This window comes from Geodermatophilus pulveris (genome assembly GCF_900188375.1).
Classification (GTDB): domain Bacteria; phylum Actinomycetota; class Actinomycetes; order Mycobacteriales; family Geodermatophilaceae; genus Geodermatophilus; species Geodermatophilus pulveris.
The window spans coordinates 109377-167047 of the sequence record NZ_FZOO01000001.1 but is presented as its reverse complement, the minus strand read 5'-3'; the positions used below and the strand labels follow the sequence as shown (position 1 = coordinate 167047).

Genomic DNA, 57671 nt, shown 5'->3' with positions numbered 1-57671 from the left:
TGGCGCCACCGCCGCTGACCTGGCCGCGGGTCTTGGTCGAGTGCGTGCCCTGGCGCGCGGCGGCCAGCTGGGCCACCACGACCTGGTGCATGAGGGAGACGTTGGCCGACGCGTCGAAGATCTCGCCGGGCAGCGTCACGCTGCCGGTGCTCGACCCCGCCGGGGTCCGGACGTCGACCTGGCGGTCGCTCCGGTCCCGGGTCGCCCCGCCCTGGACGGACGTGCTCACTGGTCCTCACTCCCCACGGGGCCGCCCTTGACGGCCGATCGGACGAGCACGAGGCCGCCCTTCGGGCCGGGGATGGCGCCCTTGATCAACAGCAGCCCGCGCTCGGCGTCCACCTTGTGGACGGTCAGCGACAGGGTGGTGGTCTTGACCGCGCCCATGCGGCCGGCCATGCGCAGGCCCTTGAAGACGCGGCCGGGGGTCGAGGCCCCGCCGATGGACCCGGGCGACCGGTGCTTGCGCTGGGTGCCGTGCGCGGCGCCCAGGCCCTTGAACCCGTGGCGCTTCATGACACCGGCGGTGCCCTTGCCCTTGCTGGTGCCGATGACGTCGACCCGGGCCACGCCGTCGAAGACCTCGGCGGTCAGCTCCTGGCCGACCGTGTACTCCGACGCGTCCTTCGTGCGCAGCTCCACCAGGTGCCGCCGCGGCGTGACGCCGGCCTTGGCGAAGTGCCCGCCCTCGGGCCTGTTCACCTTGCGCGGGTCGATCTCGCCGAAGCCGAGCTGGACGGCGGAGTAGCCGTCCACCTCGGGGGTGCGCACCTGGGTCACCACACACGGGCCCGCCTTGACGACGGTCACCGGCACGATGCGGTTGTTCTCGTCGAAGACCTGGGTCATGCCCAGCTTCTCCCCGAGGAGTCCGCGGAATGTGCTCGCCATGTCTGCTGACTGCCCTTACTGGATGTTGACGTCGACCGAGGCCGGCAGGTCGATGCGCATGAGCGCGTCGACCGTCTTCGGCGTCGGGTCGAGGATGTCGATGAGCCGCTTGTGCGTGCGCATCTCGAAGTGCTCGCGCGAGTCCTTGTACTTGTGCGGCGAGCGGATGACGCAGTACACGTTCTTCTCCGTCGGCAGCGGCACCGGGCCGACGACGCGCGCACCGGTCTTGGTCACCGTGTCGACGATGCGCCGCGCCGAGGCGTCGATCGCCTCGTGGTCGTAGGCCTTCAGCCGGATGCGGATCTTCTGTCCCGCCATCGCTGTCTTCTACTCCTGCCGATCGGGTGTGAACGTTCGAGTGGGTCTGCTGACCCGGTGACGGGCGGCGGCCGACCAGCGGCCGCCGCCCGTCAGGGGACTACTTGAGGATCTTGGTGACGCGACCGGCGCCGACGGTGCGGCCACCCTCACGGATGGCGAACCGCAGGCCCTCCTCCATGGCGATCGGCTGGATCAGCTCGACCGTCATCTCGGTGTTGTCGCCCGGCATGACCATCTCGGTGCCGGCCGGCAGGGTCACGACGCCGGTGACGTCCGTGGTCCGGAAGTAGAACTGCGGACGGTAGTTGTTGAAGAAGGGCGTGTGACGCCCACCCTCGTCCTTCGAGAGGATGTAGACCGAGCCCTCGAAGTTCGTGTGCGGGGTGATCGAGCCCGGCTTCACGACGACCTGGCCGCGCTCGACGTCCTCGCGCTTGATGCCGCGCAGCAGCAGGCCCACGTTGTCGCCGGCCTGCCCCTGGTCGAGCAGCTTGCGGAACATCTCGACGCCGGTGACGGTGGTGGAGGTCGAGTTCGGGCGGATGCCGACGATCTCGATGGTCTCCGACACCTTGACGACGCCGCGCTCCACGCGACCGGTGACGACGGTGCCGCGACCGGTGATGGTGAAGACGTCCTCGACGGGCATGAGGAAGGGCTTGTCGATCTCGCGCTCGGGCTCGGGGATCGCGGTGTCGACCGCGTTCATGAGCTCCATGAGCTTGTCGCCCCACTCGGCGTCGCCCTCGAGGGCCTTGAGCGCCGACACGCGGACCACGGGGACGTCGTCGCCCGGGAACTCGTACTCGCTGAGCAGCTCGCGGACCTCCAGCTCGACGAGCTCGAGGATCTCCTCGTCGTCGACCATGTCGGCCTTGTTGAGCGCCACGACGATGTAGGGGACGCCGACCTGGCGGGCCAGGAGGACGTGCTCCTTGGTCTGCGGCATCGGGCCGTCGGTCGCCGCGACCACCAGGATGGCGCCGTCCATCTGCGCCGCACCGGTGATCATGTTCTTGATGTAGTCGGCGTGGCCGGGGCAGTCGACGTGCGCGTAGTGACGGTTCTCCGTCTGGTACTCCACGTGCGCGATCGAGATCGTGATGCCGCGGGCCTTCTCCTCGGGCGCCTTGTCGATCTGGTCGAAGGCCGACGCCTCGTTGAGGTCGGGGTACTTGTCGTGCAGGACCTTGGTGATCGCCGCGGTCAGCGTCGTCTTGCCGTGGTCGATGTGCCCGATGGTGCCGATGTTGACGTGCGGCTTGGTCCGCTCGAACTTGGCCTTGGCCACTGGGTTCCTCTCCTCGTGGTGTCGCAGTGGTGCGCGAACTCTGGGGGTGGGCTCGCTGGGGGGACGGCGGGCCGGGGGCCCGCCGTCCGGACGGTTGCGGTTACTCGCCCGTCGCCTTGGCGATGATCTCCTTGGCGACGTTCTGCGGGACCTCGGCGTACGAGTCGAACACCATGGTGTAGCTCGCCCGTCCCTGGGTGCGGCTGCGCAGGTCGCCCACGTAGCCGAACATCTCCGAGAGCGGCACCAGGGCCCGGACGACGCGGGCGCCGGAGCGCTCCTCCATCGCCTGGATCGTGCCGCGCCGGGAGTTCAGGTCGCCGATGACGTCGCCCATGTAGTCCTCGGGCGTGACGACCTCGACGGCCATCATCGGCTCGAGCAGGGCCGGGCTGGCCTTGCGGGCGGCCTCCTTGAAGACCATGGAGCCGGCGATCTTGAAGGCCATCTCCGAGGAGTCGACCTCGTGGTACTGGCCGTCGAGCAGGGTGGCCTTGACGCCCACGACCGGGTAGCCGGCGAGGATGCCGTACTGCATCGCGTCCTGCATGCCCGCGTCGACCGAGGGGATGTACTCCTTCGGGATGCGGCCACCGGTGACGGCGTTGACGAACTCGTAGGTCGGGCCGTCCCCGGCCACCTCGAGCGGCTCGATGGAGACCTGGACCTTGGCGAACTGCCCGGAGCCACCGGTCTGCTTCTTGTGCGTGTAGTCGTACTTCTCGACCGCCTTGCGGATGGTCTCGCGGTAGGCGACCTGCGGCTTGCCGACGTTGGCCTCGACCCGGAACTCCCGCCGCATGCGGTCGACCAGGATCTCCAGGTGCAGCTCGCCCATGCCGGAGATGACGGTCTGGCCGGTCTCCTCGTCGAGGCGGACCTGGAAGGTCGGGTCCTCCTCGGCCAGCTTCTGGATGGCCGTGCCCAGCTTCTCCTGGTCGCCCTTGGTCTTGGGCTCGATGGCGACGGAGATGACCGGCGCGGGGAAGGTCATCGACTCCAGGATCACCGGCTTCTGCGGGTCGCAGAGGGTGTCACCGGTGGTCGTCTGCTTCATGCCGTTGACCGCGACGATCTGGCCGGCGCCCACGCCCGCGCGCTCCTCGCGCTTGTTGGCGTGCATCTGGTAGATCTTGCCGACCCGCTCCTTGCGGTCCTTGGTGCTGTTGAGCACCGGGGACCCGGAGTCCAGCCGCCCGGAGTACACGCGGATGTAGGTCAGCTTGCCCAGGTGCTGGTCGGTCTGGATCTTGAAGGCCAGCGCGGAGAACGGCTCGTCCTCGTCGGCGTGCCGCAGGACCTCGGTCTCGCCGTCCATGGCCGTCCCGACGATCGCGCCGACGTCCAGCGGGCTCGGCAGGTAGTCCACGACGGCGTCCAGGAGGGGCTGCACGCCCTTGTTCTTGAACGCGGTCCCGGTGAGGACCGGGTTGACCTGCGCGGCGATGGTCGCCTTGCGGATCGCGGCCTTCAGCCGGTCGACGGAGATCTCCTCGCCGCCGAGGTAGGCCTCCATGAGGGCGTCGTCGAAGTCCGCGATGTTCTCCAGCAGCTTCTCGCGGTACTCGGCGGCCTGGTCGGCGAGCTCGGCCGGGATCTCCTCGATGGCGTAGTCCTCGCCCATCTTGGTCTCCCCGCGCCAGGTGAGCGCGCGCATCTGGACCAGGTCGACGACGCCGATGAAGTCGGCCTCGGCACCGATGGGCAGCTGCAGCACCAGGGGGTTGGCGGCCAGCCGCTCGACCATCATGTCGACGCAGCGGAAGAAGTTGGCACCGGTGCGGTCCAGCTTGTTGACGAAGCACATCCGCGGGACGCCGTACTTCTCGGCCTGCCGCCACACCTGCTCGGTCTGGGGCTCCACGCCGGCGACGCCGTCGTAGACCGCGACCGCGCCGTCGAGCACCCGCAGGGACCGCTCCACCTCGACGGTGAAGTCGACGTGCCCGGGGGTGTCGATGATGTTGATGTCGTGGCCGTTCCAGGTGCACTTCGTCGCGGCGGACGTGATGGTGATGCCGCGCTCCTGCTCCTGCTCCATCCAGTCCATCGTGGCCGCGCCGTCGTGGACCTCACCGATCTTGTAGTTGATACCGGTGTAGAAGAGGATGCGCTCGGTCGTCGTGGTCTTGCCGGCGTCGATGTGCGCCATGATCCCGATGTTGCGGGTCTTGGCGAGCTGGGCCGCGTTGCTGGCCATTCCTCACTCCTCTGTGCTCTGGGTCCGCGTGCGGACGTCCGGGGGTGGCCCGGACTCGCCCGCCGGCCGCGGGTGCCGGCTCCCGCCGGCGGGGTGCGCCTACCAGCGGTAGTGCGCGAAGGCCTTGTTCGACTCGGCCATCTTGTGGGTGTCCTCACGACGCTTGACCGCGGCGCCGAGACCGTTGCTCGCGTCGAGCAGCTCGTTCATCAGGCGCTCGGTCATCGTCTTCTCGCGACGGGCCCGGCTGTACTGGATCAGCCAGCGCAGGCCGAGGGTGGTGCTGCGCGAGGCACGGACCTCGACCGGCACCTGGTAGGTCGCACCGCCGACGCGGCGGCTGCGGACCTCGAGGGCCGGCTTGACGTTGTCCAGCGCGCGCTTGAGCGTCACGACCGGGTCGGTGTCGGTCTTGGTGCGGCAACCCTCGAGGGCGCCGTAGACGATCGCCTCGGCGACCGAGCGCTTGCCGTCGACGAGCACCTTGTTGACCAGCTGGGTCACCAGCGGCGACTGGTACACCGGGTCGGCGACCAGCGGGCGGCGCGGCGCGGGGCCCTTGCGCGGCATGTCAGCTCTTCTCCTTCTTCGCGCCGTACCGGCTGCGAGCCTGCTTGCGGTTGCGGACGCCCTGGGTGTCGAGCGACCCGCGGATGATCTTGTAGCGCACGCCGGGGAGGTCCTTCACACGGCCGCCGCGCACGAGCACCATCGAGTGCTCCTGCAGGTTGTGGCCGACACCCGGGATGTACGCGGTCACCTCGATGCCACTGGTGAGGCGGACGCGAGCGACCTTGCGCAGCGCCGAGTTCGGCTTCTTCGGCGTCGTCGTGTACACGCGCGTGCACACGCCGCGACGCTGAGGGGAGCCCTTCAGCGCCGGGGTCTTGGTCTTCTCGACCTTGTCCTCGCGGCCCTTGCGGACCAGCTGGTTGATCGTGGGCATGGGTGGCCTGGATCTCCTACCTGCGCTGGGTCGTACTGCGGACGGTGCTCTGCTGGAAGTGCGCTGTCGTGCCCGGGGTGCCGGTCCTGCTGGGGTCGTACCCGGGTCCGGCCGCGGTGCACCACCGGCCCCCGCGGTCGGGCGTGTCGCCGTCCCCGGGACCGGCCGGTGGTTCGAACCGGATCGGTCGCCCCCCGCGACTCGGCGCCACCACCTAGCCGGCAGGCGCACCGCGAACGGGAGCAGGCCCAGGGCACCCTGGGCACGGCTGACCACGATACCCGCGCTCCGGAGGCCGGTCAAAGCCGGGTCCAGCACGCCGGCAGGCGGTCACGGGGACCGTCCGCAGGGGTCGACGTGCGGTGCAACTGCCGGGGGTGCGGTGGTGTTCCGGGGCGGACCCGGGGAGCTCCCGGCGGTACGGCGACCGACTGTAGCGGCTCCGCCGGGCACCGCCGGGTCGGAGGACACGACCACCCGATCGGGACCGGAGGCCCGGTCACGCGGGCGACTGTCGTACCCGGGCCCTACCGTCGGTACCAGGACGCCCACCCACCGCCACCGGAGGACACGTGCACGTCGACCTCGCCCGGGAGCTCAAGGCCCACCTGGCCGCGCGGCTCGCCCGCTCGGCCGGGCCGGTCTCCGCCAGCGACCTCGGGGGCCGGCGGTGGGCCCGGCCGGCCCTCGGGCTGGCACCGGTGGGTCCCGGCCGCGCCCACCTGGCCATCCGGCTGGCGGCCAAGGAGGACGCCGACGTGCTGCTGGCGGGCCTGGACGACGCGGTGCTCGACGAGGTCGACGTCCGGGTCATCGGCCCGGTCCACGCACTGTCCTCCCCCACCCCCGGGGAGCTGCAGCGGCGCGCCCGGCCGCTGGTCCCCGGGCTGTCGGTGGGCCACCCGGCGGTGACGGCGGGGACGCTCGGCGGCTTCGTGCGGGTCGGCGGCCGGCTGGCGGTCCTGTCCAACAACCACGTGCTGGCCGCCCGTGACACCGCCGCGGTGGGCGACCCGGTGCTGCAGCCGGGCCCGGCCGACGGCGGGGACCCGGCGGCCGACCGCGTCGCGACGCTGGCCGCGGTCGAGCGGTTCGGCGCGGGCGGGCCGGCCAACCTGGTCGACGCCGCCGCCGCGGTGGTCGACGCCGAGGTGCCCCTGGATCCGGGCCGGTTCCCCGGCGGCCCGCTGGGGGCCGACCCGCTGCAGGTCGACGACGTCGAGCCCGACGAGCGGGTGGAGAAGGTCGGGCGGACCACCGGGCACACGGTGGGCCGGGTCAGCGCGGTGGAGGTCGACGGCGTGGCCGTCCAGTACGACGACGCGGTGTACACCTTCGACGACCAGCTGGAGATCGACGGGGTCGGAGGCGGCTTCAGCGCCGGCGGCGACAGCGGGTCGGTGGTCTGGCGCAGCGCGGACCGGGCACCGCTCGGCCTGCTGTTCGCCGGCAGCGACACCGGGGGGCGCGAGGGCGGCGGGGTCACCTTCGCCAACCCCCTCGCCACCGTGCTGGCCGTTCTGGACCTGCAGTGGGTCGCCGGCTGAGGGACGCCGTCCCGGCCGCGCCCCCCGCCCGGCCCACGGGGGTGGGGCGGCGTCCGCCTACTGTCGCGGCGGCCTGATCGGGGGCACCATGGGCGCATGACCGACCGCGCGTCCGCCCGAGCCGCCAAGCGGGCCCTGAGCTCCCGGCTGGCCGCGGACCCGGGGGTCGTCGGCGTCGGGCTGGCCCGCCGGGACAGCGGCTACGTGGTGAAGGTCGACCTCTCCGACGTGCGCGCCGCGGAGCGGGTGCCCGGCGACGTGGACGGCGTCCGCGTGGTGACCGAGGTCGTCGGGGTCGTCCGCCCCCTCTGACGCCGGGCCCCCCACTCCCCCGCCACTCGATACGGTCGGCGCGGCGCCGACGAGGGCGCCGGCGACCCGAGGAGTGCACGTGCGCATCGGCATCCAGGCCAGCTACAGCGGGGGGTTCCGCCAGACGGCGGCCGAGATCCGGCAGCTCGAGTCCGCGGGACTGGACCTCGCCACCGTCGCGGAGGTCTACACCTTCGACGCCGTCAGCCAGCTGGGCTACCTGGCCGCGGTGACCGAGCGGGTCGAGCTGATGAGCGCCATCCTGCCCATCTACAGCCGCACCCCGGCCCTGACCGCGATGACCGCCGCGGGCCTGGACCTCGTGTCCGACGGCCGGTTCACCCTCGGGCTCGGCGCCTCCGGACCCCAGGTGATCGAGGGCTGGCACGGCGTCGCCTACGACGCCCCGCTGCAGCGCACCCGCGAGGTCGTGGACATCTGCCGGCAGGTGTGGCGCCGGGAGCGGCTGGTCCACGACGGGCCGAAGTACCACGTCCCGCTGCCCCCCGAGCAGGGCACCGGGCTGGGCAAGCCGCTGAAGCTCATCAACACCCCGGTCCGCGACCGCATCCCGGTCATGCTCGCCGCGATCGGGCCGAAGAACGTCGAGCTGGCGGCGGAGATCGCCGAGATCTGGGAGCCGATCTTCTTCGTCCCGGAGAAGGCCGGCTCCGTGTGGGGCGAGTCCCTGGCCGCGGGGAGGTCGCGGCGCGACCCGGCACTGGGCGACCTGCAGATCGCCGTGGGCGTCCCGGTCGCCGTCGGGGAGGACGCCGACGCGCTGCTGGACCACGTGCGCCCGCAGCTGGCGCTCTACATCGGCGGCATGGGCGCGCGCGGGAGGAACTTCTACAACGACCTGGCCCGTCGGTACGGCTACGAGGACGAGGCGCGCACCGTGCAGGACCTCTACCTCGACGGTCGCAAGGACGAGGCCGCCGCCGCCGTCCCCGAGGAGCTGGTGCGCGCCACCGCGCTGGTCGGCCCGGAGTCCCACGTGGCCGAGCGGGTGGCCGCCTTCCGCGAGGCCGGGGTGACCACCCTGCTGCTGCAGCCCCTCGACGACTCCCCCGAGGGCCGGCTGCGCACCGTCGAGACCATGCGGAGGATCGCCGACGGGTGAGGGCTCTGCGGGCGTTCCTCGTGCTCTGCGGGTGCTGCCGGACCCGCAGGGCAGGGACACCGCCGCAGAGCTGTCGTGGGAGACGGGAGGGCCCCGCAGACCTGCCGGTCTGCGGGGCCCTCCTGACCTACTGGAACGGCCGTCGTCAGGGGCCCGCGCCGAGCGAGCGAGGCGTGGGGGGACGAGGGTCCTTCCTCAGCCCCGCCAGTCGTACTCCTCCAGGCGCACGGCCTCGCCGGTGCCCTGACCGAAGACGTCGGGGCTGTAGTACTGCCCGTCGTCGTACCCGGCCATCGTGTAGACGGCGGCGCGGGCCTCCTCGGTCGGCTCGACCGTGATGTTCCGGTAGCGGCTGATGCCCGTGCCGGCCGGGATCAGCTTCCCGATGATCACGTTCTCCTTGAGACCGAGCAGGCTGTCGCTCTTGCCCTGGATGGCCGCGTCGGTGAGCACCTTGGTCGTCTCCTGGAAGGAGGCGGCCGACAGCCACGACTCGGTCGCGAGCGAGGCCTTGGTGATGCCCATGAGCACCGGGCGGGCCGAGGCCGGCTCGTTGCCCTCGGCGACGACCCGGCGGTTCTCGGTCTCGAACAGGGTCCGCTCGACCAGCGCACCGGGCAGGAACTCCGTGGCGCCCGAGTCGATGATGGTCACCCGCTTGAGCATCTGACGGATGATCACCTCGATGTGCTTGTCGTGGATCGACACGCCCTGGCTGCGGTAGACCTCCTGGACCTCGCGGACCAGGTGCAGCTGCACCTCGCGCGGGCCCATGATCCGCAGCACCTCGTGCGGGTCCACCGCACCCTCGGTGAGCTGCTCGCCGACCTCGACGTGCGCGCCGTCCTCGACCCGCAGCCGCGACCGGCGCGACAGCTTGTCGTAGACGACCTCGTCGGAGCCGTCGTCCGGGGTGATCGTCAGCTTGCGGAACTGCTCGCCGTCCTCGATGCGGACGGTGCCGGCCAGCTCGGCGATCGGGGCCTTGCCCTTGGGGACGCGGGCCTCGAAGAGCTCCACCACACGCGGCAGGCCGTGGGTGATGTCCTCACCCGCGACACCACCGGTGTGGAAGGTGCGCATCGTCAGCTGGGTGCCGGGCTCGCCGATCGACTGGGCGGCGATGATGCCGACCGCCTCGCCGACGTCCACCAGCTTGCCGGTCGCGAGCGACCGGCCGTAGCAGGTGGCGCAGGTGCCGAGCAGCGACTCGCAGGTCAGGACGCAGCGGACCTTGACCTCCGCGACGCCGGCGTCGACCAGCGCCTGGATGAGCACGTCACCCAGGTCGGAGCCGGCCTGCGCGATGAGCGTGCCGTCCTCGGCCACCACGTCGGTGGCCAGGGCGCGGGCGTACACGCTGGTCTCCACGTGCGCGTCGCGGGTGAGCACGCCGTCGACCGAGGTCGCGATCGGCATGATGACGCCGCGCTCGGTGCCGCAGTCCTCCTCGCGGATGATGACGTCCTGGGAGACGTCGACCAGCCGGCGGGTGAGGTAGCCGGAGTCCGCGGTGCGGAGCGCCGTGTCGGCCAGGCCCTTGCGCGCGCCGTGCGTGGAGATGAAGTACTCCAGCACGGACAGACCCTCCCGGAAGTTGGCCTTGATCGGCCGCGGGATGATCTCGCCCTTCGGGTTGGCCACCAGGCCGCGCATGCCGGCGATCTGGCTGATCTGCATCATGTTGCCGCGGGCGCCGGAGTTGACCATGACCCAGACCGGGTTGGTGGTCGGAAAGTTGTCCACCATCGCCTGGCTGACCTCGGCCCGCGCGCGGGTCCAGATCTCGATCAGCTCGCCACGCCGCTCGGCGTCGGTGATGACGCCGCGCTCGTACTGGCGCTCGATCTGCCGGGCCTCGGCCTCGTGCCGGTCCAGGATCTCCTGCTTGGCCGGCGGGGTGACGACGTCGTCGATGGCGATCGTCACGCCCGAGCGGGTGGCCCACCGGAAGCCGGCGGACTTCAGCGCGTCCAGCGTCGCCGCGACCTGCACCTTGGGGTAGCGCTCGGCGAGGTCGTTGACGATCGCCCCGAGCTCCTTCTTCGGCACCTGGTAGTTGACGAACCGGTAGTCCTCGGGCAGGGCCTCGTTGAACAGCACCCGGCCCAGGCTGGTGCGGACCAGCGCCGGCTGACCGGGGGTCCAGTCCTCCGGCTGCTCCCACGGCTCGTTGACCTTGCCGTTGTCGACGCCGAACACCTCGTCGAGGCGGATCAGTGCCCGCTCCTGCAGCCCCAGCGCGCCCATGTCGAACGCCATGATCGCCTCGGCGGCGGAACCGTAGGCCGCCGGCTGGCCGCCGTCGGCCTCGTGCCGGCTGGGCACCAGGGTGGTCAGGTGGTACAGGCCCAGCACCATGTCCTGGGTCGGCGCGGTGATCGGGCGACCGTCGGCCGGGCTCAGGATGTTGTTGCTGGACAGCATGAGGATCCGGGCCTCGGCCTGCGCCTCCGCCGACAGCGGCAGGTGCACCGCCATCTGGTCGCCGTCGAAGTCCGCGTTGAACGCGGTGCAGACCAGCGGGTGGATCTGGATGGCCTTGCCCTCGACCAGCTGCGGCTCGAAGGCCTGGATGCCCAGGCGGTGCAGCGTCGGCGCCCGGTTCAGCAGCACCGGGTGCTCGGTGATGACCTCCTCCAGCACGTCCCAGACCACGGGACGGGCGCGCTCGACCATCCGCTTGGCGGACTTGATGTTCTGCGCGTGGTTGAGGTCGACCAGCCGCTTCATGACGAACGGCTTGAACAGCTCCAGCGCCATCTGCTTGGGCAGGCCGCACTGGTGCAGCTTCAGCTGCGGGCCGACGACGATGACCGAACGGCCCGAGTAGTCGACGCGCTTGCCCAGCAGGTTCTGGCGGAACCGGCCCTGCTTGCCCTTGAGCAGGTCCGACAGCGACTTCAGCGGACGGTTGCCCGGGCCGGTGACGGGCCGGCCACGGCGGCCGTTGTCGAACAGCGCGTCCACGGACTCCTGGAGCATCCGCTTCTCGTTGTTCACGATGATCTCGGGCGCGCCGAGGTCGAGCAGCCGCTTGAGTCGGTTGTTCCGGTTGATGACCCGGCGGTACAGGTCGTTCATGTCGCTGGTGGCGAAGCGGCCACCGTCGAGCTGCACCATCGGGCGCAGGTCCGGCGGGATGACCGGCACGCAGTCCAGCACCATGCCCATGGGCGAGTTGCGGGTCTGCTGGAACGCCGCGACGACCTTCAGCCGCTTGAGGGCCCGCAGCTTGCGCTGGCCCTTGCCGCTGCGGATGGTCTCGCGCAGCGAGGCGGCCTCGGCGTCGAGGTCGAAGTCGGCGAGCAGCTTCTGCAGCGCCGCGGCACCCATGCCGCCCTCGAAGTACTCACCGAAGCGGTCGCGCAGCTCGCGGTAGAGGCCCTCGTCGGCGATGAGCTGCTTGACCTCCAGCTTGCGGAAGGTGTCGAGCACCTCCTCGAGGCGGTCGATCTCCCGCTGGGCGCGGTCGCGCAGCTGGCGCATCTCGCGCTCGCCGCCCTCGCGCACCTTGCGGCGGACGTCGGACTTGGCGCCCTCGGCCTCCAGCTCGGCGAGGTCGGCCTCCAGCTTCTGCTGGCGGGCCTCCACGTCGGCGTCCCGGCGGTTCTCCAGGTTGGACTTCTCCGCGCTGATCTCGGCCTCGACGGTCGGCAGGTCGCGGTGGCGCGCCTCGTCGTCGACCGAGGTGATCAGGTAGGCGGCGAAGTAGATGATCTTCTCGAGGTCCTTGGGCGCCAGGTCGAGCAGGTAGCCCAGGCGCGAGGGGACGCCCTTGAAGAACCAGATGTGGGTGACCGGCGCGGCCAGCTCGATGTGGCCCATCCGCTCACGGCGCACCTTGGCGCGGGTCACCTCGACGCCGCAGCGCTCGCAGATGATGCCCTTGAAGCGGACCCGCTTGTACTTGCCGCAGTAGCACTCCCAGTCCCGGGTGGGACCGAAGATCTTCTCGCAGAAGAGACCGTCCTTCTCCGGACGCAGCGTCCGGTAGTTGATGGTCTCGGGCTTCTTCACCTCACCGTGCGACCACTGGCGGATGTCGTCGCCGCTGGCCAGACCGATGCGCAACTCGTCGAAGAAGTTGACGTCGAGCAAGGGGACCCCTTTCCGGGGCTAGTTCTCAATGTGTGTCAGGAGTCGGAGCCGGCCGGCCCCGGCGCACCGGGGCCGGCCGACGGGTCGGCTTAGACGTCCTCGACGCTCGAGGGCTCGCGGCGGGACAGGTCGATGCCCAACTCCTCCGCGGCCCGGAAGACCTCGTCGTCGGTGTCGCGCAGCTCGATCGCCTGGCCGTCGCCGGAGAGGACCTCCACGTTCAGGCAGAGCGACTGCAGCTCCTTCAGCAACACCTTGAACGACTCCGGGATGCCCGGCTCGGGGATGTTCTCGCCCTTGACGATGGCCTCGTAGACCTTGACGCGGCCGAGGATGTCGTCGGACTTGATGGTGAGCAGCTCCTGCAGCGCGTAGGCCGCGCCGTAGGCCTGCATCGCCCAGCACTCCATCTCACCGAAGCGCTGGCCACCGAACTGCGCCTTACCACCCAGCGGCTGCTGCGTGATCATCGAGTAGGGGCCGGTCGAGCGGGCGTGGATCTTGTCGTCGACCAGGTGCAGCAGCTTCAGGATGTAGACGTAGCCGACCGAGATCGCCTCGGGGAAGGGCTCCCCGGAACGGCCGTCGAACAGCCGCGCCTTGCCGGTGGGCTGCACCATCCGGTTGCCGTCGCGGTTGGGGACCGTCGAGCCCAGCAGGCCGATGATCTCCTCCTCGCGGGCCCCGTCGAACACCGGCGTCGCCGTCCGGGTGCCCGGCCCGGCCGCGCGCGCGGCGTCGGGCAGGTTGGCCGCCCACTCCGGGGTGCCCTCGACCTGCCAGCCGGTCTTGGCCACCCACCCGAGGTGGGTCTCCAGGACCTGGCCGACGTTCATCCGGCCGGGCACGCCCAGCGGGTTGAGCACGATGTCGACCGGCGTGCCGTCCTCGAGGAACGGCATGTCCTCCTGCGGCAGGATCTTCGCGATGACGCCCTTGTTGCCGTGCCGACCGGCGAGCTTGTCGCCGTCGGAGATCTTGCGCATCTGGGCGACGTAGACCCGGATCAGCTCGTTGACGCCGGCGGGCAGCTCGTCGCCGTCCTCGCGCGAGAACACGCGGACGCCGATGACCTTGCCGGACTCGCCGTGCTTGACCTTGAGGCTGGTGTCGCGGACCTCGCGGGCCTTCTCGCCGAAGATCGCCCGCAGCAGCCGCTCCTCGGGGGTCAGCTCGGTCTCGCCCTTGGGCGTGACCTTGCCGACGAGGATGTCGCCGGGGACGACCTCGGCGCCGATGCGGATGATGCCGCGCTCGTCGAGGTCGGCGAGGACCTCTTCGGAGACGTTCGGGATGTCCCGGGTGATCTCCTCGGCGCCGAGCTTGGTGTCGCGGGCGTCGACCTCGAACTCCTCGATGTGGATCGAGGACAGGACGTCGTCCTGCACGAGGCGCTGCGACAGGATGATCGCGTCCTCGTAGTTGTGGCCCTCCCACGGCATGAAGGCGACGAGCAGGTTCTTGCCCAGCGCCATCTCGCCGCGGTCGGTGCACGGCCCGTCGGCGATGACCTGGCCGACCTCGACCCGCTGGCCCTCGTCGACGACGGGGGTCTGGTTGATCGAGGTGCCCTGGTTGGAGCGGCGGAACTTCAGCAGCCGGTAGGTCTGCCGGGTGCCGTCGTCGGCCATGACGGTGACGTAGTCGGCGGTGGAGTCCTCGACCACGCCAGCCTTCTCCGCCACGACGACGTCGCCGGCGTCGACGGCGGCCCGCAGCTCCATGCCGGTGCCGACCAGCGGCGCCTCGCTGCGCAGCAGCGGGACGGCCTGGCGCTGCATGTTGGCGCCCATGAGCGCGCGGTTGGCGTCGTCGTGCTCGAGGAACGGGATCATCGCCGTCGCCACCGAGGTCATCTGCCGCGGGGAGACGTCCATGTAGTCGACGTTCTCCGGGACGAGGTAGTCGACCTCACCGCCCTTGGTGCGCACCAGCACGCGGTCCTCGGCGAACCGGCCCTGCGCGTCCAGCGGCGAGTTGGCCTGGGCGACGACGAAGCGGTCCTCCTCGTCGGCGGTCAGGTAGTCGATCGTCTCGCTGACCACGCCGTTGTTGACCCGGCGGTACGGGGTCTCGATGAACCCGAAGGCGTTGACCCGCCCGTAGGCCGACAGCGAACCGATCAGACCGATGTTCGGCCCCTCCGGCGTCTCGATCGGGCACATCCGGCCGTAGTGGCTGGGGTGCACGTCGCGGACCTCCATGCCGGCCCGCTCGCGGGACAGACCACCCGGGCCCAGCGCCGACAGGCGGCGCTTGTGGGTCAGGCCCGCGAGCGGGTTGGTCTGGTCCATGAACTGGGACAGCTGGCTGGTGCCGAAGAACTCCTTGATGGAGGCGACGACCGGCCGGATGTTGATCAGCGTCTGCGGCGTGATGGCCTCGACGTCCTGGGTGGTCATCCGCTCGCGGACGACGCGCTCCATGCGGGACAGGCCCACCCGGATCTGGTTCTGGATCAGCTCGCCCACGGTGCGCAGCCGGCGGTTGCCGAAGTGGTCGATGTCGTCGGTCCCGTGGTCGGGCTCGCCCGCGTGCAGGCGCACCACGTACTCGATGGTGGCGACGATGTCGTCCTCGGTCAGCGTCGAGGTGCCCTGCGGCACGGTGACGCCCAGCTTCTTGTTGACCTTGTACCGGCCGACCTTGGCCAGGTCGTAGCGCTTGGCGTTGAAGAACAGGTTCTCCAGCAGCGCCTGGGCGCTCTCCCGCGTCGGCGGCTCGCCCGGCCGCAGCTTGCGGTAGATGTCCAGCAGCGCCTCGTCCTGCCCGGCGATGTGGTCCTTCTCCAGGGTGGCCAGGACGGTGGGCGACCACTGGAAGTGCTCGCGGATGCGGTCCTCGGTCCAGCCCAGCGCCTTGAGCAGCACGGTGACCGGCTGCCGGCGCTTGCGGTCGATGCGGACGCCGACGGTGTCGCGCTTGTCGACGTCGAACTCCAGCCAGGCACCCCGGCTGGGGATGACCTTGGCGCTGAAGACGTCCTTGTCCGACGTCTTGTCCAGGGTCCGGTCGAAGTAGACGCCGGGGCTGCGGACGAGCTGGGACACGACGACGCGCTCGGTCCCGTTGATCACGAACGTGCCCTTGCGGGTCATGATCGGGAAGTCGCCCATGAACACCGTCTGGCTCTTGATCTCGCCGGTGGTGTTGTTCATGAACTCGGCGGTGACGAACAGCGGCGCCGCGTAGGTCATGTCCTTGTCCTTGCACTCCTCGAGGGACGCCTTGACGTCCTCGAAGCGCGGGTTGGAGAAGGACAGCGACATCGAACCGCTGAAGTCCTCGATCGGGGAGATCTCCTCGAGGATCTCGGCCAGGCCGCCGACGGCGTCGGCCTGCTCCTCCGGGGAGAGGGTGGCGCGCCACGCGGGGCTGCCGATGAGCCAGTCGAACGAGGCGGTCTGCAGCGCCAGCAGGTCCGGCACCTCGAGCGGCTCTGAGATCTTGGCGAACGAGACGCGCAGCGGCGCGCCGGGGATCTTCTGCTGGTCGGCCTCGCCGGTGCGGGGACCGGACTGGGGGGCCGCGGGGGTGGTGCCGTGACTAGCTGACTCAGTGGTGCTGGCGGAGATGCTGGTGGGGCGAGAGCCTGCCAAGATGCGTCCTTCCAAGGACCTCACGACGTGCGGGCGGTCGGTGCTTCTTCGTCCTGGGTCGTCGTTGGTGATGGCCGGGCTGTCCGCGTCGGTCCTGCCCGGGACGGTCGACGGGCGACCGGGGAGTGGTCCCCCGGGCACCCCAGGCGACCCGTCTCGGCGGGCAGGCAGTCAGGGGGCAGCGCAACAGGGAACCCTACCCCCGGAACGGCCGGCTGTCCACGTCGGGGGTCCGCACGAGGGGACCGCACCCGAGGGGCGCAACCGGCCGGCCGGGGCCGGGTCGGGCCGTCGGCTGACGGCGCGACCATGATGCCAGCCCGCCGGCGGCCGTGGGGACACCACGACCCGCGCGTCGGCGCCGGCCGGGCCGGGCGCACGGACGGCGCAGGGGCCGCCCCCCGGTCGGAGGACGGCCCCTGCGGACGCGGTGGAACGGCGTCAGGTGACGCGCTGGAACGGCCCCGGCGCGAGGACCCGGCCCGAACGGAGCGGGGGCTGGGGCGCGCCGGGGTCCTTCACTTGACGGTGACGGTGGCGCCGGCGCCCTCGAGGGCGGCCTTGGCCTTCTCCGCGGCGTCCTTGGCGACCTTCTCCAGGACCGGCTTGGGCGCGCCGTCGACCAGGTCCTTGGCCTCCTTGAGGCCCAGCGAGGTCAGGCCGCGCACCTCCTTGATGACCTGGATCTTCTTCTCACCGGCGGCCTCGAGGATGACGTCGAACTCGTCCTGCTCCTCGACGACGGGGGTGTCGCCACCGCCGCCACCGCCCGGGGCGGCGGCCGCGACGGCGACCGGGGCAGCCGCGGTGACCTCGAAGGTCTCCTCGAACTGCTTCACGAACTCGGACAGCTCGAGCAGCGTCATCTCCTTGAACGCGTCGAGCAGCTCCGTGGTGGACAGCTTGGCCATGATCTCTCCTTCTCGGTCAGTCGGTGCCGGCCGCGGCATCGGCGGCGTCGGCGGTGGTGGTGGTGTCGGCAGCAGCGGTGTCGCCGGGGGTGTCGGCAGCAGCGGTGTCGGCGGAGGGATCCGGGGAGCCCTCGGTGGACTCACGCTTCTCCTGCAGCGCGGCGGCCAGGCGGGCGACCTGCGACAGCGGGGCCTGGAACAGGCCGGCGGCCTTGGTCAGGTTGCCCTTCATCGCGCCGGCCAGCTTGGCCAGCAGCACCTCGCGCGGCTCGACGTCGGCGAGGGCGGTGACCTCGGCGGCGCCGACCGTGCGGCCCTCGACCACGCCGCCCTTGACGACGAGCAGCGGGTTGGTGCGCGCGAAGTCACGGATGGCCTTGGCCGCGTTGACCGGGTCGCCCTCGATGAAGGCGATCGCGGTCGGGCCGGTGAGCAGCGGGGCGAGGTCGGCGTGGCCGACCTGCTCCGCGGCCCGCTTCGTCAGGGTGTTCTTGACGACGGCGTAGCTGCTGCCCTCACCGAGGGAACGGCGCAGCTGGGTCAGCTGGGCCACGGTCAGCCCGCGGTACTCGGTGAGCACCGCTGCGCTGGACGACTGGAACCGCTCGGTGATCTCGTCGATCACCGCGGCCTTCGCCTGCGTGGGCATGGGCCTCCTCTCGTCTGTGGGGCGGGACCACCGGCCGGCACACGACGGCGGGCGGTCGACGGGCCCGGAGACGAGGAACGCCCCGGCGCAGGCGCACGGGGCGAGGGACGGGCGCACGCGGCGGCACGTCGGTCGAACCGTCCTCCTGCGCGGGCCGCCCGGGATCCGGGACCTTCGATCGCACGCGGACGTGCGACGACCTAGCGGTCGTGGGGGGAACGACGACCAGGGTACACGCGGGGCCCGGCGTGCCGCACACGGCCCCCGGGACACCCGAGGGCCCCGCCGCGCGGTGCGCGACGGGGCCCCGTGACGTGCTGCAACGGCCGCCTCGCAGGGGCCGGCCGCGAGAGTCAGCGAGCGGTGGGGGCGAGGGGGTCCTCTGTCAGGCGGTCGGCTCGTCCACCGTCAGGTTGCGGGTGCGGTTCGGGTCCACCGGGATGCCCGGGCCCATCGTGGTGGAGATGGTGACCTTCTTCAGGTACCGGCCCTTGGCGGCGGCCGGCTTGGCCCGCAGGATCTCGTCCAGGGCGGCGGCGTAGTTCTCCACCAGCCGGGTCTCGTCGAAGGAGGCCTTGCCGATCACCAGGTGCAGGTTGGCCTGCTTGTCGACGCGGAAGTTGATCTTCCCGCCCTTGATGTCGTTGACCGCCTTGGTGACGTCGGGGGTCACCGTGCCGGTCTTCGGGTTCGGCATCAGGCCGCGGGGGCCGAGGATGCGGGCGATCCGGCCGACCTTGGCCATCTGGTCCGGGGTGGCGATCGCGGCGTCGAAGTCCAGGAAGCCGCCCTGGATGCGCTCGATCAGGTCCTCGGAGCCCACGACGTCGGCGCCGGCCGCCTCGGCCTCGGCGGCCTTGTCGCCGGTCGCGAAGACGATGACGCGGGCGGTCTTGCCGGTGCCGTGCGGCAGGTTCACCGTGCCGCGGACCATCTGGTCGGCCTTGCGCGGGTCGACGCCCAGGCGCATGGCCACCTCGACCGTGGCGTCGTAGGCCGTCGGCGAGGTCTGCTTGGCCAGCGTGGCCGCCTGCAGCGGGGAGTAGAGGTTCTCGCGGTCGACCTTCGCCGCGGCCTCGAGGTACTTCTTGCCGTGCTTCGCCATGGTGGTGTCCTCTCCCCCGGCGCTCCGGCCGGGAGTCGTGTGGTCGATCGGGCCCGGCGCAGGCCCTCCCACGGTGGTGACGTGCTGCAACGGCCCCGCTGCCGGGCGGCAGCGGGGTCCGTCACTTGACGGTGATGCCCATCGACCGGGCGGTGCCGGCGATGATCTTCTCGGCCTCGTCGAGGGAGTTGGCGTTGAGGTCGACCATCTTGGTCTGGGCGATCTCCCGGACCTGGTCGCGCGTGACGGTGGCGACCTTGGTCTTGTGCGGCTCGCCGGAGCCCTTCTCCACGCCGGCCGCCTTGAGCAGCATGCGCGCCGCCGGCGGGGTCTTGGTGACGAAGGTGAACGAGCGGTCCTCGTAGACGGAGATCTCGACGGGGACGACGTCACCGCGCTGCGACTCGGTCGCCGCGTTGTACGCCTTGCAGAACTCCATGATGTTGACGCCGTGCTGGCCGAGCGCCGGACCCACGGGCGGGGCGGGGGTGGCCGCGCCGGCCTTGATCTGGAGCTTGATGACCGCGGTCAACCGCTTCCTGGGGGGCATGACTTCCTTCTGGGTGACGGGATGGAACCGGCCCCGGTGCGGGGCCTGCGGTCCGGTTAGAGCTTCTGGACCTGGTTGAACGACAGCTCGACCGGCGTCTCCCGGCCGAAGATGGAGACCAGCACCTGCAGCTTGTGCTGCTCGGCGTTGATCTCGTTGATCGTGGCGGGGAGGGTGGCGAACGGGCCGTCCATGACGGTGACGGACTCCCCGACCTCGAAGTCGACGACGGCGGCGGGAGCGGCCGCGGCGGTGGTGCTGGTCGCCTCCGCCGTCCGGGACGCCTGCGGGGTGGCCGCCGGCGCGAGCAGGCTGACGACCTCGTCGATGCTCAGCGGCGAGGGCTTCGAGGTGGCCCCGACGAACCCGGTGACGCCCGGGGTGTTGCGGACCGCGCCCCACGACTCGTCGTTGAGGTCCATGCGGACGAGCAGGTACCCGGGCAGCTTCTTGCGGTTCACCTGGGTGCGCTTGCCGTTCTTGATCTCGGTGACCTCCTCGGTGGGCACCTCGATCTGGAAGATGTAGTCCTCCATGTCCAGCGACTGGATGCGCGACTCCAGGTTGGTCTTCACCTTGTTCTCGTAGCCGGCGTAGGAGTGGATGACGTACCAGTCGCCGAACTGGCCGCGCAGCACCTTGCGCATGGCCTCGGCCGGGTCCTCGTCCTCCTCCTCGGCCTGCTCGAGGGTCTCGACGACGATCGGGTCGTGGTCGGGGGCCGGGGCGGCGAGCGGGTCCCCGGCCAGGGCGGCGTCGACGGCGCGCCGGCTGCCGGCCCCGTCGGACGGTGCCGTGGCGTCGGCCATCGGGTTGTCGGCCGTCAGGTCGGCGGTGTCGGCGGAACCCTCGGCGGCGCCGGCCTCGCGCACGCCGGTCTCGACGTCCACGGTGCCGCGCGCGTCGAATCGGGCGTCGTCGAGGTCGGTGGCCTCGACGGCGCTGTCGGTGTCGAAGGGCTCGCGGGGGTCGGTCACGGTGTCTCTTCCTCGTCGGCGTCGTGGGTGGGGGCGGGGTGGGCTCAGCCGAAGACGGCGAGCACGCCCTGGGCGAAGAGGAGGTCCAGGCCGGCCACCAGGGCGACGATGAAGGCCACGAAGACGATGACGACGGTCGTGTAGGTGATCAGCTCCCGCCGGCCGGGCCAGATGACCTTGCGCAGCTCGGCGACGACCTCGCGCAGGAAGCGGCGCAGGCTGCGCCGCTGCCGGGCCTCCGCCGCGCGGTCGCGCTCGGCGGCCGCGCGCGACCGGGTGGCCCCGCCCTCGGGCGACCGGCCGGCCGGGCGGGCGGGGGTGCGCTCGCGGGCGGCACGGCGACCGCGGGGCGCCTCGTCGTCGTCCTCGTCGTCGCCGGCGGTGATCCGGCCGCCCCGTCGGGTGCCGGGGGGCCGGGCGGCCACGACCTTGTCCTCGTCGGACTCGGCCTCGGCGGCGAGCTCGGCCTCCGCGGCCTCCAGCTCGGCGGCGTCGGCCACGCCCGGCGCCTCGCGGTCGAGCTGCTCGTCGGTCGGCTCGGCGCCGGAGGCGGCGCGGGGGTCGCCCTCGCGTGCCGGCTTCTCGTCGCTCACTGCGCCTCGCTCGCCTCGCTGGTGGTGGCCTCTGTCCCTCGGCCGACGGTCGGTGGTCGTGCTGTCCTGCGGGTGGCGCCCCCGGCGCGGTCGCCGGCGGCACGGGCAGGGGTGACAGGACTTGAACCTGCAGCCTGCGGTTTTGGAGACCGCTGCTCTGCCAGTTGAGCTACACCCCTTGGCGGGACAGCGTCGCCCGCTCCGGTCCGCACCGGCCCCTGGGGGTTCCGGGGCACGCCGGTGGCGGGGTCAGTGGCCCCAGGGTCGTCAGTGTACGGGACCGCGGAGGGCACCCACCAACCCCGCCGGGCCGGAACCCGCGGCCGGGATCGGGGGCGGTCCCGCGGCGGCGCCTCCGACATGATGGGGACATGACCGCCGTCTCCCGCCAGGAGCCCGCCGCCCCCTCGCCCGCGCCGTCGAACGCCGACCGGCGCGTCTCCCGCCGCATCGCCGCGATCGCCGAGTCGGCCACGCTGGCGGTGGACGCGAGGGCGAAGGCGCTCAAGGCCGCGGGCACGCCGGTGATCGGCTTCGGCGCCGGCGAGCCGGACTTCCCCACCCCGGACTACATCGTGCAGGCCGCCGTCGCCGCCTGCGCGCAGCCGGCGATGCACCGGTACACCCCCGCGGGCGGGCTGCCGGCGCTCAAGGAGGCGATCGTCGCCAAGACCGCACGGGACTCCGGGCTGCAGGTGACCCCGGCGAACGTGCTGGTCACCAACGGCGGCAAGCAGGCCGTCTACGAGGCCTTCGCCACGATGCTCGACCCGGGTGACGAGGTGCTGCTGCCCGCGCCGTACTGGACGACCTACCCGGAGGCGATCGCGCTGGCCGGCGGCGTGCCGGTGCCCGTGGTGGCCGACGAGGAGAGCGGCTACCTGGTCTCGGTCGCCCAGCTCGAGGCCGCCCGGACGCCGCGGACCAAGGTGCTGCTGTTCTGCTCGCCGTCCAACCCGACCGGCGCGGTGTACCCCCCGGAGCTGGTGGAGGAGATCGGCCGCTGGGCGCACGAGGCCGGGCTGTGGGTGCTCTCCGACGAGATCTACGAACACCTCACCTACGACGGGGCGACCGCGCCGTCGATGCCGGTCGTCGTCCCGGAGCTGGCCGACCGCTGCGTCGTCGTCAACGGGGTCGCCAAGACCTACGCGATGACCGGCTGGCGGGTGGGCTGGGTGGTCGGCCCGGCCGACGTCGTCAGGGCCGCGACCAACCTGCAGTCGCACGCCACCTCCAACGTGGCCAACGTGTCCCAGGCGGCCGCCGTCGCCGCGCTGAGCGGTGACCTGTCGGCCGTGGCGACGATGCGGGAGGCCTTCGACCGGCGCCGCCGGACGATCGTGTCGATGCTGCGCGAGATCCCCGGGGTGGCCTGCCCCGAGCCGCGCGGCGCCTTCTACGTCTACCCGTCGGTCAAGGGGTTGCTGGGCCGGGAGATCGCCGGGCGCACCGCGCACGACAGCGTGCAGCTGGCCGAGGTCGTGCTGGAGGAGGCCGAGGTCGCGGTCGTGCCCGGCGAGGCGTTCGGGACGCCGGGGTACCTGCGGCTGTCCTACGCGCTCGGGGACGACGACCTGGTCGAGGGCGTCGGCCGGCTGCAGCGCCTGCTCGGCTCGGCGACCTGATCCCCGGCCGGCGGCACCGGGCCGGGACCGGCCCGGTGCTCAGGCCAGCTGGACGGTGGCGCGGGCGAGGGACAGGACCTTCTCGCCGCCGCTGGTGACGGTCAGGTCGACCCGTGCCCGGCCGTCCTCGCCCAGTGCCGCCACCCGCCCGCGGACGGTCACCCGGGCCCCGGTGTCGTCGTCGGGGACCACGACCGGCCGGCCGAAGCGCACGTGGTACTCGACCAGCGCGCCCGGGTCGCCGGCCCAGGCGGTGACGGCGCGCGCGGCCAGCGCCATGGTGAGCATCCCGTGCGCGATCACGCCGGGCAGGCCGACGGCCGTGGCCACGCGGTCGCTCCAGTGGATGGGGTTGAGGTCCCCGGAGGCGCCGGCGTACCGGACCAGGTCCGCGCGGGTCACCGGATAGGTCTGCTCGGGCAGCTCGGTGCCGACGGCGACGTCGGCGGCGCGCACGCCGGCGCTCACGACGTCCCCCGGGCGACGAGCATCGACGTCGCCGAGCAGACCGGCTCGCCGTCCTCGGTGGCGACGTCGACCCGGGTGGTGAGCAGGTCGTTGCCGCCGACGGTGCGGACCGCCTCGATGGTGGGGGTGGCGACCAGCCGGTCCCCGGCGCGGATGGGCCGGTGGTGGGTGAAGCGCTGCTCGCCGTGGACGACGCGGCTGTAGTCCAGCGCCACGTCGGGGTCGGCCACGACGACGCCGGCCGCCGACAGCGTCAGCGCGATGGCGAAGGTGGGCGGGGCGATGACGTCCGGGTGGCCGGCGGCGCGGGCCGCCCCCGTGTCGCGGTGCACGGCGTCGGTCGCGCCGATCGCGTCGGCGAACTCGGCGATCTTCTGCCGGCCCACCTCGTAGACGGCGGAGGGCGGGTAGCTGCGGCCGATCAGTCCCTGATCGAGCGCCATGCTCCCGCCCTCCTCGCCGGACCGCTGGGTCAGCGGGTCTCGCGGTGCACGGTGTGCCTGCGGTCCCGGGGGCAGAACTTCTTCAGCTCCAGCCGGTCGGGGTCGTTGCGCCGGTTCTTGCGGGTGATGTAGTTCCGGCTCTTGCACTCCTGGCAGGCCAGGGTGATCTTCGGACGGACGTCGGTGGCTGCCACGGAGGCTCCTCGCCTTGTCGGTGCGCGACCGGCGGGCGCCGGACACGGCGACGGACCCCGGGGCCGGGGTCCGTCAGGGGTAGCGGTGACCGGATTTGAACCGGTGACACAGCGATTATGAGCCGCTTGCTCTGCCTGGCTGAGCTACACCGCCGGACGTGACCGTGCGGCCCGATCTCGGGTGACCGGGCCGAGCGGCCGGTGTGTTCCAGAGCCCCTTTACGGAATCGAACCGTAGACCTTCTCCTTACCATGGAGACGCTCTGCCGACTGAGCTAAAGGGGCGGGCCTGACGCCGAGGAGAACGATACCCGACACCCCGGAGCGCCCGTCGCAGGGGGTCCCGCGCCGGGTCAGGAACGCACGAACAGCCGGCGGTGGGGCATGCCGGGGACGGCGGAGCGGACGCCCGCGCGGGCCAGGATCCAGCTCTCCAGCCGCTCGTCGGCCAGCGGGCGGCTGACCAGGAAGCCCTGCAGCTTGTCGCAGCCCATCTCGGCGAGGAGGTTGCGGGTCAGCTCGTCCTCCACGCCCTCGGCGACCACCCGCAGGCCCAGGTTGTGCGCCAGCTCGATGATCGACCGGGCGATGAACGACTCGCCCTGGCTGGTCGACATGCCCAGCACGAAGGACTTGTCGATCTTCACCTCGTCGATCGGGAGCTGGCGCAGCTGGGACAGCGAGGAGTAGCCGGTGCCGAAGTCGTCCATGGACAGGCGCAGCCCCAGGGCGTGCAGGTCGGCCAGGACGGTGCTGCTGCGCACCGAGTCGTCGACGACGCTGCCCTCGGTGAGCTCCAGGGTGAGCAGCTCACCGGGGACGGCGTGCCGCCGCAGCGCCCGCTGCACCCGGTCGACCAGGTCCGGCTCGGTCAGGCAGCGGGCAGAGAGGTTGACCGCCACCGACAGCGCGATGTCCTGGTCCAGCCAGCGGCGGCAGCGGGCCAGCGCCAGGTCGAGCACGTGATCGGTGAGCGGCCCGATCCGGCCGATCTGCTCGGCGAGGTGGATGAACTCGTCCGGCGCGATCGAGCCGTAGCGGGGGTGCGCCCAGCGCACCAGCGTCTCGACGGAGACGATGTCGGAGCTGCGGGCGTCGATGATCGGCTGGAAGACGACGCCGATGTCGCCGTCGGCCATGGCCTGCTCCAGCTCGGTGCCCAGCTGCAGGCGGCGCAGGCTCTGCTGGTCGAGCACCGGGTGGTAGCTGGCCACCCCGCTCTTGCCCACACCGGCCAGCAGGGCGACGTCGGCGCGCTGCATGAGCGTGCCGGCGTCCGCGCCGTGCACCGGGGCGGCGGCGACGCCGATGGTGAGCGTGACCTCGAGGTCCAGGCCGGCGACGCGGGCGCGCGTCGAGGTGGCCTCCCGCAGCCGGCGGGCGGCCCGCTCGGTCGCGGGCAGCGACAGCCCGGGGAGCAGGACGGCGAACTGGTCGCCCTCCATCCGCGCGACCAGGGCCTGCGGCGGGGCGTGCTCGCGGAGCAGGCCGGCGGTGACCAGCAGCAGCTCGTCGCTGGCGGCGTGGCCCAGGGTGTCGGTGACCTCGGTGTAGTTGTCCAGCGAGGCGAGGATCAGCCCCGCCCGGCCGCCGACCGGGTCCGCGGCGAGCAGCTGGTCGACCTCCACCGCCAGCCGCTGCCGGTTGGGCAGGCCGGTGAGCCGGTCGTGGTCGGCGTCGTAGCGGATCTGGGTCAACAGCTGCTGCTGGCGGATGGCGGCGTTGACGTGGGTGAGCATGGAGTCCAGTGCGGCTCGGTCGCCGTCGGCGAAGGAGACGACGTCGCTGCGGCGGTCGCAGATCTCCAGGTAGCCAGGCTCACCGGCCGCGGTGGCCACCGAGGCGACGAGCAGGTCCCGGGCGCCGCGACGGGCGAGGGCGGCCGCCTCGGCCTCGGTGGCCCGGGCGAGGGAGACGAGCACCGGCCCGTCACTGGCTCCCTCGGTCGCCCGGCGCCGGAAGAGGTCGTCGGGGTCGCTCGGTCCCTCGTACCACGCGTCTCCGTCGTCGGACGCGACGAGCAGCCGCGGCTCCTCGTCGAGGTACGGCGGCAGCCACAGCGCGACGCGTTCGGCGTTGAGGAGCTCGCGGATGGCCTCGACCATGCGTCGCGCCACGTCCTCGTCCGACCCGACCTGCTCGACGCGGCGAGCGAAGTCGTAGACGCGCTCCAGGCGCTCACTGTCCCGGGTCACTCGTGCGAAGCGGCGGTACAGCAGACCCAGGACGGCGACGACGGGGAGCACCAGCAGCCACGCCCACGGCGTCCGCTCCACGAGCAGCGCGCCGGCCAGCCCCACGACGACCGAGACCGGGTACACCACCAACACCGGGACGAACAACCGGGCCAGCATGGAGAAGCCCGGGTAGCCCTGGGTGATCGTGATGGCTGCGACCACGATGAGCGTCCCGGTGGCGGTCGCCGGGATGATGGCGAGCATGTACGCGACCCACGTCAGTGGGTCGGCGAGATCCCCGGCAGGTAGCCAGCGCAGCAGCGCGACGGCGACGCCCACCTGCACGACTCCGACAGCGACGTTGACCACGGTCTTCGCGAGCGAGACGCGGTCGCGGACGTTGATCAGGAAGGTCGCGGTCCCCCAGGCGAGAGCAGTCCACGTGCCGCCCATCTCCACCAGGGCGACGACCAGCACGACCTCGCTCACCGTGCACTGGAAGGCGTGCGAACGCGCCTCGATGTCCAGGGTCACGGACTCCGACACGAAGAAGGCGGCCACCAGGGCAGCGACTGCCAACAGCTGGAACCGACCGGGAGTCCCGTGCAGGAGGAAGACGACGAAGGGCAGGGCCAGCGCGGCAGCTCCCGCCGCCACCATCCCCGGTTGCCTCAGGGACGACAGACGCAGCGCGGTCTTCTCGCGGGGATCCGCCACGGCCGTCCGGTCTCTCGGGGAAGGGAAAATGCGCGCTGAGGCTAACAGCCTGCAACGGCGACCTTCCTGGGACGAAGCACTGACGGCACTCGATGTGGGTAGCCGGCGTATCGCCGTCCGCCCGCCGCACTGCTCGGAGGGTCAGCAGCCCCAGCGGGTGGACCGGCCCCAGCGGGTGGACCGGCCCCACCGGGTGGAACGGCCCCAGCGCGTGGCGCGGGCAGAGGTGTTCGAGGTCATGGTCATGACGCCTCCTGGTATGAGAGCTGCTGTCCGTTGATGGCAGTCGTCCAGGCGCGGGGGCTGGGCGTCATCCGGTACTGACTGCGCCTGTGACACTGCGGCCTGTCACCCGATCGGAGCAAGAGCGCAACCTGCCTGGGCGACGACGAAGTCGTCGAGGGCGACGCGCCGTCACCTGTGGTGACCCCGTGTAGGCGCACGGTCACCCATTGGTGTGACACGAGGGGAGATCGTGCCGTATGGGATCCAGCCGCGCCCCAACGGCTCCGCCAGGCGGTCGCGGCTCCGGCTCCTGGTACGGCTCCGGCGGATCGACACCACTGCCGGCCGTCGCACGATCGGGTCCACACCGGACGGACGGACGCCCGGGCCGCCGACCGGGCCCTACGCTGCGCCGCGTGCGAGGGACGGGCGACGCCGCCGAGCGCGGCTCGACGCTGCCGCTGGTCCTGGTGTGCTGGCTGGTCGCCGCGCTGATGGCCTTCGGCGCCATCGCGGCGTCCGACGCCTTCCTCGAGCAGCAGCAGGTGCAGTCGGTGTGCGACGGGGCGGCGCTGGCCGCCGCCAACGCCACCGACGAGGCCACCGTGTACGCCACCGGCGTGGGGACGACGCTGCCGCTGACCCGGGCGAGCACCCAGGCGGCCGTGGCCGACCAGCTCGCCGACGGCGGGACCCCGCTGGACTCCTGGGGCACCGAGACCGACGGCGTCGACGTCACGGTGCGCTGCACCCGCCACGTCGAGATCGCGTTCGGCTGGCTCTTCCTCGGCGGCCGGCCGCTGGAGCGGACCGCGGTCGCCGGTGCCCGCGCACCGACCGTGCCCTGAGACCGGACCCGCACCCCCGACGGCAGCGGCCCCGACCTCGGGGAGGTCGGGGCCGCTGCGCACCGGGTGTGGCGGGTGAAGGATTCGAACCTTCGTAGGCTGTGCCGACGGATTTACAGTCCGCTCCCATTGGCCGCTCGGGCAACCCGCCGTGGTGGTGCCGGGAGAGAGCGTACAAGACACCGGAGGCCCGCTCCGGGAGCGGCCCCGGGCCGTTCCGGGGTCGGTCGACGGCAGGAGACAAGGAGCAGCGACACATGGCCGACTCGTCGTTCGACGTGGTGAGCAAGGTCGACCGCCAGGAGATCGACAACGCCCTCAACCAGGCCGCCAAGGAGCTCGCGCAGCGCTTCGACTTCCGGGGCACCAACGCCTCGATCGCCTGGGCCGGCGAGGACGGGGTCACGCTGCAGGCCGACACCGAGGAGCGGGTCACGGCCGCCCTCGACGTCTTCAAGGACAAGCTGGTCAAGCGCGGCATCTCGCTCAAGGCCCTGGACGCCGGCGAGCCGCAGGCGTCGGGCAAGACCCACAAGCTGTCGGCGCGGATCAAGCAGGGCATCGAGTCCGACACCGCGAAGAGGATCGCCAAGATCATCCGCGACGAGGGGCCCAAGGGCGTCCAGGCGCAGATCCAGGGCGACCAGCTGCGGGTGAGCGGCAAGAAGCGGGACGACCTGCAGGCGGTGCAGCAGCTGCTGCGGGGCAAGGACCTCGACGTCGCCCTGCAGTTCGACAACTACCGCTGAGCGGGGACCCGCGGCGGGGCCCGGCCGAGCGTCAGCGCTGGCCGGGCTCCCGGGCCATCTGCTCGAGCCGGGCGACCCGCTCGGGCATCGGCGGGTGGGTGGCGAACATCGAGGCCAGGCCCGGGCCTTGGAACGGGTTGGCGATCATCAGGTGGCTCTGGGTCACCAGCCGGTCGTCCTGGGGCAGCGGCCGCGCCGCCGCACCGGCGGCGATCTTGCGCAGCGCGGACGCGAGCGCGAGCGGGTCCCGGGACAGCGCTGCGCCGGAGGCGTCGGCCTGGTACTCCCGGCTGCGGCTGACCGCCATCTGCACCAGGCCGGCGGCCAGCGGGCCGAGGAAGACCAGCAGCAGGCTGCCGAGGGCGTTGCCCCCGCCGCGGTCGTCCTCCGAGCGGCCGCCGAACAGCGACGCGAACATCGCCATGTGCGCGAGGTAGGTGACCACGGTCGCCATCGCGCCGGCGACGCAGCTGATCAGGATGTCGCGGTTGTAGACGTGCGACAGCTCGTGGGCCAGCACGCCCCGCAGCTCCCGGCGGTCGAGCAGCTCCAGGATGCCCTGGGTGACGCAGACGGCGGCGTTGCGCGGGTTGCGCCCGGTGGCGAAGGCGTTGGGCTGGCTGGTCGGGCTGACGTAGAGGCGGGGCATCGGCTGCCGCGCCTCGGTGGCCAGCTCGCGCACCATCGCGTACAGCTGCGGCGCCTGCGTCTCGGTGACCGGGAAGGCGCGCATCGCCCGCAGGGCCAGCTTGTCGGAGTTGACGTACGCGAACCCGTTGACCGCCAGCGCCACCAGCAGGGCGACCAGCAGGCCGCCGCGGCCGCCGACGAGGGCCCCGACGGCCAGGATGAGCCCGCCCATGAGGCCCAGGAGCACCGCGGTCTTCAGTCCGTTGCCCCAGCGCTGCACGTCCCGACCAACGTGGCGCCCGCGGAGGCCGTTCCCCGCCGCCCGCGGGTGCGACCGCGGTCACGGAATGGCCCCGGACCGGGTCCGGTTGCGCCCGACAGGTACGGGGACCGCGGCGTCCCCACTGTCGTCCGGCTCACAGGTCCGCGAGACGCCACGTCCACGTAACCTCGGCCGGTGGAGGTGCAGCAGACATGACCACGACCGATCCGTCCGTCGGCACGGACACGGCGGGGGGCTCGGCGCCCTTCGTCAAGAGCGTCGTCGAGCTCGACCGCGTCGTCATCCGGCTGGCCGGTGACTCCGGCGACGGCATGCAGCTCACCGGCAACCGGTTCACCAGCGAGACGGCGTCCTTCGGCAACGACCTCTCCACGCTGCCGAACTTCCCCGCCGAGATCCGCGCGCCGACGGGGACCCTGCCCGGGGTCAGCTCCTTCCAGCTGCACTTCGCCGACCACGACATCATGACGCCGGGCGACGCCCCGGACGTGTTGGTCGCCATGAACCCGGCCGCACTCAAGGCCAACCTCTCCGACCTGCCCGGGGGCGGGCTGCTGATCGTCGACGCCGACGAGTTCACGCCCCGCAACCTGGCCAAGGTCGGCTACGCCACCAACCCGCTCGAGGACGACTCGCTGGACGGCTGGCAGCTGGTCAGCGTGCCGCTCACCAGCATGACCCTCGACGCGCTCGCCGACTCCGGCCTCGGCAAGAAGGAGGCCGAGCGCAGCAAGAACATGTTCACCCTCGGCCTGCTGAGCTGGATGTACCACCGGCCCACCGAGGGCACGGTCCGTTTCCTCGAGCGGCAGTTCCGCCGCAAGCCGGAGATCGCCGCGGCCAACATCGCCGCCTTCCGCGCCGGCTACAACTACGGCGAGACGACCGAGGCCTTCGCGGTCTCCTACGAGATCAAGCCCGCCCTGATGGCGCCGGGCCGGTACCGCAACATCTCCGGCAACCAGGCGCTGTCACTGGGGCTGGTCGCCGCCGGGCAGCGGTCCGGCCTGCCGGTCTTCCTCGGCGCCTACCCGATCACCCCGGCGTCGGACATCCTGCACGAGCTGTCCCGGCACAAGTCCTTCGGCGTGCGCACCTTCCAGGCCGAGGACGAGATCGCCGGCATCGGCGCGGCGCTCGGCGCCTCCTTCGGCGGCGCGCTCGGCGTCACGACGACGTCCGGCCCCGGTGTCTCGCTGAAGTCCGAGACCATCGGCCTGGCGGTCATGACCGAGTTGCCGCTGGTGATCGTGGACGTGCAGCGCGGCGGCCCCTCGACCGGGCTGCCCACCAAGACCGAGCAGTCGGACCTGCTGCAGGCGATGTTCGGCCGCAACGGCGAGGCCCCCCTGCCGGTGATCGCGCCCCGCTCCCCCGCCGACTGCTTCGACGCGGCCCTGGAGGCCGCGCGGATCGCGCTGACCTACCGCACCCCGGTGGTGCTGCTCTCCGACGGCTACCTCGCCAACGGCGCGGAGCCCTGGCAGATCCCGGACGTCGAGGACCTGCCCGACCTGCGGGTGCAGTTCGCCACCGAGCCCAACGGGGCCACCCCCGACGGGACCCCGGAGTTCCTGCCCTACCTGCGCGACCCCGAGACGCTGGCCCGCCCGTGGGCGGTCCCGGGCACGGCCGGCATGCAGCACCGCATCGGCGGGCTGGAGAAGGCCGACAAGACCGGCAACATCTCCTACGACCCGGCCAACCACGACCTGATGACCCGGCTGCGGCAGGCCAAGGTCGACGGCATCGCGGCGAGCATCGGGCCGACCGACGTCGACGACCCGGTGGGCCCGGACGGCCGGACGGCGTCCGTCGCCGTCATCGGCTGGGGCTCGACCTACGGGCCGATCGGCGCCGCCTGCCGGCGGATCCGCCGCTCCGGCCGGTCGGTCGCGCAGATCCACCTGCGCCACCTCAACCCGTTCCCGGCCGACCTCGGCGAGGTGCTGCGCCGCTACGACCGCGTGGTGTGCCCCGAGATGAACCTCGGGCAGCTGTCGATGCTGCTGCGCGCCAAGTACCTCGTCGACGTCCAGAGCCACACGCAGGTGCGCGGGCTGCCCTTCCGGGCCGCCGAGCTCGCCGCGGCCGTGCAGGACGTCATCGACTCCACCAGCGGCGCCCCGCTCGCCGCCGACCCCGCCGGAGGCGCGGAATGACCACCATCGAGCTCGGCATGCCCGCCGAGGGCCCGATCGCCGACGCCATCGCCCGCTCCCTGGAGACCCAGGGCGAGAAGCAGACCACGCTCAAGGCGAAGGACCTCAAGACCGACCAGGAGGTGCGCTGGTGCCCCGGGTGCGGTGACTACGTCATCCTCAACGCGGTCCAGAGCTTCCTGCCCAGCCTCGGCATCGCCCGCGAGGACATGGTCATCGTGTCCGGCATCGGCTGCTCCTCGCGCTTCCCGTACTACATGAACACCTACGGCGTGCACTCGATCCACGGCCGCGCGCCGGCGATCGCGACCGGCCTGGCCGCCTCGCGCCCGGACCTGTCGGTGTGGGTCGTCACCGGGGACGGCGACGCGCTGTCCATCGGCGGCAACCACCTGATCCACACGCTGCGCCGCAACGTCAACCTGACGATCCTGCTGTTCAACAACCGGATCTACGGGCTCACCAAGGGCCAGTACTCGCCCACCAGCGAGGTCGGCAAGGTCACCAAGTCCACCCCGATGGGCTCGCTGGACCACCCGTTCAACCCGGTGTCGCTGGCCATCGGGGCGGACGCCACCTTCGTCGGGCGGGCCATGGACTCCGACCGCAAGGGCCTCACCGACGTGCTCCGGCAGGCCGCCGAGCACCAGGGCACCGCGCTGGTGGAGATCTACCAGAACTGCAACATCTTCAACGACGGCGCCTTCGACCTGCTCAAGGACCCGACCACCGGGGTGCAGTGGTCGATCCCGCTGGTCCACGGCAAGCCGCTGGTGTTCGGCCCGGACGGCGCCTCGTGCGTGGTGCGCGACGAGTCCGGCGGCCTGCGGGTGGCCGAGACCGCGCAGGTGGACGCCGACGACATCGTCGTGCACGACGCCACCCGCGAGGACCCGTCCTACGCCTTCGCGCTGTCCCGGCTGTCCAGCCAGGACCTGCGGTACACGCCGATGGGCGTCTTCCGGGCGGTGCAGAAGCCGACCTACGACCGGATGATGGCCGACCAGGTCGAGGAGGCCCGCACCTCCTCCCCCGCCGACCTGACCGGGCTGCTGGCCGGCAGCGACACCTGGACCGTGGGGGCCTAGGAGGAGGTCCCCCTGCCGGGGCGACCGATCAGGTCCGGCCGAGGACGTCGCCCAGCACCGGCAGCGCCCGGGTGAGGTCGGCACGGGGCGGGGCGGCGAAGCCGAGCACCAGCCCGGCCGGGTGCGGCCCGGGACCCGCCCAGTGGCGGGCCAGCCCGTCGAGGGCCACCCCGCGCTCCGCCGCGGCGGCGACGACCGCGTCCTCGGCCGCCCGGTCGGGCAGCGGCACCAGCACGTGCGCGCCGGCCGGATCGCCCTCGGCCGTGGCACCGCCCGCGGCCACCGCCGCCAGCACCTCGGCGCGCCGCCCGGCGAGCTCCCGGCGCAGCCGGCGCAGGTGCCGGGCGAGGTCACCGCTGCCGGCGAGCGCGGCGAACACCCGCTGGCCGGCCCGCGCCGGCCGGGTGCCGGTCGCCGTCCGCCGGGCGACCAGCGCCGCGCGCAGCTCCGGCGGCGCCACCAGCCAGCCCACCCCGAGCGTCGGGCTGAGCACCTTGCTGGTCGTGCCCAGGTGCACCGTGACGTCCGGGCCCAGGGCGGCGAGCAGCGGCAGCGGCGCGACGTCGTAGCGCAGCTCGCCGTCGTAGTCGTCCTCCAGGACCCACCAGCCCTCGGCGCGGGCCCGCGCGACCAGCGCCGCCCGCCGGGCCGCGGACAGCCGCCGGCCCAGCGGGTGGTGGTGCGCCGGCGTGCAGTAGACGGCGGCCAGGCCCGCGGGGACGGCGTCGACGACCAGGCCGTCGCGGTCCACCGGGACCGGCACCACGGTGACACCGGCGTCGCGGAGCGCACCGACCACCCGCTGGTAGCCGGGGTCCTCGACGCCCACCCGGCTGCCCGGGGGCAGCAGCCGGGCCACCTCGGCGACGGCCGCGGAGGTGCCCGCCGTGGCGAGCACCTCGCCGGGCGCGGCGGGCAACCCCCGATGGCGCAGCAGGTGCTCGGTCACCGCCCGCTGGAAGGCCGGGTCCGCGGCCGGCTCCGGGCCGTCGTCGGGCGGCCGGTCGCCGGCGGCCCGCCAGGCGCGTCGCCACGCCGCGCGGTCCAGCACCTCCAGGCAGGGCGAGCCGGCGCGCAGGTCGACCGTCCCGAGGGCCGCACCGGCCGCGGCCCGCTCCCCGGGCGCGCGCACCGGCGCCGGGGCGGCCGTGCCCACGACGAAGGTGCCCACGCCGCGGCGCCCGCCGGCCCACCCCTCGGCCAGCAGCTGGTCGTAGGCGGCGGCGGTGACGGTGCGGCTGACCCGCAGGGCGGTGGCGAGCCCGCGGGTGGAGGGCAGCCGGTCGCCGGGGCGCAGCGTGCCGTCGGACGCAGCCGCCCGCAGCGCGTCGGCCAGCTGCACCGACAGCGGCGTCCCGGACGCCCGGTCCAGCACCACCGGGGGCACCTCCACCACGACCGCACCCCCCTCCCCGAGTGGCCTGCCGCAACGGCAGCGTAGTGGCCCTGGGAGCAGGCCACCGGAGCGGGCAGGGTGGGCACCGTGGACACCGTGACACCCCTCTCCCCCACCCCCCGCAGCACCGTGCGCCGTGGCGCGAAGCGGGCCCGCACCGACCGCGCCGAGCTGCACGCCGTGCTGGACGCCGGCCTGGTCGGGCACCTCGGGGTCGTGCTGGACGGCGCCCCGGTCGTGCTGCCCACCGGCTACGGGCGGCGCGGCGACACCCTCTACGTGCACGGCTCCACCGGCGCGGCGTCGCTGCGGGCCGCCGCGGCGGGCGGACCGGTCTGCTTCACGGTGACCCTCGTCGACGGCGTCGTGTACGCCCGCTCGGCGTTCCACCACTCGATGAACTACCGGTGCGCGGTCGTGCACGGGCTCGCCCGGCCGGTCACCGACCCCGGCGAGCTCCTGCTCGGCCTGGAGGCGCTCACCGAGCACCTCGCGCCCGGGTCCTGGACGGCCACCCGGCAGCCCGACCGCCGGGAGCTGGCCGCCACGGCGCTGCTCGCCCTGGACCTCACCGAGGCCAGCGTCAAGGTGCGCACCGGCCCGCCGGCGGACGACGAGCGCGACCTGCCCGGCGGGGTGTGGGCCGGCGTGCTGCCGCTGCGGACCGAGGCCGGCGAGCCGGAGCCCTGCCCGCAGCTCCCGCCGGGCACCGCGGTCCCCGACCGCGTGCGCTACCGCGGGGTGACCCGGAGCAGCTGATCGTCGCCGTCGCCGTTGTCGGTGGTGACGTAGAGGGCGCCGTCGAGGCCCTGCTGCACGGTGCGGATGCGGCCGTACGTGCCGTCCAGCTCGGGCAGCCGGAACTGCTCGACCTGGCTGCCGTCCTCGGCCAGCCGCAGCGCCAGCACCCCCCGGCCCCGCAGCAGTCCGGCGAGCAGCAGCCCCTCGTACGCCTGCCACTGCCCGCCCTCGGCGAACGTCGCGCCGGAGGGGGCGAGCCGGGAGTCCCCCGAGACCCAGCTGGGCGGCAGGGCGCCGGGGAGCGCGAGGTCGGTCATCGGCACGTACTCGCCGTAGCCGGGGCCGACCGGTGCGAAGGCGCCGTTGCCCCCGGGCCGCAGCAGGGTCACCTCGTCGTCCCGGTCGGGGCCGTGCTCGGCGGCGAGGACCTCCCCCGAGCCGGGGCGGATGGTCAGCCCCTGGATGTTGCGGTGCCCGTAGGTCCACACCCGGGGGTCGGCGTCCGGCCGGCCCGCGAACGGGTTGCCGGGGGCGGGTCCCCCGGTGGCCGGGTCGACGCGCAGGACCTTCCCGGCGAGCGAGCCGACGTCCTGGGGGTGGTCGGGGTCGGCGGTGTCCCCGGTGCTCACCAGCAGCGCTCCGGTCGCGTCGACGCGGAGCCGGCAGCCGCCGTGCCGTCCGCTGTCCTCGTTGACCGGGATGTCGTCGACCAGCGGGTCGGCGACCCGGGTCGCCGCCGTCCAGCCCGGGTCGACGGTCCACGCGGTCACCTGCACCTCCGCGCCGCCGTCCTCCCGGACGCCCTGGCAGGTGTAGAGGCGGCGGCTGTCGGCGAAGCCCGGGTCCAGCACCAGGCCCATCAGGCCGGTCTCCCCGGTGGCGAAGAGGTCCCCGACGTCGGCGTCGAGCGCGCGCACCGTCCCGTCGGGCAGCACCGCGGTCAGCCCCCCGCCCCGCTCGTCGAACAGCAGGGTGCCGTCCGGTGCCTGCGTCACGTCCCACGGGTGGTCCAGGCCGTCGGCGACGACGGCGACGTCGAGGGCGGGCACCGGCTCGGGGATCCGGGGGGCGGCCGGGGACGTCGTCGGTGGCGAGGTGACCGGCGGGGCCGGCGAGGCGGGCGCGGTCGGCGCGGCGGCGTCGGGCTCCTCCGCGGCCGGCGCCGCACAGCCGGACACCAGGACGAGCCCGATCAGCAGGGCCGGGGTCAGCGTCCGCACCCGCCCAGCATCCCCCCGCCTTCAGCTGGTGCGGGTGACCACGTAGTCGCACAGGGCCGAGAGCGCCTCGCGGACCGGCCCGTCGGGGACGACGGCCAGCCGGGTCTGCGCCCGGTCGGCGTACTCGCGCAGCACCGCTCCGGCCCGCTGCAGGGCCGCCGACGAGCGCAGCAGCTCCAGGGCCTCGGTGTGCTCGGCGTCGTCGGTGATGGGACCGGCGACGAGCTCGCGCAGCCGCTGCTCGGCCGGGTCGTCCCCGGCGAGGGCGAACAGGGCGGGCAGCGTCGCGACGCCCTCCCGCAGGTCGGTGCCCGGCGACTTCCCGGAGGCGCCGTCCCGGCTGACGATGTCGAGCAGGTCGTCGGAGAGCTGGAAGGCCACCCCGACCTCCTCGCCGAAGGCGGTCAGCGCGGTGACCAGCTCGCCGTCCACCCCGGCGAAGGAGGCGCCGAAGCGCGCCGAGGTGGCCACCAGGGAGCCGGTCTTGTCGGCCAGCACGTCGAGGTAGTGGGCGACCGGGTCGTCGCCCGGCTGGGCGCCGACGGTCTCCCGGATCTGTCCGGTGACCAGCCGCTCGAAGGTCCGCGCCTGGATGCGCACCGCCTCGGGGCCGAGGTCGGCCAGCAGGTCGGAGGCGCGGGCGAAGAGGAAGTCGCCGGTGAGGATGGCGATGCTGTTGCTCCACCGGCTGTTCGCGCTGGGCGCCCCGCGGCGGACGGCGGCCTCGTCCATGACGTCGTCGTGGTACAGCGTGGCCAGGTGGGTGAGCTCGCAGACCACCGCGGCCTCGACGACCCCCCGTGCGTACGGGTCGCCGAGCTCGGCGGCCAGCATCGCCAGCAGCGGGCGGAACCGCTTGCCCCCGGCGGCGACCAGGTGCCCGGCGGCCTCCCGGACGAACGGGTGGTCGCTGCCCACCGCCGTGTGCAGCGCCTCCTCGACCCGCCCCAGGGAGTCCGCCAGCCGGCCGCCGAGGTCGCCGCCGGGCAGCCACGGTCCCACCGTGGAGGCCGGCGTCGAGATCCGCTGCCAGGTGTCGGTCGGGGTCTCCCCGCCGACGGCGGCGCTGGCTCCGGTCATCAGCCGACGAATCCAGCCGCCTGCTCGGCCAGGTCGAGCACCGCCCCGGGGATCACGCCCAGGACCACCGTCGCGGTGACCGTCACGGCGAGCACCAGCGTCGTCGGCAGGCCGGGGACGCCGACCGTCGGTCCGTCGGCCGCCGGCTCGGAGAAGTACATGAGCACGATGACCCGCAGGTAGAAGAAGGCCGCCACGGCACTGGCCAGCAGCGCCACGACCACCAGCGGCCAGGCGCCGTCGTCGATCGCCGCCCGGAAGACGGCGAACTTGCCGGTGAAGCCGCTGGTGAGCGGGATGCCGGCCAGCGCGAGCAGGAACAGCGCCATCACCGCCGCGGTCAGCGGCGAGCGGCGGCCCAGCCCCGCCCACTTGGACAGGTGGGTGGCCTCGCCGTCGCCGTCGCGGACCAGGGTGAGGACGGCGAACACGCCCAGCGTGGTCAGCCCGTAGGCGAGCAGGTAGAACATCGTGCCGGACACCCCCAGGGCCGTGCCGTCGGCGCCGCCGCCGTAGCCCAGCACGCCGGTGAGCAGGAACCCGGCGTGCGCGATCGAGGAGTAGGCCAGCATCCGCTTGAGGTCGGTCTGGGTCAGCCCGAGCACGGCGCCGACCACCATGGACACGATGGCGATGCCGTAGACCAGCGGCCGCCAGGTCCACTCGCTGGTGCCGAAGCCGACGTAGAGCAGCCGCAGGATGGCGCCGAACGCCGCGACCTTGGTGCAGGCGGCCATGAAGGCGGTGACCGGCGTCGGGGCGCCCTGGTAGACGTCCGGCGTCCAGGCGTGGAAGGGCGCCACGCTGGCCTTGAACATCAGCCCGACCACGAGCAGGGCCAGCCCCAGGACCAGCAGGACGCCGCCCCCGGCCTGCGCGGCGGCGGACTCCCGGATGACCGAGAGCCGGATGCTGCCGGTGGCGCCGTAGACCAGCGCCAGGCCGTAGAGGAAGAACGCCGAGGCGAACGCCCCCAGCAGGAAGTACTTGACCGCGGCCTCCTGGGACAGCAGCCGCCGGCGGCGGGCCAGCCCGCAGATCAGGTACAGCGGCAGGCTGAGCACCTCGAGCGCGATGAACATGATGAGCAGGTCGTTCGAGGCGACGAACAGCATCATGCCGCCGATGGCGAAGGTGGTCAGCGGGTAGACCTCGGTCTGCACCCGGGTCGCGGTCATCAGCTCGCGGTCGCGCGGGCTCCCCGCGGGCACCGCCGCGGCGGCGACGAACGCCGAGCGGGCGGGGTCCAGCGAGCGCTCGGCGAACATCAGCAGCGACAGCGCGCCCAGGCCGGCGATGGTCGCCTGCAGGAAGACCGCGGGGCCGTCGACGGCCAGCGCCCCGCCGGCGGTGACCTGCCGCTCGCCGGCCAGCAGCAGGGTGGTGAGCAGCCCGCCGAGGGTGCCGGTGAGGGCGACGGCGACCTGCACCGGGTGCCGTCGCTCGCGGGGGGCGAAGGCCTCCACCAGGACGCCGACGCACGCGGCACCGAAGACCAGCAGGAACGGCGCCAGGGCGCCGAGGGACAGGTCCGGGGCCTCGATCATCAGTCCGTCCCCCCGGGGGCCTCGGGCGTGACGCCGGCCGGGTCGGCCCCGACGTCGCTCATCGTCGCGGCGACCGCCGGCTCGACGAGGTCGATCAGCGGCTGCGGGTAGACGCCCAGCGCGATGACGAGCGCCACCATGGGCGCGGCGACGGCCAGCTCCCGCGGGGTCAGGTCGTGCACCCGCAGCCGGGCCGGCGCGGCCGCCGGGGCGTCCAGCGTGGCGGTGGCCGCGGTGGCCCCTCCCCCGCCGACGGGGGCCGGCGACCCGGTCCCGGGCGCGGAGGCCTCCGGCGCGGGCTCCAGCAGCACGCCGCGCGGCGGGCCGTGCATGGTGCGTTGGTAGACCAGCAGCACGTACAGCGCGGCGAGCACGATGCCCACGGTGGCCAGGACGGTGAACACCGGCCGGGTCGGGAACGAGCCGATCAGCACCAGGAACTCGCTGACGAAGCTGTTCGTGCCCGGCAGCGCCAGCGAGGCCAGCCCGGCGACGAGGAAGACGCCGGCGAGCAGCGGCGCCTGCCGGGCCACCCCGCCGTAGTCGCCGACCTGCCGGGAGCCGCCGCGGGCGATGAGCATGCCGACCACCAGGAACAGCAGCCCGGTGGAGAGGCCGTGGTTGACCATGTAGAGCACCGCGCCGGTGGTGGCCTCGGTGGTGAAGGCGAAGATGCCCAGCGCGATGAAGCCGAAGTGCGCGACCGAGGTGTAGGCCACCAGCCGCTTCATGTCGCTCTGCCCCATCGCCAGCAGCGCGGCGTAGAGAACGCCGGCGACGGCGAGGACGAGCACGTAGGGCGCCAGGTCGCGGGAGGCGTCGGGGAACAGCGGCAGGCAGTAGCGGATGAACCCGAAGGTGCCCACCTTGTCCAGGACGCCGACCAGCAGCACCGCCCCGCCGATCGGCGCCTCGGCCCCGGAGTCGGGCAGCCAGGTGTGGAACGGCACCAGCGGGGCCTTGATGGCGAAGGCCACGAAGAAGCCGAGGAACAGCAGCCGCTGCACGTCCGGGTCGATCTCGACCTGGCGCAGCGTGTCGAAGGCGAAGGTGCCCTCGCCGAGCTCGTTGGCGCTGACCACGTACAGCCCGATGACGGCGGCCAGCATGACCAGCCCGCCGACCAGGCTGTAGAGGAAGAACTTCACCGCCGCGTACTGCCGACGCGGCCCTCCGAAGCTGCCGATCAGGAAGTACATCGGGACCAGCATGGCCTCGAAGAACACGTAGAACAGGAAGACGTCGGTGGCGGCGAAGACGCCGACCATGAACGACTCGAGCAGCAGCAGCCAGGCGAAGAAGGTCCGCATCGAGCGGCGGCCGACCGGCTCGTCGCGCCAGGAGGCCAGCACCACCACCGGCACCAGGACGCCGATGAGCAGCAGCATCACCAGCGCGATGCCGTCGACGCCGAGGGCGAAGTCGACGCCGAAGTCGGGGATCCAGGGCACCGACGTGGTCAGCTGGAACCGCTCGCCGCCGACGTCGAAGGCGGCCGTCGCCAGCACGGCGAGCAGCAGCACGACCAGGCTGACGCCGAGGGCGGCCTGCTTGGCCGTCTCCTCGCGGCCCCGCGGCAGCGCGGCGACGACCGCCGCACCGACCGCCGGGACGGCGATCATGGCGAGCAGCCAGGGGAAGTCAGTCACGAGGTGGCCTCTCGGTCCGTGGAGGGGGAGCTCATCCCGTCGTCACCGCCAGCAGCGCGCCGGCGACGACCACCGCACCGCCGAGCATGGACAGGGCGTAGGAGCGGACGAAGCCGGTCTGCGTGCGGCCCAGCCGGGACGACGAGCCGCCCAGCGTGGCGGCCAGGCCGTTGACCGCGCCGTCCACCCCGCGGTTGTCGACGAACACCAGCGCGCGGGTCAGCCACTGCCCCGGCCGCATGAACAGCGACTCGTTCACCGCGTCGGCGTAGAGCGCGCGGCGGGCGGCCCGGGTGACCGGGGAGACCCGCACCGGCGGGGTCACCGGCACCTCGCGGCGGCCGACGAACAGCCAGGCGGTGACGACGCCCGCGAGCATGACCAGGGTGACCAGGACGCTCACCACGATCGGCGCCACCACGTGCTCGGCGGCCTCCGGCTCGCCGAAGACCGGGGCCAGCCACTCCTCCAGCGGGAAGGCGACCACCAGCAGGAAGCCGGCGGCCACCGAGCCGACCGCCAGCAGCACCATCGGCGCGGTCATCACCGCTGGCGACTCGTGCGGGTGCACGCCGGGCTCCCACCGCGGCCGGCCGAAGAAGGTCATGAGCATCAGCCGGGTCATGTAGAAGGCGGTCAGCCCGGCGGCCAGGATCGCCAGCCCGCCGAGCAGGTAGCCCCAGCCGTCACCGCGGTCGAACGCGGCCTCGATGATCGCGTCCTTGGTGTAGAAGCCGGACAGGAACGGGAAGCCGATCAGCGCCAGGTAGCCCAGCCCGAACGTCACGAAGGTGACCTTCATGTGCGGCGCCAGACCGCCGAACCGCCGCATGTCGACCTGGTCGCCCATGGCGTGCATGACCGAGCCGGCGCCGAGGAACAGCCCGGCCTTGAAGAAGCCGTGGGTGAGCAGGTGGGCCAGGCCGGCGACGTAGCCGATCGGCCCGAGCCCGACGGCCAGGAACATGTAGCCGATCTGGCTGACCGTGGAGTAGGCCAGCACCTTCTTGATGTCGTCCTGCGCGCAGCCGGCGATCGCCCCGATCATCAGCGTGACCGCCCCGACGGCGAGCACGACGGTCCGCGCGGTCGGCGTCGCGTCGTAGATCGGCGCGCACCGGGCGATGAGGTACACCCCGGCGGTGACCATGGTCGCGGCGTGGATGAGCGCGGAGACCGGGGTCGGGCCCTCCATGGCGTCGGGCAGCCACGCCTGCAGCGGGAACTGGCCGGACTTGCCGCACGCGCCGAGCAGCAGCAGCAGGCCGATCGCGGTGACCGTGCCGCCGGCCAGCAGGCCGATCGAGCCGAACACGCCGTCGTAGGAGACGGTGCCCAGCTGGGCGAACATCAGGAAGATCGCCAGCGCCAGCCCGACGTCGCCGACCCGGTTCATGATGAACGCCTTCTTCGCGGCGGTGGCCGCCGACGGGCGCTCGTGCCAGAAGGCGATGAGCAGGTAGGACGCCAGGCCCACGCCCTCCCAGCCGACGTAGAGGGCCACGAAGTTGTCGCCGAGGACGAGCAGCAGCATCGCGGCGACGAACAGGTTGAGGTAGGCGAAGAACCGCCGGCGCCGCGGGTCGTGCTCCATGTAGCCGATCGAGTAGACGTGGATGAGCGAGCCCACGCCGGTGATCAGCAGGACGAACAGCGCCGACAGCGGGTCGAACAGCAGGCCGGCCCGCACGTCCAGCGACCCGGTGGACATGAAGGTGAACAGCGCGACGTCCAGGCGCCGCCCGTCCAGCTGCAGCGTGCACAGCAGGCCGAGCACGAAGGCCGCGACGACCGTGCCGGTGCCGAGCAGGTGCCCCCACCGGTCGGTGCGCCGCCCGCCGAGCAGCAGGACGGCGGCGCCGGCCAGCGGCAGCGCGATGAGCAGCCAGGACGCGGCGATCAGCCCGTCGGCCGGTGCGGTCTCCATCTACCGTTCCCCGTCCCTCAGTACTTGAGCAGGTTGGCGTCGTCGACCGACGCCGAACGGCGGGTGCGGTAGATCGACATGATGATCGCGAGGCCGACGACGACCTCGGCCGCGGCGACGACCATGACGAAGAACGCCATGACCTGGCCGTCGAGGGTGCCGCTGGCCCGGGCGAAGGTGACCAGCGTGAGGTTCACCGAGTTGAGCATCAGCTCGACGCACATGAACACGACGATCGCGTTGCGCCGCACCAGCACGCCGACCGCGCCGATGGTGAACAGGATCGCGGCCAGCACGAGGTAGTAGGTGAGCGTCACGACTCCTCCTCGCCGGCGCTCGTCGTCATCGCGACGCGGCGTGCCGCGCTCATGGGTCCGCTCGCACGCTCGCTCACCTGTGCTGCCCTCCCTCGCGGCCGCCCGGGGTGTCGCTGGGCGCGGGGTCGAGGGTGCCCAGCGCCGCGTCGGGGGAGCCGAGCTGCCCGCGGCCGGTGGGACGCGGCATCTGGTCGGCCTCCTGCGGCTCGATGCCGGTCGCGAAGCTGTCCTCGGCCAGCCGGCCGTCGGGCAGCAGCGCCGGGACGGCGACGGAGTTGCCGCGGGCGAAGACGCCGGGCCCGGGCAGCGTCTGCGGCCGGTCGGTGAGGAACCGGGCCCGCGACAGCTCCTTCTGCGTGCGCCGGGTGCCGGGCTCGTGCTCGATGTGGGCCAGCACCATGGCGCCGACGGCGGCGGTGATCAGCAGCGCGCTGGTCACCTCGAAGGCCAGCAGGTAGCGGGTGAACAGCAGCGCCGCGATGGCCTCGATGTTGCTGGTCCCCGCGTTCTGCACGGCGGCCAGCCCGGTGACCGCGAGGTCCTGGGTGGCCCGGGCGATGCCGGCGCCGACCAGCCCGGCGAAACCCAGGCCGAGCACGATCGCGGCCACCCGTTGCCCGCGCAGGGTCTCCACCACCGAGTCCGACGAGTCGCGGCCGACCAGCATGAGCACGAACAGGAACAGGATCATGATCGCGCCGGTGTAGACGATGATCTGCACCGCACCGAGGAACGGCGCCTCCTGGACGACGTAGAACACGCCCAGCGAGAGCATCGTCATGACCAGCCACAGCGCGGAGTGCACGGCGTTGCGGGAGAACACCATGCCCAGCGCGCCGGCCAGCGCGACCGGCGCGAGCACCCAGAAGACGACGGCCTCGCCGGTGCCGAGGACCACCTCCGGGTTCACGGGGTCTCCACCGTCACCGGCTCGGCGGGCGAGGCGGGGTCCGGCGTCCGGATGTAGTAGTCCTTCTCGTCGTCCCCGAGCCGCATGGCGTGCGGCGGCGCCTCCATCCCCGGCAGCAGCGGGGCCATCAGCTGCTCCTTGGTGTAGATCAGGTCGCCGCGGTTGTCGTCGGCCAGCTCGAAGTCGTTGCTCATGGTCAGCGAGCGGGTCGGGCAGGCCTCGATGCACAGCCCGCAGAAGATGCACCGCAGGTAGTTGATCTGGTACACGCGCCCGTACCGCTCGCCGGGCGAGTAGCGCTCGTCCTCGGTGTTGTCCCCGCCCTCGACGTAGATCGCGTCGGCGGGGCAGGCCCAGGCGCACAGCTCGCAGCCGACGCACTTCTCCAGGCCGTCGGGGTGCCGGTTGAGCACGTGCCGCCCGTGGTAGCGCGGCTTGGTCACCTTGGGCACCTCGGGGTACTCCTCGGTGGTCACCTTGCGGAACATCTGCGCGAAGGTGACCCCGAAGCCCTGGCCCGGGCCGGGTAGCCAGCTGGTGCGCCGGGCCGGCTCGGCGCCGCGGTCCCGGGGGGCGATCTCGCGGGAGGTCTGCGCCAGCGCGTCGTGCCCGGGTGCGTGCGGGTCCGGCGAGCGGCGGTCGGGGTCACCGTGCTCGGTCATCGACGTCCTCCTCGATCGTGGTGGTGCTGCGCCGCCCGGTGCCGACCACGGCACCGTCCGGGGCGACCGCCTCGCGGCGGCGCAGCCGCGGCGACGGCGGGACGGTGAGGTCCATGGGCGGGACGGGGAAGCCGCCCTCGGCGCGGCTGGGCCCGGTGGGGCGGGCCGGCCGGCGGCGCGGCCCGGAGGGCGGCAGCACCTCCGGCTCCGCGTCGGTCGGGTGGTTGGAGCCGGCCGCCGCCTTGGTGGCCGCGATCCGGGTCGCCCGGTTGGTCGCCCGGCCGGCCAGGAACAGCCCGCCCAGGACGAGCAGCGCGATGGGCACGCCGACGAACAGCGCCACCTGCCCGGTGGACAGGTCGGCCTCCCGGGCGACGGTGCGCATGGTGGCGACGGCGAGGATCCAGACCAGCGCGGTCGGGACCAGCACCTTCCAGCCGAAGCGCATGAACTGGTCGTAGCGCAGCCGGGGCAGCGTGCCGCGCAGCCAGACGAAGACGAACAGCGCGACGACCACCTTGAGGAAGAACCACAGCAGCGGCCACCAGCCGGAGTTGGCGCCGTCCCAGATCGAGATCGGCCACGGCGCCCGCCAGCCGCCGAGGAACAGGGTCGCGGCCAGCGCGGAGACGGTGACGATGTTGATGTACTCGGCCAGGAAGAACAGCGCGAACTTCAGCGACGAGTACTCGGTGTGGAACCCGCCGACCAGCTCGCTCTCCGCCTCGGGCAGGTCGAACGGCGCCCGGTTGGTCTCCCCCACCACGGCGATCACGTAGATGACGAAGGACACCGGCAGCAGGACGGCGAACCAGCCGGGACCGGTGAACTCCAGCCCGAAGAAGGACACCGGGTTGCCGTCGGCCTGGGCGGCGACGATCTCCGAGGTGGACATGGAGCCGGCGTAGAGGAACACCGCGACGATCGACAGCCCCATGGCGATCTCGTAGCTGACCATCTGCGCCGCGCTGCGCAGCGACCCGAGCAGCGGGTAGGTGGAGCCGGAGGCCCAGCCGCCGAGCACGATGCCGTAGACGCCCATCGCCGAGCAGGCCAGGACGACGAGGACGCCGATGGGGGCGTCGGTCAGCTGCAGCGGCGTCTGCTGCCCGAAGATGCTGACCACCGGGCCCAGCGGGATGACCGAGAAGGCCAGGAACGCCGGGATGGTGGCGATGACCGGGGCCAGGAAGTAGACCGGCTTGTCCGCGAGCGCCGGCATGATGTCTTCCTTGAACGCCAGCTTCAGCCCGTCGGCGAGGCTCTGCAGGTAGCCGCGCGGACCGACCCGGTTGGGGCCGATCCGCTGCTGCATCCGGGCGACGACCTTGCGCTCGAACACGATGGCGAACAGCGTGAGCAGCACGAGGATGCCGAACACGCCGACGATCTTGATGAGGACGATCCACCAGACGTCGGTGCCGAAGTCCTCCAGCGTCGGCTGGTCGGCGGCTGCGGCGAGGACGGTCACTGGGGCCCTCCGGGGATCAGGCGGACGACGCCGCCGGGTGCGGTGCCCAGCTCGGAGCGCAGCTCGCTGCCCGGTGAGCGCATCGGCAGCCAGACCACCCGGTCGGGCATCGCGGTGACCAGCACCGGCAGGGTGACCTCGCCCATCGCGCCGCAGACGGTGACCGGGTCGCCGTCGGCCAGGCCGAGCCGGCGGGCGGTGTCCTCGCCCACGCGGGCGACCGGCGGGCGGGCGGTGCCGGCGAGCTCGGGCTCGTCGCGCTGCAGCGTGCCCACGTCGAGGAGCTGCCGCCAGGAGGCGAGCACCGCCTCCTCGCCGGTGAGCTCCGGCTCCGCCAGCGGGACGACGTCCAGGCCGGTGACCGCGGGCCGCACGGCGACCGCCCCCAGCGCGGCGAGCTCGGCGCGGGCGACCTCGGGCGCGGGCAGCCCCAGGTCGACGTCCAGCTCGTCGGCCAGGCCCTGCAGCACGCGGCCGTCGGGCAGCTGCCCGGTGCCGTGCAGGGTGGCGTCGAAGGGCCGCAGCCGGCCCTCCCAGTCCAGGTAGGCGCCGGCCTTCTCCGAGGCGGAGGCCACCGGCAGGACGACGTCGGCGTGCTCGGTGACCGCGCCGGGCAGCATCTCCAGGCTGACCACGAACGACGCCCGGGCCAGGGCCGCCTCGGCCAGGCCGGGGTCGGGCAGGTCGGCCGGGTCGACGCCGCCGACCAGCAGGCCGGCCAGCTGCCCGGACGCGGCGGCGGCGAGGATCCCGGTGGTGTCGCGCCCGGGGGCGGCGGGCAGGTCGGCCACCCCCCAGGCGGCGGCGACCTGGGCGCGGGCGCCGGCGTCGGTGACCGGCCGGCCGCCGGGCAGCAGGGTCGGCAGCGCGCCGGCCTCGACGGCGCCGCGCTCACCGGCCCGCCGCGGCACCCACGCCACGCGGACGCCGGTGGCGCGGGCCAGGGCGGCCAGCGCGGAGAACGCGCCGGGGGACTCGGCCAGCCGCTCGCCGGCCAGCACCACCGCGCCGGGCCGCCGCAGCGCGTCGACCGCCGGGCCGCCCCAGCTGCCCTCGGCCAGGGCCGCCAGCGAGCGGCCCTCCGCGCCGGGACGGGTGGCCAGCACCGTGGCGTGCAGCTTCTCCGCCGCGCGGGTGGCGAACGGGGCGAGGTCGAAGACCTGCATGCCCGCCGTGCGCACCGCCCGGCGCAGCCGCAGGAAGACGATCGGCGACTCCTCCTCCGGCTCCAGGCCGGCCAGCAGCACCACCGGCGCGGCGGCGAGGTCGTCGTAGGTGACCGCCCCGGTGGCCGGGCCGGTGCCGGCGACGTGCGCGGCGAGGAAGGCCAGCTCCTCGTGGGAGTGGGCGCGGGCGCGGGCGTCCACGTCGTTGGTGCCCAGCGCGACGCGGGCGAACTTGGCGTAGGCGTAGGCGTCCTCGACGGTCAGCCGGCCGCCGGGCAGCACGCCCACCCCGCCGGCGGCGCGGGCGGCGGCCAGCCCCTCGGCCGCCGCGGCCCACGCCTCCGGCCAGGACGCCGGCTCCAGCACGCCGTCGGCGCCCCGGACCATCGGGGTGGTGATGCGCTCGTTGGCGGTGGCGTAGCGGAAGGCCCAGCGGCCCTTGTCGCAGTTCCACTCCTCGTTGACGGCCGGGTCCTCGCGGGCCAGCCGGCGGGTGACCCTGCCGCGCCGGTAGTCGGTGCGCTGGGCGCAGCCGGACGCGCAGTGCTCGCAGACGCTGTCCTCGCTGCGCAGGTCGAACGGCCGCGCCCGGAACCGGTACTGGGCGCTGGTCAGCGCGCCGACCGGGCAGATCTGCGTGGTGTTGCCGGAGAAGTAGGACTCGAAGGGCTCGTCCTCGTAGACGGCGACCTGCTCCAGCGCGCCCCGCTCGAACAGCTCGATGAACGGGTCGCCGGCCACCTGCTGGGAGAACCGGGTGCACCGGGCGCACAGCACGCAGCGCTCGCGGTCCAGCAGCACCTCGGTGCTGATCGGCAGCGGCTTGGGGTAGGTCCGCTTGACGTCGACGAAGCGGCTCTCGGCCCGGCCGTTGCTGATCGCCTGGTTCTGCAGCGGGCACTCGCCGCCCTTGTCACAGGTGGGGCAGTCCAGCGGGTGGTTGATCAGCAGCAGTTCCATCGTGCCCTGCTGCGCCTTGTCCGCGACCGGGCTGGTGAGCTGGGTCTTCACCACCATGCCCTCGGTGACCGGCATGGTGCAGGAGGCGACCGGCTTGCGCTGCCCCTCCACCTCGACCAGGCACTGCCGGCAGGCGCCGACCGGCTCCAGCAGCGGGTGGTCGCAGAACCGCGGGACGAAGACGCCGACCTGCTCGGCGGCCCGGATGATCAGCGTCCCCTTGGGGACGGCGACCTCGAAGCCGTCGATGGTGCAGTGCACGGCGTCCGGCGGGGTGTGCGGTCCCGGGGCGCCGGGGGGTACCGCCGGCGCCGGGGTCGGGTTGGTCAGGGTCACGCCATGGCTCCCACGGGCTCGAGCCGGAGGCTGCGGCCCAGCCGGGCCTGCTCCTCCGGGGGCAGCAGGGCGACGTACTCGTCGCGGAAGTACTTCAGCGAGCTGGCGATGCAGCTGGTCGCGCCGTCACCGAGGGCGCAGAACGAGCGGCCCAGGATGTTGTCGCAGGTGTCGGTGAGCAGGTCCAGGTCGGCCGCCGTCCCGCGGCCGTGCACCAGCCGCTCGAGGATCTGGACCAGCCAGTAGGTGCCCTCGCGGCACGGGGTGCACTTGCCGCAGCTCTCGTGCGCGTAGAACTCGGTGAACCGCAGGGTGGCCTCGACGATCGAGTCGGTCTCGTCGAAGACCATCAGCGCGGTGGTGCCGAGCATGGAGCCCGCGGCGGCGACCGAGTCGAAGTCCAGCGGGACGTCGAGGTGCTCGGCGGTGAAGTACGGCGTCGACGAGCCGCCCGGCGTCCAGAACTTGAGCTCGTGGCCGGGGCGCACGCCGCCGGCCAACTCCAGCAGCTCGCGCATCGTCGTCCCCATGGGGGCCTCGTACTGGCCCGGGGAGACGACGCGGCCGCTGATCGAGTAGATCTTCGGGCCGGGCGACTTCTCCGGGCCGAACTCCTTGAACCAGTCCGCCCCGCCGCGGACGACGAACGGCACGCTGGCCAGCGTCTCCACGTTGTTGATCACCGTGGGGGCGCCGTAGAGGCCGGCGACCGCGGGGAACGGCGGCTTGAGGCGCGGCTGGCCGCGGTAGCCCTCGAGCGAGTCCAGCAGCGCGGTCTCCTCGCCGCAGATGTACGCGCCCGCGCCGGCGTGCACCAGCACCTCGAGGTCGTAGCCCGAGCCGAGGATGTCGCGGCCCAGGTAGCCGGCGGCGTACGCCTCCTCGACCGCCGACACCAGCCGGCGGTGGGCGTGCACCGCCTCGCCCCGCACGTAGATGACGGCGAAGTGCGAGCGGATGGCGTACGCGGAGATGACCACGCCCTCCACCAGGGAGTGCGGGTCGGTCATCATCGTCGGGAGGTCCTTGCAGGTGCCCGGCTCGCCCTCGTCGGCGTTGACGACGAGGTACTTGGGCATCGCGGCCGGGCCGGTCGGCGTCTCCCCCGGCTTGGGCTGCGGGATGAAGCTCCACTTCATGCCGGTGGGGAAGCCGGCGCCGCCGCGGCCGCGCAGGCCGGAGTCCTTGACGAGGGCGACCAGCTCGTCCGGGCTCATGGACAGCGCGGTGCGCAGCGCCGCATAGCCGTCGAGGCGCTCGTAGGTGGCCAGCCGCCAGGGCTGGTCGGCTCCCCAGCGGGAGGTGAGGACGGGGGTGAGGGGCACGGGGTCAGGCCTCCCGCTCGATGGACGTCCCCTGGCCGGACTGGCCGGGGTCGCGGGTGGGTGGGGTCTCGGTGCCGGCGCGCTGCCGGCCGCGCGGCTGGCCGTACTCGGCGCCGCGGTCGGGGTGGGTCTGCGCGGCGCCGGCGCGCTCGGCGGGGGTGTCGGCGGCCGCGACGCGGGCGTCGGCGGCCTCCTCCTCGGGGGTCTCCCCGTCCCGCCCGGCCGGGCGGACGGTGGCGGCCGGTTCCCCGGCGTCCGGTGCGTGCCGCTCGGTGCCGCCGGGCATGGGCGGGGCGGCCTCGCCGCGCTCGGCGGCCAGGTGCACCCCGCGCAGCGTCGGGCCCCACTCCCCCGGCGCGTCGACGGCGGCGCTGGCGGCCGCGGCGTCGGCGTGCTGGGAGAAGCCGGCCAGCTGGCGGGAGACGCCGCGGAAGTCCGTCAGCGGGGCGCCGCGGGTGGGGTGCGGCTTGTCCCCGCGGCGCAGCGCGGCGACCAGCGCGCGGGCGCCCTCGACGTCCTGCTGGTCGTAGAACTCGTAGTCGACGGTGACCACCGGCGCGTAGTCGCAGGCCGCCAGGCACTCGGCGTGCTCGAGGGTCACCGAGCCGTCGGCGGCGGTCTCGTCGTGGTGGACGCCGAGGTCGGCCGCCAGCGCGTCGAAGATCCGCTGCCCGCCGAGGACGGCGCACAGCGTGTTGGTGCACACGCTGACCAGGTGCCGGCCGGTGGGGCGGCGCTTGTACATCGTGTAGAAGGTCGCGACCGCGCCGACCTCGGCCTTGGTCAGGCCCAGCTCCTCGGCGCACAGCGTCACGCCCTCGGGGGTGACGTAGCCCTGGTAGCTCTGCACCAGGTGCAGCATCGGCAGCAGCGCCGAGCGCGGCTGCGGGTAGCGGGCCATGATCTCCCGCGCCTCGAGCCGGGCCTGCTCGGTCAGCGGCGGCAGGTCGGCGGCCGGGGGCTGCACGGGGCTGGAGTCCAGCCCCGTCGTGGCGGTCGCCTCCGGGGAACCCGGCAGCGCACTCATCGGTCGCACCCGCCCATCACCGGGTCGAGCGAGGCGATGGCGGCGATGACGTCGGCGATCATGCCGCCCTCGCTCATCGCCGCGGTCGCCTGCAGGTTGACGAAGCTGGGGTCGCGCACGTGCACCCGCCACGGTCTGGTGCCGCCGTCGCTGACCACGTGGTAGCCGAGCTCGCCGCGGGGGGACTCGATCGGCACGTAGACCTGGCCGGCCGGCACCCGGAAGCCCTCGGTGACCAGCTTGAAGTGGTGGATCAGGGCCTCCATGGACTGGCCCATGATGTGGCGGACGTGGTCGAGGGAGTTGCCCATGCCGTCCGGGCCGAGGGACAGCTGCGCCGGCCAGGCGATCTTCTTGTCCTCGACCATCACCGGGCCGGGCTCCAGCCGGTCCAGCGCCTGCGCGATGATCTTCATCGACTCGTTGACCTCGGCCATGCGGACCAGGTAGCGGCCCCACGCGTCGCAGGTGTCGGCGGTGGGCACCTCGAAGTCGTAGGTCTCGTAGCCCAGGTAGGGCTCGACCTTGCGCAGGTCCCAGGGCAGCCCGGTCGCGCGCAGCACCGGGCCGGTGATGCCCAGGGCCACGCAGCCGGTGACGTCGAGGTACCCGGCGTCCTTGAGGCGGGCCTGCCAGATCGGCTGGCCGGTGAGCAGCTTGTGGAAGTCGGCCACCCGGGCCGGCATGACCTCGAGGAACTCGCGGATGTGCTCGACCGCGCCCGGGGGGAGGTCCTGTGCCAGGCCGCCGGGGCGGATGTAGGCGTGGTTCATCCGCAGCCCGGTGATCTCCTCGAGCAGGTCGAGGACCATCTCCCGCTCGCGGAAGCCGTTGGTCATCCCGGTGAGCGCGCCCATCTCCATGCCGAAGGTGGCCAGCGCGACCAGGTGCGAGGCGATCCGGTTGAGCTCCATGACCAGCACGCGGATGGTGCGCGCCCGCTGCGGGACCTCGACGCCGAGCAGCTTCTCGACGGCCATGCAGTAGCCGGCCTCGTTGTACAGCGGGGACAGGTAGTCCATCCGCGTCACGAAGGTGGTGCCCTGCGTCCAGTTGCGGTACTCGGTGTTCTTCTCGATGCCGGTGTGCAGGTAGCCGACGACCACGCGGGCCTTGGTGACCGTCTCGCCCTCGAGGTCGAGCACCAGCCGCAGCACGCCGTGCGTGGACGGGTGCTGCGGGCCCATGTTGACGACGAGCCGCTCCTCGCCGAGCGTCTCGCTGCCCAGCGTCTGGTCCCAGTCGCCGCCGGTGACGGTGTAGACGCGGCCCTCGGTGGTCTCCCGCGAGCCGGCGTAGGGGTCGGCGGGGTTGTACGTGGTGCTCATCGGTCGCGCCTCCTGCGCTCGCCGCTCACCGGTAGCTCCGCCGGGTGTCCGGCGGCGGGATCGTGGCGTCGTGGTACTCGACGGGGACGCCGCCGAGCGGGTAGTCCTTGCGCTGCGGGTGGCCGTCCCAGTCGTCGGGCATGAGGATCCGGGTCAGCGCCGGGTGGCCGTCGAATACGACGCCGAACATGTCCCAGGCCTCCCGCTCCTGCCAGTCCGCCGTCGGGTAGACGCCGGTGACGGAGGGGACGTGCGGGTCCTCGGCGGTGACCGCGACCTCCAGCCGGATCCGGCGGCGGTAGGTCATCGAGGTGAGGTGGTAGACGACGTGCAGCCGGGGCCGCTCCGGCCCGGCGGCCGGGCCGCCGCTGCCCTCGTAGTCGACCCCGGAGACGCTGCTGCACAGCTCGAAGCGCAGCGCCTCGTCGTCGCGCAGGGCCTGCACCAGGGTCAGCAGGTGCTCCCGGGCGACGAAGTAGGTGATCTCGCCGCGGTCGACCAGCACCCGCTGCACGGCGGCGTCGTAGACGCGCGGGCCCACGGCCTCGACCAGGGCGTCGGTGACCTCGTCGAAGTAGCCGCCGTAGGGCCGGTCGGTCGAGTGCAGCGCGACCGCGCCCCCGGGCTCCACGCGCACCAGCCCGCCGAAGCCGGAGGTGTCGCCGCTGCCGCTGACGCCGAAGGCGCCCTTGCGGAACCCGCCACTCGGGGCGCTGGCGCCCAGGCCCGGGTCCTCGCCGCTGCGGTCCCCCGGGCCGGTCACCGGCTGCCCCGCAGGTAGGGCTCGGGCAGCAGGACGGCGTCCCCGCCGCGCTGCTCGATGGCGAACTGGCCGGTGCGCCGCTCGGCCGCGGCCTGCTCGTAGGCGGCCCTCTTGGCCTTGTCCACCCGCACCGAGGAGGGCATCTCCACCAGCGGGTCGGGCAGCCGGCCCTCGGCGCGGGCCTGCTCCACCTCGCGGGCCCGCCGGGGCCCCAGCGGCTCCTGCATGATCTTGTGGTGCAGCTTGAGGATCGCGTCGGTGAGCATCTCCGGCCGCGGCGGGCAGCCGGGCAGGTACATGTCCACCGGGACGATGTGGTCGACGCCCTGCACGACGGCGTAGTTGTTGAACATCCCGCCGGAGCTGGCGCACACGCCCATGGCCAGCACCCAGCGCGGCTCGGGCATCTGGTCGTAGATCTGCCGCAGCACCGGCGCCATCTTCTGGCTGACCCGGCCGGCGACGATCATCAGGTCGGCCTGCCGCGGCGAGGCGCGGAAGACCTCCATGCCGAAGCGGGCCAGGTCGTAGCGGCCGGCCCCGGTGGCCATCATCTCGATCGCGCAGCAGGCCAGTCCGAAGGTGGCCGGCCACAGCGAGGACTTGCGGGTCCAGTTGACCAGCTTCTCCACGCTGGTCAGCAGCACGCCGCTCGGCAGCTTCTCCTCGAGACCCATCGTCTGCTCCTCAGTCCCAGTCCAGGCCGCCGCGCCGCCACACGTAGACGTAGGCGATGAACACGGTGCCGATGAAGACGACCATCTCGACCAGCCCGAAGACGCCGAGCGCGTCGTTGGCGACGGCCCACGGGTAGAGGAAGACGATCTCGATGTCGAAGATGATGAAGATCATCGCCGTCAGGTAGTACTTGATCGGGAAGCGGCCGCCGGTCAGCGGCTGGTCCACCGGCTCGATGCCGCACTCGTAGGCGGCCAGCTTGGCGCTGTTGTACCGGCGCGGGCCGGTGTAGGGCGCGAACGCCACCGAGAACAGCGCGAACCCCGCGGCCAGCGCGAACAGCCCGACGATCGGGACGTAGTACGACAGCATCAGCGGCTCCTCGGCTCGGTGGGCACGTCAGACCGCCGGGGCCAGCCGGGTGAGGACGGCGACGGCGCGGTCGAACCGGTCGCCGTCCCGGCCGTCGGTCAGGTTGCCCATGAGGCGCAGCGCCCGGGCCACCAGCGCCGGGCGGGTGAGCCCGTGCGCGGTGGCGAAGCGGACCAGGTCGGGGCGGGCGAGCAGGGCCAGGAAGCCGGTGCCCAGCCGGTGGTGGCCGCCGTACTCCGCGCGCAGCCGGGCCGGGTAGCGGCGCAGCACGGCCTCCCGGGCCGGGCCGACGGGCGCGGCGAGGGCCTCCGCCGCCGCCTCGGCCGCCATCCGGCCGGTCTCCAGCGCGTAGCTGATGCCCTCGCCGTTGAACGGGTTGACGGTGCCCGCGGCGTCGCCGGCCAGCAGCAGCCCGCGGGTGTAGGCCGGCCCGCGGTGCAGGGCCATCGGCAGGCCGGCGCCGCGCAGCGGGGTCACCGCGTGCTCCTCCCCCAGCGCCCACTCCGGCGGGAGGGTGGCCAGCCACCGGCGCAGCACGGTCCGCGGCTCGGTGCCGGAGCCGCGGCGGGTGTCCAGCAGGCCGAAGCCGACGTTGCTGGTGCCGTCGCCCATCCCGAAGGCCCAGCCGTAGCCGGGCATCGAGTCGGCGTCCGGGCCGGCAGGGGACAGGTCGAAGGAGATGTCGAGGTACTCCTCGTGGGTGCGCGGGGAGGACACGTACCGGCGGACGGCGACACCGAGCGGCCGGTCCTCGCGGCGCAGCAGCCCCAGCGCCTTGGCCAGCCGGCCGGACAGCCCCTCGGCGGAGACGACCAGCGGCGCGCGCCAGGTGGCCGGCGCCCGCTCCGGCCCCTCGGTGGCCTGCACGCCGGCGACCCGGCCGGCGTCGTCCAGCAGCGGGCCGGTGACCGTGACCTCCTGCACCAGCCGGGCGCCGGCCGCGGCGGCGTGCGCGGCGAGCCCGGCGTCGAGGTCGCGGCGGCTGCGGATCAGGCCGTACGACGGCCAGGACCGCAGCTGCGGCCAGTCCACCTCGGCCACCACGCCGCCGCCGGTGACCCGCAGCCCGCGGTGCCGCACCCAGCCGGTGGTGTCCACCCCCATGTCGTCGAGGGCCTTGACCCCGCGGGGGGTCAGCCCGTCGCCGCAGACCTTCTCCCGGGGCAGCCGGGCCTTCTCCAGGACGGCGACGTCCAGGCCGGCCCGGGCCAGGTGCCACGCGGCCGAGGAGCCCGCCGGACCGGCGCCGACGACGAGCACGTCGGCACCGCGGTCGCGGTCGTCCACCTCGGCCCCCTCCGCCTCGCGTGCCCGGCGCCCCCTGTCCCCGGCGTCGGTGTTCCCGGCACGCTTGTGAATTGCTTCACAAGGTCGCCCGGTCCCTACTGTAGGCCGGTCCGTGAGCCCGCTGACAAGGGCCCGCCCGGAACCGGGGCGTCACGGTTGCGTCTCGGTGCACCCCATCCGCACCGGCCGCAGGTCAGTCGGCCGGCCGGCGCCCGCGGTGCAGGGCGACGACGCCGCCGGTGAGGTCGCGCCAGGACACGTCGGCCCAGCCGGCGGCCTGCAGCCGGGCGGCCAGCGCCGCCTGGTCCGGCCAGGCCCGGATCGACTCGGCCAGGTAGACGTAGGCGTCGGGGTTGCTGCTCACCGCGCGCGCGATCCGCGGCAGGGCCCGCATCAGGTACTCGGTGTAGACGGTGCGGAACGGCGGCCAGGTCGGGCTGGAGAACTCGCAGACCACCAGCGTGCCGCCGGGGCGGGTGACGCGGGCGAACTCGCGCAGCGCGGCGTCGGGGTCGGCGACGTTGCGCAGGCCGAAGGAGATGACCACGCCGTCGACGCTCGCGTCGGCCAGCGGCAGCGCCATGGCGTCGCCGGCCACCTTGGGCACCGGCCGGGCGGCACCGGCGCGCAGCATGCCCTGGGAGAAGTCGCAGGCGACGGCGTGCACGCCCCCGGCGGCCAGCTCCACCGTGGAGACCGCCGTCCCGGCGGCGACGTCGAGCACCGTCTGCCCCGGCCGGGCACCGAGCGCCTCGCGGGTGGCCCGCCGCCAGGAGGCGTCCCGGCCGCCGGAGAGCACGGTGTTGGTGACGTCGTACCGCCGGGCCACCCGGTCGAACATGGCCGCGACGTCGGCCGGCCGCTTGTCCAGACCGGCCCGGGTGCCCGCGGTGTGTGCGCTGTCTCGCCGGTCCGCCACGACGGGCGACGCTACCGGCTGCCTACTCTTGCTCTCGTGAGCGTCGCGGCGGTGACCACAGCGGGGGCCCGCACGCCCGCGGTCACCACGACGCCGCTGCGCGAGGCGCCGGCCCTGCTGGAGCTGCTGCCCGCCGCCGGCGCCCTGTCCTGGGTGCGCCGCGGCGAGGGCCTGGTCGGCTGGGGCGAGGCGGCCCGGCTGGAGGTCACCGGCCCGCGGGCGCTGGCCGAGGCGGCCGCGTGGTGGGCCGGGCTCAGCGCCGGCCTCGACGTCGACGACCGGGCCGGGGTGCCCGGGTCCGGGCCGGTCCTCTTCGCCAGCATCGCCTTCGACCCGGCCGCCGGGACGTCGGTGTTCGTCGTCCCCGAGGTCGTCGTCGGCCGGCGGGACGGCGTGGCCTGGGTGACCACCACCGGGGACGCCGACCCCGCCGACGTGCTGGTCGCCGCGCCCGCGACCGCGCCGGCCGGGCCGGGGCGGCTGCGCTACGCCGACGGGGCGCTCGACCCCGCCTCGTGGTGCGCGCGGGTGGCCACCGCCGTGGCCCGCATCGGCGCCGGCGAGCTGGCCAAGGTGGTGCTCGCGCGCGACCTGCTGGTCACCGCCGACGAGCCGCTGGACGTCCGGTCGCTGCTCGCCCGGCTGGCCGCCCGCTTCCCCGACTGCTGGACCTTCGCCGTCGACGACCTGCTGGGGGCCACCCCGGAGCTGCTGCTGCGCCGCACCGGCCGGCAGCTGTCCTCCCGCGTGCTGGCCGGCACCGCGCCCCGCGGCGCCGGCGCCGCGGACGCGCGGCTGGCCGCGGACCTGCTGTCCTCGGCCAAGGACCGGGCCGAGCACGCCCTCGCCGTCGACTCCCTGGTCCGGGCCCTGCAGCCGTACTGCACGACGCTCACCGCGCCCGCGGAGCCGGAGCTGCTGACGCTGGCCAACGTCCGCCACCTGGCCACCGACGTCACCGGCGTGCAGCGCGGCCGGGGCGTCCGCGGCCGCGCCGGGCTGCTGGAGCTGGTCGGGGCGGTGCACCCGACGGCCGCCGTCTGCGGCACCCCTACCGGCGCCGCCGCCGCGCTGATCGGCGAGCTGGAGGGCATGGACCGCGGCCGCTACGCCGGCCCGGTCGGCTGGGTCGACGCGCGCGGGGACGGCGAGTTCGGCCTGGCGCTGCGCTGCGCTCAGCTGTCCGCGGAGGACGCGACCTCCGCGCGGCTGTTCGCCGGCTGCGGCATCGTGGCCGGCTCCGACCCGGCCGCGGAGCTCGCCGAGACCCAGGCCAAGTTCGCCGCCGTCCAGGCCGCGCTGGAGAGCTGACCCGGCGCGCGCCCCGGTTCAGTCCGGCCCGGGCACCGCTCCGGTCTGCGTGAGCTCCTCGGCGACGTCGACGAGCTTGCGGTTGGACTGCTGGGAGGCGCGCGCGAGCACCTCGAAGGCCTGCTGGGCGGTCAGCCGGTGGCGCTCCATGAGGATCCCCTTGGCCTGCCCGATGGTGTCCCGGCTGCCGAGGGCCCGGCGCAGGTCCTCCTCACCCCGGGCGCCGGCCAGCGCGACGGCGGCGTGCGCGGCGAGCACCAGGCCGACGTCCTCGGACTCCTCGTCGAAGGCGTCCGGCCGGCGCGCGTAGAGGTTGAGGGCGCCGAGGTTGTCGCCCTCGACGAACAGCTGGAAGCACAGCGCGCTGAGCGCCCCGAGCTCGACCGCCCCGGCGGCGAACCGGGGCCAGCGCGCCTCGCGGCGCATGTCGTCGATGCGGACGGTCTCCTGCTCCCACACCGAGTCCAGGCACGGCCCCTGCCGCACCCGGGTCTGCAGGTCGTCCACCCGCGCCGGGAGGTCCCCGGTGGACGCCCGTGGCTCGACCC

At 73.3% G+C, this 57671-nt stretch carries 50 protein-coding genes and 4 tRNA genes (2 of these 54 cut by a window edge); 10 read left to right on the top strand and 44 right to left on the bottom strand.

All coding sequences use genetic code 11. From position 1 onward, the window contains the following. From rplD to rpsL, 7 genes are all read right to left on the bottom strand, one after another. A protein-coding gene (gene rplD / locus CHB98_RS00855; protein ID WP_089303726.1) for a 50S ribosomal protein L4 crosses the window boundary here: on the bottom strand, positions 1-229 show its start. 734 nt of this gene lie to the left of the window's left edge; the window shows 229 of its 963 coding nt (coding positions 1-229); its start codon is at positions 227-229; the stop codon falls past the left edge of the window. Then, the gene (gene rplC / locus CHB98_RS00850) at positions 226-891 is read right to left on the bottom strand and encodes a 50S ribosomal protein L3 (RefSeq protein WP_089303725.1); all 666 of its coding nucleotides are present in this window, start codon (positions 889-891) and stop codon (positions 226-228) included. The genes rplD and rplC overlap by 4 nt, the downstream gene beginning before the upstream one ends. Before the next feature lie 15 nt (positions 892-906). Next, positions 907-1212 carry a 30S ribosomal protein S10 gene (rpsJ, locus tag CHB98_RS00845; protein ID WP_014742859.1) on the bottom strand — a complete coding sequence of 102 codons (306 nt, stop codon included), beginning with the start codon at positions 1210-1212 and terminating at the stop codon, positions 907-909. A gap of 100 nt (positions 1213-1312) precedes the next feature. After that, a complete protein-coding gene (gene tuf, locus CHB98_RS00840; protein WP_089303724.1) occupies positions 1313-2506 on the bottom strand; it encodes an elongation factor Tu in 1194 nt (397 codons plus the stop codon). A gap of 100 nt (positions 2507-2606) precedes the next feature. Next, positions 2607-4706 carry an elongation factor G gene (gene fusA, locus CHB98_RS00835; RefSeq protein ID WP_089303723.1) on the bottom strand — a complete coding sequence of 700 codons (2100 nt, stop codon included), beginning with the start codon at positions 4704-4706 and terminating at the stop codon, positions 2607-2609. A 99-nt stretch (positions 4707-4805) separates the two neighbouring features. Beyond that, positions 4806-5276: a 30S ribosomal protein S7 gene (gene rpsG / locus CHB98_RS00830; RefSeq protein WP_012950486.1), complete on the bottom strand. Its 471-nt coding sequence runs from the start codon at positions 5274-5276 to the stop codon at positions 4806-4808. Position 5277: 1 nt separating this feature from the next. Next, a complete protein-coding gene (gene rpsL / locus CHB98_RS00825; protein ID WP_012950487.1) occupies positions 5278-5652 on the bottom strand; it encodes a 30S ribosomal protein S12 in 375 nt (124 codons plus the stop codon). 572 nt (positions 5653-6224) lie between these two features. Between rpsL and CHB98_RS00815 the strand changes: the two genes are divergently transcribed. From CHB98_RS00815 to CHB98_RS00805, 3 genes are all read left to right on the top strand, one after another. Then, a complete protein-coding gene (locus CHB98_RS00815) occupies positions 6225-7199 on the top strand; it encodes a hypothetical protein (protein ID WP_089303721.1) in 975 nt (324 codons plus the stop codon). Between the two features lie 96 nt (positions 7200-7295). Continuing rightward, the gene (locus CHB98_RS00810; protein ID WP_089303720.1) at positions 7296-7511 is read left to right on the top strand and encodes a hypothetical protein; all 216 of its coding nucleotides are present in this window, start codon (positions 7296-7298) and stop codon (positions 7509-7511) included. Positions 7512-7590: 79 nt separating this feature from the next. Continuing rightward, positions 7591-8634 carry an LLM class F420-dependent oxidoreductase gene (locus CHB98_RS00805; protein ID WP_089303719.1) on the top strand — a complete coding sequence of 348 codons (1044 nt, stop codon included), beginning with the start codon at positions 7591-7593 and terminating at the stop codon, positions 8632-8634. Positions 8635-8829: 195 nt separating this feature from the next. Here CHB98_RS00805 and CHB98_RS00800 read toward each other — a convergent pair whose 3' ends face one another. From CHB98_RS00800 to CHB98_RS00760, 9 genes are all read right to left on the bottom strand, one after another. Further along, a complete protein-coding gene (locus CHB98_RS00800) occupies positions 8830-12735 on the bottom strand; it encodes a DNA-directed RNA polymerase subunit beta' (RefSeq protein WP_089303718.1) in 3906 nt (1301 codons plus the stop codon). An 89-nt stretch (positions 12736-12824) separates the two neighbouring features. Beyond that, positions 12825-16334: a DNA-directed RNA polymerase subunit beta gene (gene rpoB / locus CHB98_RS00795; RefSeq protein ID WP_089303717.1), complete on the bottom strand. Its 3510-nt coding sequence runs from the start codon at positions 16332-16334 to the stop codon at positions 12825-12827. A gap of 518 nt (positions 16335-16852) precedes the next feature. Further along, on the bottom strand, positions 16853-17245 hold the full coding sequence (rplL, locus tag CHB98_RS00790) for a 50S ribosomal protein L7/L12 (RefSeq protein ID WP_089303716.1): 393 nt from the start codon (positions 17243-17245) through the stop codon (positions 16853-16855). Between the two features lie 16 nt (positions 17246-17261). Then, entirely contained in the window at positions 17262-17894 is a 633-nt protein-coding gene (gene rplJ, locus CHB98_RS00785; RefSeq protein WP_089303715.1) for a 50S ribosomal protein L10, read from the bottom strand. Between the two features lie 385 nt (positions 17895-18279). Beyond that, complete coding sequence (gene rplA / locus CHB98_RS00780; RefSeq protein ID WP_089303714.1) at positions 18280-18999, bottom strand: 50S ribosomal protein L1; 720 nt, start codon at positions 18997-18999, stop codon at positions 18280-18282. Positions 19000-19120: 121 nt separating this feature from the next. Further along, a complete protein-coding gene (gene rplK / locus CHB98_RS00775) occupies positions 19121-19549 on the bottom strand; it encodes a 50S ribosomal protein L11 (RefSeq protein WP_089303713.1) in 429 nt (142 codons plus the stop codon). A gap of 56 nt (positions 19550-19605) precedes the next feature. Beyond that, positions 19606-20526, bottom strand: a complete 921-nt coding sequence (gene nusG, locus CHB98_RS22605) for a transcription termination/antitermination protein NusG (protein WP_089303712.1) — start codon at positions 20524-20526, stop codon at positions 19606-19608. A gap of 44 nt (positions 20527-20570) precedes the next feature. Further along, complete coding sequence (gene secE, locus CHB98_RS00765; protein ID WP_089303711.1) at positions 20571-21119, bottom strand: preprotein translocase subunit SecE; 549 nt, start codon at positions 21117-21119, stop codon at positions 20571-20573. A gap of 106 nt (positions 21120-21225) precedes the next feature. Then, a tRNA-Trp gene (locus CHB98_RS00760) sits at positions 21226-21298 on the bottom strand. A gap of 192 nt (positions 21299-21490) precedes the next feature. On the opposite strand from CHB98_RS00760, the gene CHB98_RS00755 reads away from it, so the two are divergent. After that, on the top strand, positions 21491-22747 hold the full coding sequence (locus CHB98_RS00755) for a pyridoxal phosphate-dependent aminotransferase (RefSeq protein WP_179224066.1): 1257 nt from the start codon (positions 21491-21493) through the stop codon (positions 22745-22747). A 39-nt stretch (positions 22748-22786) separates the two neighbouring features. Here CHB98_RS00755 and CHB98_RS00750 read toward each other — a convergent pair whose 3' ends face one another. The 6 genes from CHB98_RS00750 to CHB98_RS00725 all read right to left on the bottom strand — a co-directional run bounded on the left by CHB98_RS00750 (position 22787) and on the right by CHB98_RS00725 (position 26746). After that, positions 22787-23215 (bottom strand): MaoC/PaaZ C-terminal domain-containing protein, encoded by a 429-nt coding sequence (locus tag CHB98_RS00750; RefSeq protein WP_089303710.1) that lies wholly within the window; start codon positions 23213-23215, stop codon positions 22787-22789. Beyond that, entirely contained in the window at positions 23212-23658 is a 447-nt protein-coding gene (locus tag CHB98_RS00745; RefSeq protein ID WP_089303709.1) for an FAS1-like dehydratase domain-containing protein, read from the bottom strand. The genes CHB98_RS00750 and CHB98_RS00745 overlap by 4 nt, the downstream gene beginning before the upstream one ends. A 29-nt stretch (positions 23659-23687) precedes the next feature. Further along, the gene (rpmG, locus tag CHB98_RS00740; RefSeq protein WP_089303708.1) at positions 23688-23852 is read right to left on the bottom strand and encodes a 50S ribosomal protein L33; all 165 of its coding nucleotides are present in this window, start codon (positions 23850-23852) and stop codon (positions 23688-23690) included. A gap of 80 nt (positions 23853-23932) precedes the next feature. Beyond that, positions 23933-24006: transfer RNA gene (locus CHB98_RS00735), tRNA-Met, on the bottom strand. Between the two features lie 58 nt (positions 24007-24064). Continuing rightward, a tRNA-Thr gene (locus CHB98_RS00730) sits at positions 24065-24137 on the bottom strand. Positions 24138-24205: 68 nt separating this feature from the next. Continuing rightward, entirely contained in the window at positions 24206-26746 is a 2541-nt protein-coding gene (locus CHB98_RS00725) for a putative bifunctional diguanylate cyclase/phosphodiesterase (RefSeq protein ID WP_245820838.1), read from the bottom strand. A gap of 641 nt (positions 26747-27387) precedes the next feature. On the opposite strand from CHB98_RS00725, the gene CHB98_RS00720 reads away from it, so the two are divergent. Then, the gene (locus CHB98_RS00720; RefSeq protein WP_089303706.1) at positions 27388-27819 is read left to right on the top strand and encodes a pilus assembly protein TadG-related protein; all 432 of its coding nucleotides are present in this window, start codon (positions 27388-27390) and stop codon (positions 27817-27819) included. Between the two features lie 69 nt (positions 27820-27888). Here the strand turns inward: CHB98_RS00720 and CHB98_RS00715 are convergent. Next, positions 27889-27970: transfer RNA gene (locus tag CHB98_RS00715), tRNA-Tyr, on the bottom strand. A gap of 106 nt (positions 27971-28076) precedes the next feature. Here CHB98_RS00715 and CHB98_RS00710 point away from each other — a divergent pair. Beyond that, complete coding sequence (locus CHB98_RS00710; protein ID WP_089303705.1) at positions 28077-28568, top strand: YajQ family cyclic di-GMP-binding protein; 492 nt, start codon at positions 28077-28079, stop codon at positions 28566-28568. A gap of 31 nt (positions 28569-28599) precedes the next feature. Here CHB98_RS00710 and htpX read toward each other — a convergent pair whose 3' ends face one another. Next, the gene (gene htpX, locus CHB98_RS00705; RefSeq protein WP_089303704.1) at positions 28600-29478 is read right to left on the bottom strand and encodes a zinc metalloprotease HtpX; all 879 of its coding nucleotides are present in this window, start codon (positions 29476-29478) and stop codon (positions 28600-28602) included. 194 nt (positions 29479-29672) lie between these two features. Between htpX and CHB98_RS00700 the strand changes: the two genes are divergently transcribed. Together CHB98_RS00700 and CHB98_RS00695 are read left to right on the top strand one after the other, a co-directional pair. After that, positions 29673-31643 (top strand): 2-oxoacid:acceptor oxidoreductase subunit alpha, encoded by a 1971-nt coding sequence (locus CHB98_RS00700; protein ID WP_089303703.1) that lies wholly within the window; start codon positions 29673-29675, stop codon positions 31641-31643. After that, entirely contained in the window at positions 31640-32731 is a 1092-nt protein-coding gene (locus CHB98_RS00695) for a 2-oxoacid:ferredoxin oxidoreductase subunit beta (RefSeq protein ID WP_089303702.1), read from the top strand. The genes CHB98_RS00700 and CHB98_RS00695 overlap by 4 nt, the downstream gene beginning before the upstream one ends. A gap of 28 nt (positions 32732-32759) precedes the next feature. Here CHB98_RS00695 and CHB98_RS00690 read toward each other — a convergent pair whose 3' ends face one another. Beyond that, on the bottom strand, positions 32760-34127 hold the full coding sequence (locus tag CHB98_RS00690; protein WP_089303701.1) for an aminotransferase-like domain-containing protein: 1368 nt from the start codon (positions 34125-34127) through the stop codon (positions 32760-32762). Between the two features lie 96 nt (positions 34128-34223). Here CHB98_RS00690 and CHB98_RS00685 point away from each other — a divergent pair, with 96 nt between their 5' ends. Next, positions 34224-34886 (top strand): pyridoxamine 5'-phosphate oxidase family protein, encoded by a 663-nt coding sequence (locus tag CHB98_RS00685; RefSeq protein ID WP_245820837.1) that lies wholly within the window; start codon positions 34224-34226, stop codon positions 34884-34886. On the opposite strand, the gene CHB98_RS00680 is transcribed toward CHB98_RS00685, so the two are convergent. From CHB98_RS00680 to CHB98_RS00595, 18 genes are all read right to left on the bottom strand, one after another. Further along, complete coding sequence (locus tag CHB98_RS00680) at positions 34859-36088, bottom strand: PQQ-dependent sugar dehydrogenase (protein ID WP_089303700.1); 1230 nt, start codon at positions 36086-36088, stop codon at positions 34859-34861. The two genes, CHB98_RS00685 and CHB98_RS00680, sit on opposite strands and share 28 nt — an antisense overlap. 21 nt (positions 36089-36109) lie before the next feature. Continuing rightward, a complete protein-coding gene (locus CHB98_RS00675; RefSeq protein ID WP_089303699.1) occupies positions 36110-37168 on the bottom strand; it encodes a polyprenyl synthetase family protein in 1059 nt (352 codons plus the stop codon). After that, entirely contained in the window at positions 37168-38715 is a 1548-nt protein-coding gene (gene nuoN / locus CHB98_RS00670) for an NADH-quinone oxidoreductase subunit NuoN (RefSeq protein WP_089303698.1), read from the bottom strand. Before nuoN ends, CHB98_RS00675 begins: the two co-directional genes overlap by 1 nt. Next, positions 38715-40364: an NADH-quinone oxidoreductase subunit M gene (locus CHB98_RS00665; protein WP_089303697.1), complete on the bottom strand. Its 1650-nt coding sequence runs from the start codon at positions 40362-40364 to the stop codon at positions 38715-38717. Before CHB98_RS00665 ends, nuoN begins: the two co-directional genes overlap by 1 nt. A gap of 31 nt (positions 40365-40395) precedes the next feature. Next, positions 40396-42291, bottom strand: a complete 1896-nt coding sequence (nuoL, locus tag CHB98_RS00660; protein ID WP_179224064.1) for an NADH-quinone oxidoreductase subunit L — start codon at positions 42289-42291, stop codon at positions 40396-40398. 17 nt (positions 42292-42308) lie between these two features. After that, the gene (gene nuoK / locus CHB98_RS00655) at positions 42309-42608 is read right to left on the bottom strand and encodes an NADH-quinone oxidoreductase subunit NuoK (protein ID WP_089303696.1); all 300 of its coding nucleotides are present in this window, start codon (positions 42606-42608) and stop codon (positions 42309-42311) included. Between the two features lie 73 nt (positions 42609-42681). Further along, on the bottom strand, positions 42682-43518 hold the full coding sequence (locus CHB98_RS00650) for an NADH-quinone oxidoreductase subunit J (protein ID WP_089303695.1): 837 nt from the start codon (positions 43516-43518) through the stop codon (positions 42682-42684). Then, entirely contained in the window at positions 43515-44180 is a 666-nt protein-coding gene (gene nuoI / locus CHB98_RS00645; RefSeq protein WP_281251812.1) for an NADH-quinone oxidoreductase subunit NuoI, read from the bottom strand. The genes CHB98_RS00650 and nuoI overlap by 4 nt, the downstream gene beginning before the upstream one ends. Beyond that, complete coding sequence (gene nuoH / locus CHB98_RS00640) at positions 44164-45651, bottom strand: NADH-quinone oxidoreductase subunit NuoH (protein ID WP_089303694.1); 1488 nt, start codon at positions 45649-45651, stop codon at positions 44164-44166. The genes nuoI and nuoH overlap by 17 nt, the downstream gene beginning before the upstream one ends. Next, positions 45648-48113, bottom strand: a complete 2466-nt coding sequence (locus tag CHB98_RS00635) for an NADH-quinone oxidoreductase subunit G (RefSeq protein WP_089303693.1) — start codon at positions 48111-48113, stop codon at positions 45648-45650. The genes nuoH and CHB98_RS00635 overlap by 4 nt, the downstream gene beginning before the upstream one ends. Then, the gene (gene nuoF, locus CHB98_RS00630; protein ID WP_089303692.1) at positions 48110-49438 is read right to left on the bottom strand and encodes an NADH-quinone oxidoreductase subunit NuoF; all 1329 of its coding nucleotides are present in this window, start codon (positions 49436-49438) and stop codon (positions 48110-48112) included. Before nuoF ends, CHB98_RS00635 begins: the two co-directional genes overlap by 4 nt. A 4-nt stretch (positions 49439-49442) precedes the next feature. Further along, a complete protein-coding gene (gene nuoE, locus CHB98_RS00625; RefSeq protein WP_089303691.1) occupies positions 49443-50465 on the bottom strand; it encodes an NADH-quinone oxidoreductase subunit NuoE in 1023 nt (340 codons plus the stop codon). Beyond that, a complete protein-coding gene (locus CHB98_RS00620) occupies positions 50462-51793 on the bottom strand; it encodes an NADH-quinone oxidoreductase subunit D (protein ID WP_089303690.1) in 1332 nt (443 codons plus the stop codon). The genes nuoE and CHB98_RS00620 overlap by 4 nt, the downstream gene beginning before the upstream one ends. A gap of 25 nt (positions 51794-51818) precedes the next feature. Further along, positions 51819-52556 carry an NADH-quinone oxidoreductase subunit C gene (locus CHB98_RS00615; RefSeq protein WP_089303689.1) on the bottom strand — a complete coding sequence of 246 codons (738 nt, stop codon included), beginning with the start codon at positions 52554-52556 and terminating at the stop codon, positions 51819-51821. Next, entirely contained in the window at positions 52553-53233 is a 681-nt protein-coding gene (locus CHB98_RS00610) for a NuoB/complex I 20 kDa subunit family protein (RefSeq protein WP_089303688.1), read from the bottom strand. The genes CHB98_RS00615 and CHB98_RS00610 overlap by 4 nt, the downstream gene beginning before the upstream one ends. 10 nt (positions 53234-53243) lie before the next feature. Further along, positions 53244-53606 (bottom strand): NADH-quinone oxidoreductase subunit A, encoded by a 363-nt coding sequence (locus CHB98_RS00605; RefSeq protein WP_425432500.1) that lies wholly within the window; start codon positions 53604-53606, stop codon positions 53244-53246. Positions 53607-53633: 27 nt separating this feature from the next. Beyond that, positions 53634-54893: a geranylgeranyl reductase family protein gene (locus CHB98_RS00600; RefSeq protein ID WP_089303687.1), complete on the bottom strand. Its 1260-nt coding sequence runs from the start codon at positions 54891-54893 to the stop codon at positions 53634-53636. A gap of 193 nt (positions 54894-55086) precedes the next feature. After that, complete coding sequence (locus CHB98_RS00595) at positions 55087-55812, bottom strand: demethylmenaquinone methyltransferase (RefSeq protein WP_089303686.1); 726 nt, start codon at positions 55810-55812, stop codon at positions 55087-55089. Positions 55813-55863: 51 nt separating this feature from the next. Here CHB98_RS00595 and CHB98_RS00590 point away from each other — a divergent pair, with 51 nt between their 5' ends. Continuing rightward, entirely contained in the window at positions 55864-57123 is a 1260-nt protein-coding gene (locus CHB98_RS00590; protein ID WP_245820836.1) for an isochorismate synthase, read from the top strand. Positions 57124-57141: 18 nt separating this feature from the next. Here the strand turns inward: CHB98_RS00590 and CHB98_RS00585 are convergent, their stop codons facing one another. Beyond that, positions 57142-57671: the 3' portion of a GAF and ANTAR domain-containing protein gene (locus CHB98_RS00585; protein ID WP_089303684.1), read on the bottom strand. 256 nt of this gene lie beyond the right edge of the window; the window shows 530 of its 786 coding nt (coding positions 257-786); its start codon lies off the right edge, out of view; it ends in the stop codon at positions 57142-57144.

Bases quoted from the DNA above. Each gene is read 5' to 3' on its own strand.
- CHB98_RS00700 (WP_089303703.1), top strand. From the start codon at position 29,673: ATGACCACGACCGATCCGTCCGTCGGCACGGACACGGCGGGGGGCTCG.
- CHB98_RS00745 (WP_089303709.1), bottom strand. From the start codon at position 23,658: ATGGCGCTCGATCAGGGACTGATCGGCCGCAGCTACCCGCCCTCCGCC.
- CHB98_RS00810 (WP_089303720.1), top strand. From the start codon at position 7,296: ATGACCGACCGCGCGTCCGCCCGAGCCGCCAAGCGGGCCCTGAGCTCC.
- CHB98_RS00605 (WP_425432500.1), bottom strand. From the start codon at position 53,606: ATGCTGTCGTACTACGTCCCGATCGTCGGGCTGTTCGCGCTGGCCGCG.
- CHB98_RS00610 (WP_089303688.1), bottom strand. From the start codon at position 53,233: ATGGGTCTCGAGGAGAAGCTGCCGAGCGGCGTGCTGCTGACCAGCGTG.
- rplJ (WP_089303715.1), bottom strand. From the start codon at position 17,894: ATGCCCACGCAGGCGAAGGCCGCGGTGATCGACGAGATCACCGAGCGG.
- CHB98_RS00710 (WP_089303705.1), top strand. From the start codon at position 28,077: ATGGCCGACTCGTCGTTCGACGTGGTGAGCAAGGTCGACCGCCAGGAG.
- nuoN (WP_089303698.1), bottom strand. From the start codon at position 38,715: ATGATCGAGGCCCCGGACCTGTCCCTCGGCGCCCTGGCGCCGTTCCTG.
- rpsJ (WP_014742859.1), bottom strand. From the start codon at position 1,212: ATGGCGGGACAGAAGATCCGCATCCGGCTGAAGGCCTACGACCACGAG.
- rpsG (WP_012950486.1), bottom strand. From the start codon at position 5,276: ATGCCGCGCAAGGGCCCCGCGCCGCGCCGCCCGCTGGTCGCCGACCCG.
- nuoE (WP_089303691.1), bottom strand. From the start codon at position 50,465: ATGAGTGCGCTGCCGGGTTCCCCGGAGGCGACCGCCACGACGGGGCTG.
- CHB98_RS00675 (WP_089303699.1), bottom strand. From the start codon at position 37,168: ATGACCGGAGCCAGCGCCGCCGTCGGCGGGGAGACCCCGACCGACACC.
- rplC (WP_089303725.1), bottom strand. From the start codon at position 891: ATGGCGAGCACATTCCGCGGACTCCTCGGGGAGAAGCTGGGCATGACC.
- CHB98_RS00620 (WP_089303690.1), bottom strand. From the start codon at position 51,793: ATGAGCACCACGTACAACCCCGCCGACCCCTACGCCGGCTCGCGGGAG.
- rplA (WP_089303714.1), bottom strand. From the start codon at position 18,999: ATGGCGAAGCACGGCAAGAAGTACCTCGAGGCCGCGGCGAAGGTCGAC.
- nuoI (WP_281251812.1), bottom strand. From the start codon at position 44,180: ATGACCGAGCACGGTGACCCCGACCGCCGCTCGCCGGACCCGCACGCA.
- rplK (WP_089303713.1), bottom strand. From the start codon at position 19,549: ATGCCCCCCAGGAAGCGGTTGACCGCGGTCATCAAGCTCCAGATCAAG.
- CHB98_RS00755 (WP_179224066.1), top strand. From the start codon at position 21,491: ATGACCGCCGTCTCCCGCCAGGAGCCCGCCGCCCCCTCGCCCGCGCCG.
- nuoL (WP_179224064.1), bottom strand. From the start codon at position 42,291: ATGGAGACCGCACCGGCCGACGGGCTGATCGCCGCGTCCTGGCTGCTC.
- fusA (WP_089303723.1), bottom strand. From the start codon at position 4,706: ATGGCCAGCAACGCGGCCCAGCTCGCCAAGACCCGCAACATCGGGATC.
- rplL (WP_089303716.1), bottom strand. From the start codon at position 17,245: ATGGCCAAGCTGTCCACCACGGAGCTGCTCGACGCGTTCAAGGAGATG.
- CHB98_RS00695 (WP_089303702.1), top strand. From the start codon at position 31,640: ATGACCACCATCGAGCTCGGCATGCCCGCCGAGGGCCCGATCGCCGAC.
- rpsL (WP_012950487.1), bottom strand. From the start codon at position 5,652: ATGCCCACGATCAACCAGCTGGTCCGCAAGGGCCGCGAGGACAAGGTC.